Below are 57,671 nucleotides of genomic sequence, written 5' to 3'. Positions count from 1 at the left end.
CGCGCCCACGGCTTCATGGTGCAGCTCTACTCCCTGCTCTCCGGCCGCTCCTGGGGTATGGGGGACCTGGGCGACCTCGCCGACCTGGCCGCCTGGTCCGGACGCACGCTCGGCACCGGCTTCGTACAGATCAACCCGCTGCACGCCGCCGTACCGGGAGCGCCCACCGACCCCTCGCCGTACCGCCCCTCCTCCCGCCGCTTCCCCGACCCCGTCCACCTGCGCATCGAGGACATCCCCGAGTTCGGCTGCCTCGAAGGCGACGCCCGCCGCCGGGTCGACGCGCTGCTCGTACGGGCCCGGGCGCTGCGCGACGCGGTGCTCCGCGAGGGCGCGCTGATCGACCGGGACGCCGTGTGGGAGCTGAAGAAGGAAGCGCTGGAGCTGCTCTGGAAGGTGCCGCTGAGCCCCGGCCGGCGCGCCGCCTACTGCGACTTCCTCGCCGAGCAGGGCACGAGCCTGGAGGACCACGCCACCTGGTGCGCACTGGCCGAGCGGTACGGGTCCGACTGGCGCGGCTGGCCCGCCGGCCTGGACGACCCGCGCTCGGCCCGGACGGCCCGGATGCGCGGCAGCCTGCTGGACCGCATCGACTTCCACAGCCGCCTCGCGTGGTTCACCGACCAGCAGCTCGCCGCCGCCCAGCGCGCCGCCGAGGAGGCCGGGATGGGCATCGGGCTGGTGCACGACCTGGCTGTCGGAGTCCATCCCTCCGGTTCCGACACCTGGGCCCAGCAGGACGCCTTCGCCGCCGGTATGTCCGTGGGCGCGCCGCCGGACGCCTTCAACTCGCGCGGCCAGGACTGGGGCCTGCCGCCCTGGCGGCCGGACGCGCTGGCCGCCCAGGGCTACGCCCCGTACCGCGGTCTGCTGCGCGGCATGCTGCGGCACGCGGGCGCCCTGCGCATCGACCACGTCATGGGCCTGTTCCGGCTGTGGTGGGTGCCGGAGGGCCGGCCGCCGACGGAGGGCGCGTACGTGCGGTACGACGCCGAGGCGATGCTCTCCGTCCTCGCCCTGGAGGCGCACCGCGCGGGCGCCGCCGTCATCGGGGAGGACCTGGGGACGGTCGAGCCGGTGGTCCGTACGGAGCTGGCCGGACGGGGTGTGCTCGGCACGTCCGTCCTGTGGTTCGAACGCGACTACACCAAGGAACCGGCCCGGCCCCTGCCGCCCGAGGGCTGGCGCGCCGACTGCCTGGCGACGGTCACCACGCACGACCTGCCCAGCACGGCGGCCCGGCTGACCGGCGGGCACGCCGCCCTCCGGCACGGCCTGGGGCTGCTGGACCGCCCGCTCCACGAGGAGCAGGCGGCGGAGGCGGTGGAGGTCGGTGAGTGGCTGGAGACGCTGCACCGGCTGGGCCTGCTGCCGGAAGGGCGGGGGAACGAGGAGGCGGCGGTCAAGGCCCTGCACCGCTACCTGCTGCGGACGCCCGCCCGCATGGTCGGGGTGTGGCTGCCGGACGCGGTGGGGGACCGGCGGCCACAGAACCTCCCGGGTACATGGGACGAATACCCCAACTGGCGGCTGCCGATCACCGATTCCGCGGGGCGCCCGCTGTCCTTGGAGGAGATCGCCGCGTCACCCCGGCTCCATGCGCTGATGAGCGAACTGCGCACGGTGCGGCGGTAATCGGGCCGGACCGCCCGGGAAGGCCGGTGGCCCGCGCCGGTCTTCCGGTTGCCCCGGCCCTACGTCACCATGCCGTGGACGCCATCCAAGAGATCCGACCATTACCGGTCGGGGAGTTGGAGGGAACCATGGCAAGAAGCTGGTCACGCGCCCGTTTCCGCTCCGTCTTCGCCCTCACCGCCGCCGCTGCCCTCGCGCTGCCGTTCCCGCTCCAGGCCACCGCCGCCGACGGGCATCCGGAACCCGTCCGTCCGTCGGCCCTCGCCCGGCAACCCGCCGCGCAGCCCTGCCAGGGCCCCGTACGCCCCGCCTCCCAGATGACCGTCCTGCCCTGCGACACCCCGGCGCGGATCGTCGGGAAGGCCGCCCACGTCGTGCCGACCGCCGCGCAGCGCGCCTGGCAGGAGCGGGAGGTCACCGCGTTCACGCACTTCGGGATGAACACCTTCACCGGCCGCGAGTGGGGCTCCGGTACGGAGGACCCGAGGTGGTTCGCGCCGCCGTGCATCGATGTGGACCAGTGGATGCGCGCGTACAAGGCTGCGGGTGCCGAGCAGGTCATGCTGACCGTGAAGCACCACGACGGCTTCGTGCTCTATCCCAGCCGCTACACCCCGCACACCGTCCGGGCCAGCCCCGGACAGCCGGACGTCGTCGGCGCGTACGTGCGGGCCGCCCGTAAGGCCGGGCTCAAGGTCGGCCTCTACCTCTCCCCGTCCGACGGCGCCGAGCTGCCGCACGCCTGGCACGCGCGCTGGGTCGAGGAGATCCGGCGCAAGCAGGCCGAGGGCAAGCCGCTCAGCCTGCCGGAACGGGTCGCCCTGGCGGACCGCGGCCGGGCGCCCGCCGGCCTGGGCCGTTTCGGCAACGGCAGCCCCGTCACCGAGCGCACCCTCCCCACCCTCGTCCCCGGTGACGACCGCGCCGACGCCGTACGCGACGGCCGGCTGCCCTCCTTCACCGTCCGCGCCGACGACTACGACGCGTACTACCTCAACCAGGTCTACGAACTGCTCACCCAGTACGGGCCGGTCGAGGAACTGTGGCTGGACGGCGCGAACCCGTGGGCGGACGCCGGGATCACGCAGAAGTACGACGTGCGCCAGTGGTTCGAGACGATCCGCCGCCTCTCGCCGCGCACCGTCGTCTTCCAGGGGCCGCAGGGCGTGCGCTGGGTCGGCAACGAGCGGGGCGTGGCGCGCGAGACGGAATGGAGCGTCACCCCGTCCGCCGTCGACCCCTGGTCGGTGCTCTCCGGCGGCCTGCCCAACGACTCCACCGACGCCGACATCGGCTCCCGCGCCAAGCTGCTCGCGCCGACCACCAAGTACCTCCAGTGGTATCCGGCGGAGGCGGACGTCTCGATCCGGCCCGGCTGGTTCCACCACCCCTGGGAGCGGCCCAAGACGCCCGCCCAGCTGCTGGAGCTGTACGAGAAGAGCGTGGGCCGCAACGCGTCGCTGCTGCTCAACGTGCCGCCGGGCCGCGGCGGGCGGATCGGCGCGGCGGATGTCGCCGCCCTCACCGGCTTCGGGCAGGCCGTACGGGAGACGTACGGGAAGGACCTCCTGGCGGGCGGCCGGGGTGCGGCCACGCGCCCGGGAGGCGTCACGTTCGACCGGGTCGGGTTGGGGGAGGACCTGCGGTACGGCCAGCGGGTGGAACGTTTCGCCGTCGAGGCGCGGACCGGCGGGACGTGGCGGCGGATCGCCGAGGGGACGACCGTCGGCCATCGGCGCATTCTGGCGCTGCCCGCTCCGGTGACCGCCGACGCCGTACGCGTACGGGTCCTCGCGGCCCGGGCCGCGCCGCATCTGACGCCGGTGACGGCTCACCTGTCCGGCACCCGGCGCCGGTGACGGCCCGTCTGTCCCGCACCTGAACGCTCCCGAACCGGCCCCGGGCGGCCCCGGAACGAGTCCGGAGCCGCCCCGAACCGGCCCCGGAACGAACCCGGAGCCGTCCCGAACCGGCCCCGAACCGTCCCCCGACCGACCGGGTCAACCGTTAGGCCACCCCGGACGCGCGAGGGTGAACGGCGTCCGATACGTTGACCTCGTGAGCAATCTGGTCAAGAAGAACGCCCTGCGCGCCGGAACCATCACGGCCGGCACCGCGCTGATGCTGCTGATGTCGTCCCCCGCGTTCGCGCTCACCCGCGACGATGGTGACGACCCGGGTCCGGGCCTGAGTGTCGTGCAGACGCTCGGCCTCTATGTCGCCGCTCCCATCGTCCTCTTCCTGGTCATCGCCGGCCTGGTCATGGCGGGCGACAAGTCCCGCAAGCAGTCCAAGGCCTGACCAGGACTCCTTCCCACGCCTCTTCGAGGGCGCCCGCAGGTTCGTGAGAACCGGCGGGCGCCCTCTTTGCGTGCCCGCGTATACCGCACCGGACCGCGGCCCCCCTCGGCGGAGGGCGGGATTCCGTCGGGGGCTTGTTTTGATGTGGACCTAACCTACGATGGCGTAACCTACGGAGCCGTAGGTAACCCCGTCCCCAGGAGTACCCGTGACCATCGCCCCCAACCGCCACGCCGAAGAGCACGGCCAGGCCGCATGGAGCGACGCCCGGCTGCTGTACGCCCTCGAAGAGGTCGTCGAGAAGGAACTCAACCGGCATCTGAAGGCCGCCAAGGACTGGATGCCGCACGAGTACGTGCCCTGGAGCGACGGCCGTGACTTCGACGGCGTCATGGGCGGCGTACCGTGGGCCCCCGAGCAGTCCAAGGTCAGCGACATAGGGCGGATCGCCCTGGTGGTCAACCTGCTGACAGAGGACAACCTGCCCAGCTACCACCACGAGATCGCCACCCTCTTCGGGCGGGACGGCGCCTGGGGGACCTGGGTGCACCGCTGGACGGCGGAGGAAGGCCGGCACGGCATCGTCATGCGGGACTACCTGCTCACCAGCCGCGCCGTGGACCCGGTCGAGCTGGAGAACTTCCGGATGGCGCACATGTCGGCCGGCTTCGAGTCCGACAACGCGCACAGCGCGCTGCACTCGATCGCGTACGTCGCCTTCCAGGAACTGGCGACCCGCATCTCGCACCGCAACACCGGCCACCACTCCGGCGACCCGGTCTGCGACCGGATGCTGTCCCGCATCGCCACCGACGAGAACCTGCACATGGTCTTCTACCGGAACCTGCTCGCCGCCGCCTTCGAGCTCGCGCCCGACCAGACCATGTGCTCCGTACGGGACGTGGTCACCGGCTTCCGTATGCCGGGCCACGGCATGCCCGGCTTCGAGCGCGCCGCGGCCAGGATGGCGATCGGCGGGATCTACAACCTGCGCATCCACCACGACGACGTGCTCCAGCCGGTGCTGCGCTACCTGAAGGTCCTGGAGATCGGCGGCCTCGGCCCGGCCGGACTGCGGGCCCAGGAGGAGCTGGGGCTGTTCATGGGCGGGCTGGACGACCAGGCGCGCAAGTTCGACGAGCGGCTGGCGGCCCGGGACGCCCGCCGGGCGGCCCGCGGCCGGTAGGGGCGCGGAGCGCCCGGTGCGTACGCTGCCCGCATGGCCGACTGGGACGTCAAGAAGCTGCGCATCCTGCGCACCCTCCACGAGCTGGGCACGGTCACCGCGGCCGCCGAGGCGCTGCACCTGACGCCCTCGGCGGTCTCGCAGCAGCTGACCGGGCTGGCCCGGCAGCTCGGGGTGACGCTCCTGGAGGCCCACGGCCGGCGCGTGCGCCTGACGGACGCCGCGCACCTGGTGCTGCGGCACGCCGAAGCAGTCTTCGCCCAGCTGGAACGCGCGGACGCCGAGCTGCTCGGCTACCTCCAGGGCGAGGCGGGGGAGGTACGGGTCGGCGCGTTCTCCACCTCGATCCCCGCGCTGGTGGTCCCCGCCGTACGGGAGCTGCGCGGCTCGCACCCCGGCCTCGCGGTGTCCGTACGGGAGGCGGAGGCGGCGGAAGCGTACGAGCTGCTGGCGGAGGGCAGCGTCGACCTCGCGCTCTCGCTGGCCGCGCACGCGCCGACGCCGCGCGACCCGAAGTTCACGCGGGTCGCGCTGCTCGCCGACCCGCTGGACGTGGCGCTGCCCGCGGGGCACCCGCTGGCGGACGAGCCGGGGCTGCGGCTGGCCGACCTGGCGGGCGAGCAGTGGATCTTCGGGAGCAGCGGGCCCTGGTCGCAGATCACGACGACCGCGTGCGAGCACGCCGGTTTCGTCCCGGAACGGGCGCACGCCGCGGCCGACTGGGACGTGATCCTGGCCATGGTCGGCGCGGGAATGGGGGTGGCGCTGGTGCCCCGGATGGCGATGTCGGGGGCGCGGGGCCGGTCCGAGCCCGTACGGGGTGAGGGCGGTGCCGCCACGGTGGCGGTGCGGGTGCTCCGTGCCGACCAGCCGCGGCGGCATGTCGTGGCGGCGGTACGGCGCGGAGCGGAGGGGGCGCCGGGGCTGGCACGGGTGCTGGCCGCGCTCCGGCGGGCCGCCGAGGAGGCGGCCGTGCCACCGGGCGAGGCGGCTCACTGATTCCCACCATTCAGTCTGCCTGAACGTATCCTCCAGAAACTTTCGATAGACCTGGATTAAACGTTCCTGCCATCGTCGGGGAGTCCGCGTCACATCACCCCTCACCGAAGGGCAGAGATGACCAGTACTCCGGCCGTCGCCTCCTCCACCGACCCGCACGCCAACGACGCAGCCCCGTACGGCGGCGGCGACCCGTACGCGGACTACCGCGGCGGGGACTTCCCTTCACCTCGCTCGTCGACCTCGCCGACCGCCGCTTCGGCGCCGGCGTGATCGCCGCGAACGACGAGTTCTTCGCCGAGCGCGAGAACCTGCTGAAGCCCGGCCCCGCGGTCTTCGACCCGGAGCGTTTCGGCCACAAGGGCAAGATCATGGACGGCTGGGAGACCCGGCGGCGGCGCGGAGCCGACGGCGCGCACCCCTTCCCCGCCGACGACGAGCACGACTGGGCGCTGATCCGCCTGGCCGCCCCCGGCGTCGTCCGGGGCGTCATCGTCGACACCGCCCACTTCCGCGGCAACTACCCGCAGCGGATCACCGTCGAGGCCACCGCGCTCCCCGGCAGCCCGAGCCCCGCCGACCTGCTCGCCGACGCCGTGAAGTGGGAGGAGATCGTCCCCCGTACCCCGGTGCGCGGCCACGCCGCCAACGGCTTCGAGGTGACGGCCGAGCGCCGCTTCACCCACCTGCGCCTCAAGCAGCACCCCGACGGCGGCGTCGCCCGGCTGCGGGTGTACGGCGAGGTCGTGCCCGACCCGGCGTGGCTGGACGTGCTCGGCACCGTCGACCTGGCGTCCGTCATGCACGGCGGCGTCGTCGAGGACGCCTCCGACCGCTTCTACTCCTCGCCCGCCCAGATCATCCAGCCCGACCTGCCCCGCAAGATGGACGACGGCTGGGAGAACCGCCGCCGCCGCGTGCGCGACACCAACGACTGGGTACGGTTCCGCCTCGCCGCGCAGGGCGAGATACGCGCCGTCGAGATCGACACCGCGTACCTGAAGGGCAACGCGGCGGGCTGGGCGGCGCTCCACGGCTGCGACGCGGAGACCGCCGACCCGGCGGACGACGCCTCCTGGTTCGAGATCCTGCCGCAGACCAGGCTCCAGCCCGACACCCCGCACCGCTTCGCGCTCCCGCGCCCGGTGACCGCGACGCACGTACGGCTGGACGTCTTCCCCGACGGCGGCCTCGCCCGCATGCGCCTGCACGGCGACCTCACCGACACCGGCCGCGCCGCCCTCGTCCGCCGCTTCGACGAACTGAACGGCTGACCCGCCTCCCCAACCGGGCCCGCACCGGGCTCCGTACCGCTCGCGCATCGGGCCCACACCGGGCCCGTACCGCGTCCGCATCGGGTCCGCATCGGGCCCGTACCGCGTCCGCATCGGGCCCCGCCGGAGGGGGCGGGGCCCGGCGGCGACCGGCTCGCCCGGCAGACGGCAGCGCCCGACGCGCCGCCTGCCGGGCGTCACCGTGTCCGCGGCGGCCCGCGGAGGCGCCACCGATGCCCGGCACGGACGACGAAGCGCCCCGGACCACCCGGTCCGGGGCGCTTCCCGTGGGTCCGGCGCGCCGTTACGCGGCCGCCTCGTCCGCCCGCTGGGCCTTCAGCGCGCGCTCGATGCCGGAGCGGGACTCCGTCACCAGGCGGCGCAGGGCCGCGCCCGGCTCGGCCGAGGCGAGCCAGGTGTCGGTCGCGTCCAGGGTCTCCTGGGAGACCTGGAGGGACGGGTACAGGCCGACGGCGATCTGCTGGGCCATCTCGTGGCTGCGGCTGTTCCAGACGCTCTTGACCACGGCGAAGTACTTCTCCGCGTACGGCGCCAGCAGCTCCCGCTGGTCGGTCTGGACGAAGCCGCCGATCACGGCCTCCTGCACCGCGTTGGGCAGCTTGTCGCTCTCCACGACCGACGCCCAGGCCTCCGCCTTGGCCTCGGCGGTCGGCCGGGACGCCCGGGCCGCCGCGGCGTGCCGCTCGCCCGCCGAGGTCCGGTCGCGCTCCAGCTCCGCGTCGATGACCTTCTCGTCGGCGCGGCCGGTCGTGGCGAGCCGCTGGACGAGCGCCCAGCGCAGCTCGGTGTCCACGGCCAGGCCGGGCAGCTCCTGCGTACCGTCCAGCAGGCCCTGGACCAGGTCCAGCTGCGCGTCGGTACGGGCCGTGGAGATGAACGCGCGGGCCCAGGCCAGCTGGTGGTCGCTGCCGGGGGCCGCGGCCCGCAGCTGCTCCAGCGCCGCCTCGGTCCACTTCGCGAGGCCGGTCTCCCGCCAGGCCGGGGCCGCGTACAGCTCCAGCGCCAGCTTCACCTGGCGGTGCAGCGACTGCACGACGCCGATGTCGGACTCCTTGGCGATGCCCGACAGCACCAGCTCCAGGTACTCACGGGTGGGCAGCTCGCCGTCCCGCGTCATGTCCCACGCCGACGCCCAGCACAGCGCGCGCGGCAGCGACTCGGTGAAGTCGCCCAGGTGCTCGGTGACGACGCGCAGCGAGTCCTCGTCCAGGCGGACCTTCGCGTACGTCAGGTCGTCGTCGTTGAGGAGGATGACGGCCGGGCGGGGCGTGCCGGCGGGGAAGGGCACCTCGGTGCGCTCGCCGTCCACGTCCAGCTCGATCCGGTTCGTACGGACGAGCTTGCCGTCCTTGAGGTCGTAGCAGCCGATCGCGATGCGGTGCGGGCGCAGCACCGGCTCGCCCTTGGCGCCGGCCGGCAGCGCAGGTGCCTCCTGGCGCACGGCGAAGGAGGTGACCGTACCGTCCTCGGCGACCGTCAGCTCCGGACGCAGCACGTTGATGCCGGCCGTCTCCAGCCACGCCTTCGACCAGGTCTTCAGATCCCGGCCGCTGGTCTCCTCCAGCGCGCCGAGCAGGTCGGACAGGCGGGTGTTCTTGAAGGCGTGTGCCTTGAAGTACGCCTGGACGCCCTGGAAGAACTCGTCCATGCCGACGTAGGCGACGAGCTGCTTGAGGACGGAAGCGCCCTTGGCGTACGTGATGCCGTCGAAGTTGACGAGCACGTCGTCCAGGTCGCGGATCTCCGCCATGATCGGGTGGGTGGAGGGCAGCTGGTCCTGGCGGTAGGCCCAGGTCTTCATCGAGTTCGCGAAGGTGGTCCAGGCGTGCGGCCAGCGGCTGCCCGGGGCGTGCGCCTGGCAGGCGATGGAGGTGTAGGTGGCGAACGACTCGTTCAGCCACAGGTCGTTCCACCACTCCATGGTGACCAGATCGCCGAACCACATGTGCGCCAGCTCGTGCAGAATGGTCTCGGCACGGCCCTCGTACGCGGCGTCCGTCACCTTCGAGCGGAAGACGTACTGGTCGCGGATGGTCACCGCGCCCGCGTTCTCCATCGCGCCGGCGTTGAACTCCGGCACGAAGAGCTGGTCGTACTTGGCGAACGGGTACGCGAAGTCGAACTTCTCCTCGAACCAGTCGAAGCCCTGCCGGGTGACCTCGAAGATTGCGTCCGCGTCGAGGTGCTCGGCCAGCGAAGGACGGCAGTAGATGCCCAGCGGCACCGAGCGGCCGTCGCCCTCCCAGGTGCTGTGCACGCTGTGGTAAGGGCCGGCGATCAGGGCGGTGATGTAGGTGGAGATCCGCTGCGTCGGCGCGAAGCGCCACACGTTGTCCCGCGGCTCGGGCGCCGGCGAGTTGGAGATCACCGTCCAGCCCTCCGGGGCCTTGACGGTGAAGGTGAAGGTCGCCTTCAGGTCCGGCTGCTCGAAGCTGGCGAACACCCGGCGGGCGTCCGGCACCTCGAACTGCGTGTAGAGGTACGCCTGCTGGTCGACCGGGTCGACGAAGCGGTGCAGGCCCTCACCGGAGTTGGTGTACGCGCAGTCCGCGACGACCCGCAGCTCGTTGCGGCCCTCCCGCAGCCCCGCGAGCGCGATCCGGGAGTCCGCGAAGACCGTGCCCGGGTCCAGGCTCTCACCGTTGAGCACCACCTCGCGCACGGTCGGCGCCACCAGGTCGATGAACGATTCCGCACCCGCCTCGGCGGCGTCGAAACGCACCACGGTCACCGAGCGGAACGTACCGCCCTCACCCGCCTCCTGCGCACCGGAGAGGTCCAGATCGATCTCGTACGCGTCCACACTCAGCAGCCGCGCCCGCTGCTGCGCCTCGTCGCGGGTCAGATTCGTGCCAGGCACCCGTTCATCTCCTTCGCTTCGGACTTTGGGCCATCCTTCCACGCGGCGCGGGATCACCCGATAGAGGGCAACGACGGATATCGTGCGCTCCAGAGCGGCCGCCGACCCTACGCTCCGGCTGAAAGGAGGCGCCGCGATGACCCTGATGCATCACGACACTGTTGAGGACATCATGCGGGGCGAGAAGGGCCACGAGCTGCTGCGCTTTCTGGAGAAGATCCCTGAGCTGGACCAGCTCAAGATCGAGCTCATCGACGGAAAGATCGTCATGCAGGCGTCGGCAGCACCGTTCCACAACCGCATCGTTGCTCTGCTCACCGCGCAGGTGCTCGCCGAGGGGTGGGAAGCCCTGCCGGCACAGGCTCTTGTCTCGGACATTTCCAGCTTCGAGCCCAAGGCAGATCTCACCGTCACCGTCGAGGAAGCGATCCGGAGCAATCCGAATCCGCTCCCCGCCGACCGCGTCGACCTCGTCGTCGAAGTCGTCTCCTCCGACCGGGACAGCGATTACATCAAGAAGCGCATGTGGTACGCGATGAGCCGCATCCCCCTCTACCTCCTCGTAGACCCCAATGAATGCATGATCGAGCTGTACTCGGAGCCGGACCACCTGACCTACCGCCGGGTGGACCCCTACCGGTTCGGCGACCCGGTACCGCTCCCCGAGCCGTTCTCCTTCGCCATCGACACCTCGCGGTTCAAGCCGTACCCGCCCAAGTTGCCGTAGCGATGGACGACAGGGCGTCACCTGCACCCGCGGCAGTCGGGCCGCCGCGCCCCTCCGGGCTGGAGAGCGACTACACCGCGGCGTGGCAGGAGTGGGACGAGAGCGACGACGCGCGGCTGTGGGACCGGGTCGCGGGAGACGGGGACCTCGGCCGACTCCACGTCCGATTCCCGCCGGAAACAAGCCACATGCCCGTCCACCCTGTACGTATGACGACGTACACACCCCTCCCCATCCCTGAAGCCGCCCTCAAGGAACTGCGCGTCTCGGACGACTCCGGGCGGGCCATGGAGCCTTACGCCGCCGGGTCCGTGAGTGACCGCGTGGACAGTGTGGGCAGCCCGCTGCGCTGCTGTCTGCGGGGGATCGAGGAAGGGGAGCGGGTCGCCCTTGTCTCGTACGCGCCGCTGCGGCGGTGGGCCGAGGAGCGGGGGTGCGGCCGGGGGCGTACGACGAGTGCGGGCCGGTGTTCATTCACGCCGGGGCGTGCGGCGGGCCGGGCGACAGTCGCGCCGGGTATCCGTTCGCGCGGCCGGGGGCCCTGCGGACGCTGCGGCGGTACGACGCGGACGGGCACATCGTGGGCGGGCGGTTCTTCGAGATTCCGGAGGACGCGGAGGCCGGGTTCGACGCGGCCTTCGCGGCGGCGTTCGCGCAGCCGGAGGTTGCGCTGGTGCACGTCCGGGCGCTGGAGTACGGGTGCTTCCAGTTCGAGGTGCGGCGGCCGTAGCCGTACGCACGGATACGCCTCGGGGCCCGTACGGAAGATCCGTACGGGCCCCGAGGCACCCGCGGAACCGTCTCAGCCGCGCAGTTCCGCCGCGACCAGCTCCGCGATCTGGACCGCGTTCAGGGCCGCGCCCTTGCGCAGGTTGTCGTTGGAGAGGAACAGCGACAGGCCGTGGTCGACCGTCTCGTCCCTGCGGATGCGGCCCACGTACGAGGCGTCCTGGCCGGCGGCCTGGAGCGGGGTGGGGATGTGCGAGAGGGCGACGCCGGGGGCGCCGGCCAGCAGCTCGGTGGCGCGCTCCGGGGTGATCTCGCGCTCGAAGCGGGCGTTGACCTGGAGCGAGTGGCCGCTGAAGACCGGGACGCGGACGCAGGTGCCGGAGACCTTCAGGCCCGGGATCTCCAGGATCTTGCGGCTCTCGTTGCGGAGCTTCTGCTCCTCGTCGGTCTCGTTCAGACCGTCGTCGACGATGGAGCCGGCCATCGGCAGCACGTTGAAGGCGATCGGGCGGACGTACTTGTCCGGCTCGGGGAAGTCGATGGCCGCGCCGTCGTGGGCGAGCTTGGTGGCGTCCTGCTCGACGGCCTTGCGCACCTGCTCGTCCAGCTCGGCCACGCCGGCCAGACCGCTGCCGGACACCGCCTGGTAGGTGGCGACGACCAGCGAGGCCAGCCCGGCCTCGGCGTGCAGCGGGCGCAGCACCGGCATGGCGGCCATGGTCGTGCAGTTCGGGTTGGCGATGATGCCCTTGCGGCGCTCGGAGATCGCCTGCGGGTTGACCTCGGAGACGATCAGCGGGACGTCGGGGTCCATCCGCCAGGCGGAGGAGTTGTCGATCACGACCGGGCCCGCGTCGGCGACCTTGGGGGCCAGCGCCTTGGAGGTCGAGCCGCCGGCCGAGAAGAGCACGATGTCCAGACCGGAGTAGTCCGCGGTGGCCGCGTCCTCGATCGTGATCTCGGTGTCCTGCCACGGGAGCGTGCGCCCGGCGGAGCGGGCCGAGGCGAACAGTCGCAGCTGCTCCACCGGGAAGTTCCGCTCGGCGAGGATGCCCCGCATCACGCCGCCGACCTGACCGGTGGCTCCGACGATTCCGATCCTCATGGCACTCCTTGTTCGGTACGTACAGCAGCGGAACGGGTGCTGTGGAGGGCACCCGCCCCGTTACTGTCCACTATCTCAGGCCGTTACGGCACGACCTTTTCGATGCGCACGCCGCCGCTGCCCGTGACCGTCCCGGACGCGTTCAGCAGCTGGACCTCGCCGAAGAACTCACGTCCGGCGGGGGCCGGGCCCGCGACCGATACCTCGGCCGTGACCTGCGTCGATGCTCCGCTACCCAGCTTCACCGGTTTCGATTCGTCCGTCTTGAGCGAGCCGAGTCCGGCGGAGTAGTACACATCACGGTAGTCGTAGGCGGTGCTGCCCGCGGGGATCGCGTAGCCGTCCACGACGACGGTGTAGGTGCCCGGCGCGGGCTTGGCGATGCTGACCGCCTCGTCCGAGGTGCCGGTCGCCGAGGAGGCGACGACCTTGCCGCCGAGCAGGACGCTCAGGTCCAGGTCGGCCTTGGCGTCGGCGGGCGCGCCGATCGCGGCGTCCAGCCGGGACACCCCGCTGCCCACGACGATCTCGTACCGCTGCGACGCGCCTTCCTTGATCGTCGGGCGCTGCGTACGGGACGAGCCCAGCTCGCCGCCCTTGAGGGCGCCCTCGACGGCGGCGAAGGCGTTGGTGACCTTCCAGGCCACCGGGGCCGGGCTGCCGACCTTGGCCTCCGGCAGGACGCGCACGGCCGGGTCGAAGGTGGTGCCGAGCGCGGCCGCGGTGACCGTGTACGGGTTGTCCAGCAGCGGCGAGGTGCGCCGCGCCTCGACCTCGATCTCCCAGACGCCGGGCGCCGGGTTCTTGTAGGTGCGCCGCGTCGGGTCGCAGGTGTTGGCGGGGTTCGGGTAGTTCGGGTAGCAGTTCGGGGTGCCGGTCGGGTCGACCGGGACGCCCTGCGGGCTGAGGGCGATCCAGCGCGTCTGGCTGCCGGCCGCGAGCCCGCTCATCGAGACCTGGAGGGCCTTGGCGCCCTTCGGGACGGTGATGAAGTGGGAGGTGGTGGCGTTGCGCTGGACGGTGCCGGACTTGGTTACGGCGTGGCTGGGCGCGGCCAGCGGCTCGGCGGCCACCACGGTGGCGAGGAGCTTGCGGTCGACGCCCTCGGTGCGCGGGTCGTCCAGGTCGATGGTGACGCTGTGGATGCCGGCGGTCCGCGGCTTGGCGGTGATCTCGAACGTGACGGGGCGGTTCAGCGGCAGCCAGACCGCGCCGTCCTCGTCCGGCAGGTCGAAGGTGCCGTCGTTGTTGATCAGGTCCAGCTCGTGCCGGACGGGGCGGTCGGGGCCGGTGGTACGGGTGATGGTCACCTCGTACGTCCGGGACTGCCGCACCTTCAGGCCGCCCTCGCGGTCGTACAGGCCGGTGCCGTAGCCGGGCGTCTTCAGGAAGTCGGACAGGGCCGTCTTCACGGGGGCGCGGACGGTGTACTCATGGGCGTCGGCGCCGTGCCGGATCGCGGACCAGGCGGCCCGGATGTCCATCAGGCCGGAGCCCTGCTCGTACGACTGGAAGCCCTTGATCTGCTTGGCGGTCGAGGTCAGCGCGGTGCGCAGCTTCGCCGGGGGCAGCGCGACACGCTGCTGCTCGGCGGCCGACAGCAGCAGCGCCGAGGCGCCGGTGGCCTGCGGCGCGGCCATCGAGGTGCCCTGGAGCATGGCGTAGCCGGGCGGCAGGTCGTAGCCCGCCTCGGCGGTGGGGCCGCCGGGCTCCCAGGTGGGGATGGTGTTGATGGAGGCGCCGGGCGCGGTGATGACCGGCGTGAAGCCGCCGTCCTCGCGCGGGCCGCGGGAGGAGAACGGGAGCATGGCGTACTTCCGCGTCACCGCCGAGCCGTAGTTCGCCGCCCAGGTCTCCTTGGAGATGGACGCGCCGACGCTGACGACCTTGTCGGCCAGGCCCGGGTCGCCGATGGTGTTGGCGCCGGGGCCGCTGTTGCCCGCCGAGATGACCAGCTGGACGCCGTAGGTGTCGATCAGCCGGGTGTACAGCTCGGCGCGGGCGTTGTTGCCGTCGTTCAGCGCGGGCAGGCCGCCGATCGACATGTTGACGATGTCGACACCGCGCTTGGTGACGAGGTCGATCATGCCCTCGGTGAGCGCGATGTTGGTGCAGCCGCCGCTCCAGGTGCAGGCCCGCGAGGAGACCAGCTTGGCCCCGGGGGCGGCGCCGTTCATCTTCCCGCCGAACAGGCCGTTGGCCGCGGTGATGCCCGCGACGTGCGTCCCGTGCTCGGACTCGACGACGCCGATGTTGACGAAGTCGGCCTTCTTGCCCGCCCAGTCCCCGCCGAGCGGGTCCATCGGGACGTCCTTGCGGATCTCCACCGTGAAGGGGATGCGCTCGGCGATCGGGGTGCTCGGGTCGTCCTTGCCGAAGTAGCCGACGTCGAAGCCGTCCTTGTACGGCTTCATGGGCGCGTCGTCGGTGAAGTCGCCGTTGTCGTTCAGGTCCACCCGGACCGTGCCGGCGGCCGGGTCGTAGAGCACGCCCCAGCGGTCGGTGGTGTCCCCGTCGCGGTTCAGGTCGCCCTTCATGTCGCCGCCGGTGGTGGCGGCCTCGGCGAAGGTGCTGATCCGGTACGAGCCCTCGGGGGCCTTCCAGGTCCGGCCGCCGTAGGTGAAGGACGGGCCGGAGACGGCGGTGGTCATCGGGCGCCAGGTCTGGTCGCCGTCGCTGATCGGGTCGGTCGCGGTGACCCAGTCGACGATCTTGCGCTCGCCGGTGGTGGTCTTCTGCAGCGCGGGGTGCGCCAGGTCCACACCGGAGTCGAGGATGCCGATGGTCACGCCGCGGCCGTCGGCCTTCGGGTGGTCGCGGACGAAGTCCACCGCGCCGGTCTCGAAGGACGGCTGGTACGGGTTCTTCGCCGGGGTGTTCTTCCCGGGCGCCGGGTAACTGCCGGCCTGCGGCTTGCCCTTGTGCCTGCTGTCCGCGCCGGGCCGCGGGTCCGGCAGCTTGATCTCCTGCCGGAGGTCGATGGCGTGCACGGAGGAGAGCTTCCGCATCTTCGCGATGGCCGCGTCGGCCTGCGCGGTGGGCACGGTGGCCCGGACGTAACCGAGCTTGTCGTCCGTACGCCCGACGGAGGCGCCCTTCAGGGAGTCCAGCCCCGCGGCCGCCTGCTCGGTGGAGCCCGGCGCGGTGGCCAGCATCATCGAGACGAACGGGGCGCCGCCGGACTTGGCGCGGGCGAGCAGTTCGGCGTCCTGCGAACCGAGCTTGTCCTGCGGGGACTTCGGCGCGGGGGTGGTACCGGCGGATATTCGGGCGTCCGGGTCGGCGCCGGCCGCGAAGGCGGCGCCGGCCGCGGTGAGCGCGGGCCCGGCCGCGGTGGCCACGGCGATGGCCGCGACGGCCGCGAGCCGGGCCGTGCGTCTGGCCCGGCCGGCGGCCGGAAGCGCTGTGTCGGGGGTGGTCATGGCGCACCTCATCAGGGTGAAGGGTCCGGAAATCGAACCCGTATAACCGCTCAATATGACGTAACGGGGAGGGGTTTGGGGAGGGGAGCGATCACAAGTTTGTGAACATTCGGGTGGCATGTGCCGGGCGTACGGCCGGTGTCGTCACCCGGCGCCCCGCCGGTACGGGCCGCCGCCCGCCTACCCCGTCAGATGAACCTCCGGTGTCCGCCGCCCGCCCCCGGCCCGAGGGCCCGGTGACCATCGGCGCGCGCCGTGATCCCTGTCCGGCGATCGGCGGCCGGCGTTGCGGCGCGGTTCACCCGTGGGCCACACCCGCTGCCAACGCTCCCTGGTGAGAGGGCGGTTACGGGCGTTCCGCGCCGCCCTCGCCGCCGCCCCGTCCGTACCAGGGAGCTCGTGCATGTCCCGTACACGGTCCGCCGCCCCGACTGTCCCCGCCACCCCCACTTCCCCCGCCGTCGACCGCCGTGCCTTCCTCGCCGCCGCCGGTGCCGTCGGTGCCACGACCGCGCTCGCGCTGGCGTACGGGCCTGGCGCCGCCCCGGCCGGCGCCGGGCCGGACAGACCGGCCCCGCCCCTCGTCGCCCCCGAGCCGATCACCGCGCCGCCCGTCCCCCGCGTCCCCTACACCGAAGGCACCACCCTCGCCTCGGTCGCCACCCCGGTCGCCACCCCGGGCGGCGCCGCGGCGGGCTACCGCAGGCTCGCCGAAGGCCCCGGCTGGGACCGCGTCGTACGCCGGGACCTCGCCGCCGCGCGCCCCGGCCGGGACGACCGGCGCACCGTACTCGCCGCCTTCGTGCAGCTCACCGACCTGCATGTGGTCGACGTGCAGCACCCGCTGCGCCACGAGTACCTGCGCGTGCGGTCCCCGGGCGCCTGGCGCCCCCAGGAGGCGCTGTCCGTCGCGGGCGCGGTCTCCCTCGTCGAGCGGGTCAACAGCCTGCCCGGCGGGCCCGCCACCGGGGCACCGCTGTCCTTCGCGATGACCACGGGCGACAACACGGACAACAACTCCAGCATCGAACTCGACTGGTTCCTCACCGCGCTGAGCGGCGGCCGGATCACCCCCAACTCGGGCGACCCGCGGCACTACGAAGGCGTGCAGAACAGCGGCCACCCGCTGTACTGGCAGCCGGACAGCGCCCTGCGCGACGCGGACAAGCTGCGCGGCTTTCCCGGCATACCCGGCTTCCTGGAGGCGGCGACCCGCACGGTCACCAGCCCCGGACTGCACCTGCCCTGGTACTCGACCGTCGGCAACCACGACTCGCTGCCCGCGGGCTGCTGCGCCCCCGACGACCCGTTCCTGGCGGAGGTCGCGACCGGCGGGCGCAAGCTGGAACTGCTGCCGCCCGACGAGGCCATCCGCGCCTACCTGGCGGTGCGCCACGGACCGGGCCCCGGCAGAAAGGAGTTCGCGGACCTGCTGAGGGCGCACGGGAAGCGGGCGCGCTCCGTGACACCGGACGAGCGCCGCGTCCCCTTCACCCGCCCCGCCTACCTGCGCGCCCACCTGGACCCCCGGCACACCGGCCCGGGACCGCACGGGCACGGCTACACGGCGGACGACCTCGAAGCGGACCGGCTCCACTACACCTTCCGGATCGCGGAGGACGTGGTGGGCGTCAGCCTCGACACCACCGACCCCGGCGGCCACCACACCGGCTCCGTCGGATCGGGTCAGCTGCGCTGGCTCGACCGCACGCTGCGGGCGCACGCGTACGAGCACGTCCTCGTCTTCAGCCACCACACCAGTACGTCCATGGACAACACCCTGCCCGACCCGTCCCGCCCGGCCGAGCGGCGGCACAGCGGGCCCGAGCTGGTCGCCCTGCTCGCCCGGCACCGCAACGTACGGGCGTGGATCAACGGGCACAGCCACCGCAACCGCATCACCCCGCACGGCACCTTCTGGGAGGTCACCACCGCCTCGCACATCGACTTCCCGCAGCTGGCGCGGATCGTGGAGTTGACGGACAACCGGGACGGCACACTGTCGCTGTTCACCACGCTGGTCGAGTCGCACGCGCCGCACCGCACGGACTTCGGCGACCTGTCGCAGCGGGGACTGGCGGCGCTCTACCGCGAACTGTCCTGCAACGCCCCCGGAGCCCGGAGCGATCTCGCCGGTGACCCGGGCGACCGCAACACCGAGCTGCTGCTGAGGTGGCGCTGAGCGAGGGGCCCGTACGCGGTCGTGCCGGTCCTCAGCGCGGCAGCACCACCACGTACGACCCCGGCTCGTGGTCGTCCGCCGCCATCAGGGCCGTCCGGACCACCGCCGCCTGCTGCTCCGGAGCGTCGCGCAGCTTGCGCGGGCTGAGGCGGACGACCGTGATGCCCAGCCGCTCCAGGTGCTCGCGCTTGCGGGCGTACTCCGCCCGCAGCGCCTCGTCCTCCTGGCGGGGCACCCGCGCGTCGATCTCCACGGCGACCGCCTGCTCGGGCCAGTACGCGTCCACCCCGCCCAGGTGCGGGCCGCCGGGCAGCCGCAGGTCCACGTTCCACAGCGGGTCCGGCAGGCCGTAGTGCCGCACCAGCCCGTAGAGCCGGCCCTCGGCCAGCGCGCGGCCCTCGGCCAGCAGCGCGTGCACGGCGTCCACCACGTGCGGCAGGTTCAGCAGCCGCGCCTGGTTGAACTCCCTCACCACCGCCGTCGCTTCGCAGTGGCCGCCGCGTACCGCCTCGGTCAGCAGCCGGCCCACCGTGCAGGCGTCCGAGAGCCCGCTGACGGCGTCCGCGAGGGCCCGGGGTACGGGGGCCACCGGCACCCCGGTGACCTGCTGCGGCTGCGGCATCACCTGGGCCCGCACGACCTGCGCGAATCCGGCGGTGCGCAGCCGCCGGGTGCGCGGCACCAGCACCTCGATGCGGTCCAGGGAGAGCAGCGGGGGAGCGGAGGAGAAGCGGTGCAGGGCCAGCGCCGCGAGCCCGGTGATCATCGGCTCCGCGGCGGGCGCAGTGCCGGCCTGCGCGGGGACGGCGGACGGGCGGCTCGCCGCGTACAGCAGGACCGCGTGCAGGCGTTCCTCGCTGGTGGGCGGGCCGGGGTGGAGCAGGTGCACGCCCGGCAGCACCTGCTGCCAGGGGCCGCCGGGGCGGCACCGCTCGGCGGTCTCCGCCGCGCCGATGCCGTGTTCGCGCAGCTGGCGGCTGGTCAGTACGCGGGGCCCGCGGCCGGGACGGTCGTGCAGCGGACGGGGCGAGAGCGGGGTGGAGGACTCCCCGCCGGACGTTGGGGAAGTGTGGTTCATGTCCCGGCCATTCCCGCCGCCGCCCGGTCTCCTAACGCCTGTTACACGCCCGTCGACAAACCCGGACAACGCCGTCCTAAAGTACGGACGTTCGAGCACCGAAAATGGTGGGTCCGGCCGGAGTTGACGCCGGTGTGCGGGTCCGGCCGCACGGCCGGGACCCGCACACGGGAGCCAACGGCTACCGCGCCGCCTGCGCGTCGCAGGCCTGCGCCCGCAGGGCCCGCGCCAGGTCGTCGCGCGACTCCGACACCAGGCGCCGCAGCGCGGACGGCGCGTCCGGGTGCCCGGACAGCCACGCGTCCGCCGCGTCCACCGTCTCCTGACGGTCCTGGTGGGCGGGGAACAGCCCCCGGACGACGGCCATGCCGATCTCGATCGACCGCTCCCGCCAGACCCGCTCGACGGCCGCGAAGTACTTCGGCGCGTACGGGGCCGCCAGGTCCCGCTGCGACGCCTGCACGAAGCCGGAGATCGTCGCCTCGACCAGCGCGTTGGACAGCTCGTCGGACTCCACCACGTCCGCCCACGCCCGCGCCTTGACCTCGGCCGAGGGCCGGGCGGCCAGGCACCGTACGTGGTGGCGGCGGCCCGAGGCGGTGTCGTCGCGCCGCAGTTCGGCGTCGACGGCGGCCTGGTCGGCGGCGCCGTGCGCGGCCAGCGGCTCCAGGAACGTCCAGCGCAGTTCCTGGTCGACGTCCAGCCCGTCGATCTTCGCGGTGCCGTCCAGCAGGCCCTGGAGGAGCTGGAAGTCGGCGGCCGTGGTGGCCACCGAGGCGAAGAACCGCGCCCAGGACAGCTGGTGACCGCTGCCCGGCTCGGCCAGCCGCAGTTCGTGCAGGGCGCCCTGGGCCAGCTCCCGTGCGGCCAGGTCGCGGTGGTCGGGCGCCGTGTAGTGGGAGAGCGCGTAGCCGGCCTGGGCGTGCAGCGACTGGAGCACGCCGATGTCCGACTCGCGGCCCGCGAAGCGCAGTACGAGGTCGAGGTAGTCGCGGGCGGGCATCAGCCCGTCGCGGGTCAGGCCCCACACCGCCGACCAGCACAGCGCGCGCGACAGCGGGTCGGTGATCTCGCCGAGGTGGCCGCGCAGGGTGGCCAGCGACCGCTCGTCGAAGCGGACCTTGCCGTACGTCAGGTCGTCGTCGTTGACCAGGATCAGCTCCGGGCGGTCGGCGCCGGTCAGTTCGGTGACGACCGTGCGCGGGCCGGAGACGTCCAGCTCGGCGCGGGCGTAGCGGACCAGGGCGCCGTCGGCGTTCTCCCGCCGGTACAGGCCCACGGCCACGCGGTGCGGCCGCAGTTCGGGGCGCTCGGGGAGGCCTCCTGGAGGACGCTCAGCTCGGTGACGCGGCCTTCGGCGTCGTACGTGGCCTGCGGCGTGAGCGCGTTGACGCCCGCCGTCTCCAGCCAGGCGCGCGACCAGGTGGTCAGGTCGCGTCCCGAGGTCTCCTCCAGGACGGACAGCAGGTCGCTCAGGCGGGTGTTGCCGTACGCGTGCCGCTTGAAGTAGCGTCGCGCGCCCTCCAGGAACGCGTCCCGGCCGACGTACGCGACGAGCTGCTTGAGGACGGCCGCGCCCTTGGCGTACGTGATGCCGTCGAAGTTGAGCTTGGCCTCCTCCAGGTCGCCGATGTCGGCGGTGACCGGGTGGGTGGACGGCAGCTGGTCGGCGCGGTACGCCCAGGCCTTGCGGCCGTTGGCGAAGGTGATCCAGCCGTTGGTGAAGCGGGTCGCCTCGACCAGGGACAGCGCGCCCATGAAGTCGGCGAACGACTCCTTGAGCCACAGGTCGTCCCACCACCGCATGGTCACCAGGTCGCCGAACCACATGTGCGCCATCTCGTGCAGGATCACGTTGGCGCGGCGCTCGTAGGACGCCTCGGTCACCTTGCCGCGGAAGACGAACTCCTCGCGGAAGGTGACACAGCCCGGGTTCTCCATCGCGCCGATGTTGTACTCGGGCACGAACGCCTGGTCGTACTTGCCGAAGGGGTACGGGTAGTCGAAGTGCTCGTGGAAGAAGTCCAGGCCCTGCTTGGTGACGGTGAAGATGTCCGCGGGGTCGAAGTGCCGCGACAGCCCCTTGCGGCACAGCGCGCCGAGCGGGATCTCCAGCTCCGTGCCGTCGGCGAGGGTGCGCCGGTAGGTGTCGGAGACGTAGTGGTACGGGCCGGCGACGACGGCCGTGATGTACGTCGAGATCGGCCGCGTCTCGGCGAACCGGTACGTGCCCGCCTCGGGTTCGCCCTCCTGGGCGCCGTTGCTGAGCACCACCCAGCCGTCGGGTGCGGTCACCTCGAAGCGGAACGGCGCCTTCAGGTCGGGCTGTTCGAAGGTGGTGAAGACCCGGCGGGCGTCGGCCGGCTCGTACTGCGTGTAGAGGTAGACCTCACCGTCCTCCGGGTCGACGAAGCGGTGCAGGCCCTCGCCGGTCCGGCTGTACGCGCACTGCGCGTCGACCACCAGGGTGTTCTCCGCGGCCAGGTCCGCCAGGGCGACCCGGGTGCCGTCGAAGACCTCCGCCGGGTCCAGCTCCCGGCCGTTGAGGGTGACGGCGGTGACGGACGGCGCCACCAGGTCCGCGAAGGTGGCGGCCCCCGGCTCGGCACACCGGAAGCGGACGGTGGTGCGCGAGCGGAAGGTGCGCGCGGCCTCGCCCTCCAGGACCGCCGACCGCAGGTCCAGCGCCACGTCGTACCCGTCGACGCTCAGCAGTCCGGCCCGCTCCCGGGCCTCGTCTCGGGTCAGATTCTCACCGGGCACGACGTGACTCCTCGTCCTCGTCTCGTATGTCGAACACTGGGAATCATGGCACGCCGCACCCCGGTTGAATCCGGTGGCCGGTCCGCAGGCCGGCCGCCGACCCGAACGTTCGAGGAGCAACCGTGTCCGAGACCGCTGCCGCAACCGACCGGACCCCGGCCGATTTCTGGTTCGACCCGTCCTGCCCGTGGGCCTGGCTGACCTCCCGCTGGATGCTGGAGGTGGAGCGGGTGCGCCCGGTGGACGTGCGCTGGCACGTGATGAGCCTCGGCGTGCTGAACGAGGACAAGCTCGACGAGCTGCCCGAGGAGTACCGGGAGAAGAACCGTCCCGGCGGCGTGGTGTGGGCGCCGGTGCGGGTGTGCGTCGCCGCCGAGCGGGAGCACGGGCAAGAGGCGCTGGCCCGCCTCTACACGGCGCTCGGCACCCGTTTCCACAAGCAGGGCCTGCCGCGGACGAAGGAGACGATCGTGGCCGCCCTGAAGGAGGCCGGGCTGCCCGCCGGGCTGGCCGACGCGGCGGACACCGACGCGTACGACACGGAGCTGCGCGCCTCGCACAAGGCGGGCATCGACCTGGTGGGCCAGGAGGTCGGCACCCCGGTCATCGCCGTACCCGGCGCCGACGGCGAGCGGATCGCCTTCTTCGGCCCGGTCGTCACCCCGGCCCCGAAGGGCGAGCAGGCCGCGCAGCTGTGGGACGGCACGCTGATGGTCGCGTCCATCCCGGGTTTCTACGAGATCAAGCGGACGCGGACGCAGGGGCCGGTCTTCGACTGAGCCGCGGGGGCGGCGGCATCGCGTACCGGCGCGGGGAATCCGTCGGCGGGCGCAGAAGAACCCCCGTGAGTCATGTCCTCACGGGGGTTCTTCCGCTATCCGCCCGCCGGGTGAAGGTTGAGAAGACGATCACGAGGCAGGACGCTCACCGGTGCGCCGCGGGGCGCGGGGATCAGGGAGCGATCAGCAGAACGTTGGAGCGCTCCTTGGCGGCCGCGTAGCGCTTGGCGACGTCCTGCCAGTTGACGACGCGCCACATCGCCTCGATGAAGTCCACCTTCTGGTTCTTGTACTGCAGGTAGAAGGCGTGCTCCCAGGCGTCGAAGACCAGGATCGGCACCGAGCCCTGGCCGACGTTGCCCTGGTGGTCGTAGATCTGCTCGACGATCAGGCGGCCGGTGATCGGCTCGTAGGCCAGGACGCCCCAGCCGGAGCCCTGGGTGGTGGCCGCGGCCTTGGTCAGCTGGGCCTTGAACTTGGCGTACGAGCCGAAGTTCTCCGCGATGGCGTCCGCCAGCTCGCCCACGCCGTCCTTCTCCAGCGGCTCGCCGCCGCCGTCACCGGTCATGTTGTGCCAGTAGATGCTGTGCAGGATGTGGCCGGAGAGGTGGAACGCGAGGTTCTTCTCCAGGCCGTTGATGGAGCCCCACTGGTCCTTGTCGCGCGCCTCGGCGAGCTGCTCCAGGGTGTCGTTGGCGCCCTTGACGTACGCGGCGTGGTGCTTGTCGTGGTGCAGCTCGATGATCTCAGGGCTGATGACGGGTTCGAGCGCCGCGTAGTCGTACGGAAGTTCCGGAAGATTGTAGGTGGCCATGCCGAGCCCTCCAGCTGCTTACGACCTTTAATTGCAATCGACTTGCAACTGCACGCTACCAGCATGAGTGATCACGAACCCGCCGAGGGGCGGAGTCTGGGCCAAAGAAGGAGGCGGTGCCCGACCTCGGTCCGAGGTCCGGCACCGCCTCCGGAAAAGCGCGGCGCATTCTGGTGAGGTAAGCCTTACCGCACTTTCTGCTTTGGTGAGGTAAGCCTTACTTCTCCACTTGCCCGACGTCCTTTTGACGCGCCATTCGCTGCTTGACGAGACCGACGGCGACGAGCACCACCGCGAACCCGCCGGTGAAGTAGAGCTGGACGCGCTGGTTCTCGTCCCGCAGCATCAGCAGCAGCACCGCCACCACCCCGGCCAGCGCGACCCACGTCAGCACCGGGAAGAGCCACATCCGCACGACCAGCTTCCCGGGCTCCTCGCGCTCCAGCCGGCGGCGCATCCGCAGCTGGGCGACGGCGATGAAGCCCCACACGACCAGGATCGCCGCGCCCACCATGTTCAGCAGCCACTGGAAGACGGTCTCCGGCCACCAGTAGCTGAACAGCACCGCGAGGAACCCGAAGGCGGAGCAGAGGATCACCGCGCGGCGCGGCACGCCGCCGCTGACGGTGCGCAGGAAGCGCGGGCCCTGGCCGCGGGCGGAGAGGGAGTGCGCCATCCGGGAGGAGCCGTAGATGTTGGCGTTCATCGCGGACAGCAGCGCGATCAGGATGACGACGTTCATGATCTGCCCGGCCGCCGGGATGTCCAGGTAGTCCAGGACGGCGACGTACGGGCCGCTCTCGGCGATGTCCGCGTTGTTCCAGGGGATGACGGTGACGATGACCGCCATCGAGCCGACGTAGAACAGGGCGATCCGCCACATCGCGGTGCGTACGGCGCGGGCCACACCGCGCACCGGGTCCTTGGACTCGGCGGCGGCGATCGTCACCGTCTCCAGGCCGCCGTAGGCGAAGACGGACGCCAGCAGGCCGATGACCAGGCCGTCCGAGCCGTTGGGCAGGAAGCCGCCGTCGCCGGTCAGATGGGCGACGCCGGGGGCGGAGGTGCCGGGCAGCACGCCGAAGATGGCCAGCAGGCCCAGGACGAGGAAGATGCCGATCGCGGTGATCTTCAGGGCCGCGAACCAGAACTCGAACTCGCCGAAGTTGCTGACCGCCGCGAGGTTGGCGCCGCAGAAGACCACCATGAACAGCAGCACCCACATCCAGGGCTGCGTGTCCGGGAACCAGCCGGTCATGATCCCGGCGGCGCCGATCGCCTCGACGGCCACCGCCACGCACAGCTGGGCGGTGAACATCCAGCCGGTGGTCAGGCCCGCCCACGGGCCGATCGAGCGCCCGGCGTGCACGGAGAAGGAGCCGGAGGCGGGGCTGGCCGCCGCCATCTCGCCGAGCATCCGCATCACCAGCATGACCAGGCAGCCGGAGACGGCGTAGGCGAGCACGATCGAGGGCCGGCCGCCGCGATGCCTTCCTTGGAGCCGACGAACAGCCCGGCGCCGATCACACCGCCGAGGGCGATCATCGACAGATGGCGCTGCTTGAGTCCGTTGGACAGCGTGGCGCCGGTACCCGGGTCCGCCGCGCTGCCGGTGCCGTCCGCGCCCGGGACCTGGCCGGTCCGCTCGCGCTCGGGCGTGGTGGACGAAGGTGTCCGATTCATGGTCGTACCTGTCCCATTAAGTGAGAGCGAGCGAGACGATCGACGGTGAAAACGCGCTCAGTTTGAGTGTCTGTGTCCGCTGAGGGCAACAGTCGTGCAGCAGTTGTTCGGTATTCAGACGTGATCGTGACCGGTCGTATTCACACCGTTGTGAGACGTGACCCCGGGTGTTCGCGGAGCGGAAGTGGGGCGGCCGATTCCGGCCGATTGCCCGGCTCCCGCGAGGGCGGTCGTCCCGGTTCCCGCGGAGGCCGGTCGCCCGGCTCCCGCGAGGGACGCGGACACCCGTCAGCGGCCGGACCGCCGCATCCGCAGCTCCCGCAGCCCCGCGACCGCCAGCACCGCACCGGTCGCCGCGGCCGACCACAGCAGCTGCGGCCGGGCCCCGTCGTCGGTGAGCATCAGCACCAGCACCGCCACCATGGCCGCCAGCGCCGTCCACGTCAGATACGGGAACGCCCACATGCGCAGGGTCAGCTTCTCCGGCGCCGTCCGCTCGATCTGCCGCCGCAGCCGCAGCTGCGACAGCGCGATCAGTGCCCAGACGAACAGCAGCACCGCGCCGACCGCGTTCAGCATGTAGAGGAAGACCGTGTCCGGCCACAGCAGATTGAGCAGCACCGAGACGAAGCCGAAGGCCACCGACGACAGCACGGCCCGGCGCGGCACCCCGCCCGCCGTCACCTTCAGCAGCGAGCGCGGCGCCTCGCCCCGCTCGGCCAGCGAGAAGACCATCCGCGAGGACCCGTAGAGGTTGGCGTTGAGCGCCGAGAGCAGCGCCACGAAGACCACCACGTTCATGATCTGGCCCGCGCCCGGCACACCGATGCTGTCCAGCACCGCGACGTACGGACTCTTGCCCGGCTGCATCGACGACCAGGGCAGCAGCGTCACGACGACCAGCATCGAGCCCACGTAGAAGAAGAGGATGCGCCACACCGCGCTGCGCACCGCGCGCGCCACGTTGCGCGCCGGGTCGTCGGACTCGGCCGCGGCGATGGTCACGACCTCCAGGCCGCCGAAGGCGAACGCGACGGCCAGCACCCCGGAGATCACGCCCTGCCAGCCGTTGGGCAGGAAGCCGCCCTGCCCGGTGAGGTTGGCCAGCCCGACCGCCTCGGTGTCCGGCAGCACGCCGAAGATCGCGAGCAGGCTGAGTACCAGGAACAGCACGATCGCGGCGACCTTCAGCGTCGCGAACCAGAACTCGAACTCGCCGAAGCTCTTGACCGCGGTGAGGTTGGCGGCCGTGAAGACCAGCATGAAGATCAGCACCCAGCCCCACTGCGGGACCGCGGGCACCCACCCGTTGGCGATCTGCGCCGCGCCGGTGGCCTCCACCGCCAGCACCACCACCAGCAGGAACCAGTACAGCCAGCCCACGCTGAAGCCCGCCCAGCGGCCCAGCGCGCGCTCCGCGTGCACCGAGAAGGCGCCGGACGCGGGCATCGCCGAGGACATCTCGCCGAGCATCCGCATGATCAGCATGGCCAGCGCGCCCGCGATCAGATACGAGATGACGATGCCGGGGCCGGCCACCGCGATGCCCGCGCCGGAGCCCACGAACAGGCCCGCGCCGATCACCCCGCCCAGTCCGAGCATGGTCAGATGGCGCTGCTTGAGACCGGCGGACAGCGGCTCTCGCCCGCCGGCGCCATCGCCCGGCGGAGGCGTACCGGTGGCGGTGGGTGCGTCGTGCATGGGCTCGTACTCTCGCAAAGGTCTTTGGGGGAACCCCACAGGGTTCCGCGTTGTCCCCCCAGTTTCCCCGCCCGCCGCGCGCTACCACAAAATGCGCACCCGTCCGGGGTGCGGGCCGTGACGAGCATCACGTGACCTGCGAAGACCGCTGACGAGGCGGTTCGGCCCCGGGGACGGGGCGTTGTACGGAAGTCTCCAAGGACACCATTGCGCCTTTGTCGCCGCCACACGATGATCGGCTCCGGGGCGCTGGACTAACGTCATCGCGTCCCACCCTGTCCCCGCTCCACCTCACACCCCGCGGAGTTCCGATGAGCACTGCCGACGCAACCACCAGGCCCGGTGCGGTCCTCGCCGATCTGCTGCCCGCAGCAGGCGCCACCCGCGCCCGCGTCCGCGACGCCGCACTGGTCGTCGGCGGCGCCGCGCTCACCGGCATCGCCGCGCAGATCGCCCTCCCGGTCCCCGGCTCCCCGGTCCCGGTCACCGGCCAGACCTTCGCCGCCCTGCTCGTCGGCGCCTCGCTCGGCGCGCGCCGCGGCTTCGTGTCGCTCGCGCTGTACGCGCTGCTCGGCATGGCGGGCATGCCCTGGTTCGCGGGCGGCGCGGCCGGCGCGGGCGGCGCGACCTTCGGCTACGTCCTCGGCATGCTCCTCGCCTCCACCGCGGTGGGCGCGCTGGCCCGCCGCGGCGGCGACCGCGGCCCGCTGCGCACGGTCGGCACGATGGCGGTCGGCACGGCCCTGATCTACGCGGTCGGCGTGCCCTTCCTCGCGCTGAGCACCGGCATGACGTTCGGCCAGGCCGTCGCGACCGGTCTCGTCCCCTTCCTGATCGGCGACGCCCTCAAGGCCGCGCTGGCGATGGGCGCGCTGCCCACCGCGTGGAAGCTGCTCGGCCGCCGCGGCTGATCCCGCGCGCGCCGTCCTTCCGTACGGAACCGGACCGGGCCCCATACCACCACCTCGCGTGGCGGTACGGGGCCCGGCGGCGTTCCGGGCACGTACGGCCCGTACGCGTACGGGCCGCGCGTTCGGTGCGGCCCGTGCCTGCACGACCCGAACCCGTACGCTCCGAACCCGAACGACTCGTGCCCGTACGACTCGTGCCCGTACGACTCATGCCCGTACGGCCCGAGGTCACCTGTGGGACGACCTGCGGGTGGTGATCCACACCCCGGCACCGCCGAGGAGCAGCAGGCCGGCGGCGGCGCACGCCAGCGGCAGGACCGACGGCGGTCCGGTCTCGGGCAGCCGCTCCTCAGGGGCCGCCGACCCCGACGGGGCCGGGGTGACGGTCGACGAGCCGGCCGGCACGTTGACGGTGTTGAGCATCAGCGGGGTGTCCGGCGCGTCCGACACCGGGTTCCGGGTGCCGAAATGGACCGGTCCCTGCTGCCACAGCAAGGTCTCCGTGTTTCCCAGTGTCACCGGCAGACAGATCCGCCCCTGCCGGTTCAGATCGAAATGCGCGGTGACATCGAACGTACGGCTCTTTCCGCTCGCCAACGAGTCGACGGCACACGAGTACGCGCTGTTCGAGCCCTTCGGGAGCCGCGCCTCGGGCACCTTCGAGCACCCGGCCACGTTGTCGACCGTCAGCCCCTGGAAACCGGCGACCGTCAGCCGTACGGCACCGGTGGTGGTGGTTCCCTTGTTGGTGACCTTGGCGGTCAGCCCGGTCTTTCCGCTGTGATTGTCGACGGAAATCCGTTCCGGCAGTTCCGTGGTGATCCGATAGCCCGCCGGCGCGCTCGGCCCGGCCTTGCCGCCCGCGCTGCTGCCCGGTACGGGTTCGGCCGCCAGAGCCGCGGAACCGACCGGCAGAGCCAGTACGGCAGCCGCCGCGGCCACCATGAACGCGCGTTTTCCCTGTCGGGTTGTGTACATTCTTGAATCCCCCTTTTCCCCGTCCGCTACCGAGGTATTTGATGGGTACCACAAGATTCCGCGGGTGCTGTGGGGGCTGGGCATGGTGGGGAATGCGAGCGAGGTGGGGCCCGGGCGTCTGGCGGCCGGCCGTTACCGCCTGCTGGAATTGATCGGACGCGGCGGAATGGGGCGGGTCTGGCGCGCCCAGGACGAAATGCTCGACCGGTGCGTCGCGGTCAAGGAAATACGTATCGGCGAACACGCCGGCGAGGAAAGCGTGGTGCAGCGCGAACGCAGTCTGCGCGAGGCCCGTGCCACCGCCCGGATCGACCATCCGAACGTGGTGCGCGTCCACGACGTGGCCGAGGAGGGCGACCGGCTGTGGATCGTCATGCAGCTGGTCCAGGCCCGTTCCCTGGAGCAGATCCTCGCCCAGGACGGCCCGCTGGCCCCGGACGCGGCGGCCCGGGTCGGCGCCGGACTGGCCCGCGCCCTGCGCGAGGTGCACGCGGTGGGCGTGCTCCACCGGGACATCAAGCCCGGCAACGTCCTGATCGACGACCGCGGCACCGTGGTGCTGACCGACTTCGGCATCGCCGCCATGCAGGACGCCACCGCGCTGACCATGGCCGGGATGCTCATCGGCTCGCCCGACTACATGGCGCCGGAACGGGTGGCGGGACAGGAGCAGGGGCCGCCCTCCGACCTGTGGTCCCTGGGCGCCACCCTGTGCGCCGCCGTCGCGGGGCAGTCACCGTTCACCCGCGCCACGACCCTCGCCACGCTGCACGCGGTCCTGCACGAGGAGCCCGCCATCCCGCCCGCCGCGGGCCCGCTGCGCGAGGTGCTCACCGCCCTGCTGAACAAGATCCCGGAGGCGCGTCCCTCCCTCGACGAGGTCGAGGCGCGGCTCGGCCCGCCGGCGCGCCAGGCCGCCGCGGCGAATCCGACGGAGCCGGTGAACGCCGCGCGGGTGGTGGACGTCCGTACGCCCACGGTGGCCGATCCGGCGCCGGACCGCGTCCAGACGGAGGCGCCTGCTGTCCGTACGGACACCGGCCCGCAGGCCACGGTCGCTCCCGCAATCCCCTCAGACCCACCCTCCCCGACAGACTCACTCGGTCACCCTCGCCGCAAGCGGCACACCCTGCTCGCCGCCGTCGGCGTCCTCGCGTCCGCCGCCGCGGTGGTGGTGGTCCTCGTAGCGACAGAGGGCGCGGACCCCGGCGGTACGGCCGGTGCCGGCGTCGGCACCGGCCGCCCTCCCGCCACCGGCCCCAGCGCCGGTACGGGCAGCGCCACGGGCAGCGGGAGCGGCGACCAGGTGGCCACGCCCGGCGCCCGCCGTACCGAGAACGGCTTCAACTGGGTGCCGCCGGCCGGCTGGAACCGCACCGAGGAGTCCCCCAGCGACATCACGTACAGCACGAAGGACGGCTCCACGCTCGTCTCGGCGCGGCAGGATCCGTCCTCCGGCGGCGACCTGCTGACGATCTGGCAGCAGTACGAGGCGCAGCAGCACGACGTGCCGGGCTACCGCAGGATCCGGCTGGAGCGCACCACGTTCCAGGGCCACCCCGCCGTCGAGTGGGAGTTCGCCTACACCCGCGACGGGAAACCGGCGCACGGGCGGCAGCTCGGCTTCCGGGCCGGGAACCGGACCTATCAGCTCAGCCTCTGGTACCTGGACGCCGCCGAGGCCGCCGCGCTGCGCGCCTACGACCGGGTCAAGGAGTCCTTCCGCACGTCCCCCTGACCTTCCGGGCCGCGGCCGTCCGCCGCGCCGGCGCCGCCCGCCGCGCCGCCCTTGGCGCGCCGCCGGCGGTCCAGCACCAGGCCGACGACCAGGACGACCGCGGCCGCGACCACCGACAGCACCATCTGCTTGCGCCCGTCGGGGTTGTAGAACATGTACCCGACGACGAAGAGGATCAGCGCGATCGTCGCGTACGTCAGATACGGGTACAGCCACATCCGTACCGTCAGCCGCTCCGGCATGTCCCGCTCGATGACCTTGCGCATCCGCAGCTGGGAGAAGCAGATGACCAGCCAGACGAAGAGCGCCACCGCGCCGGAGGAGTTCAGCAGGAACTCGAAGACGGTGTCCTTGGAGGTGTAGCTGAAGATCGTCGCGACGAAGCCGAAGGCCACCGACGCCCAGATGGCGGTCGCCGGGACGCCGCCCTTGTTCACCCGGGCGAAGGACTTCGGCGCGTCGCCGCGCTCGCCGAGCGAGAAGGCCATCCGGGAGGCGGTGTAGAGGCCGGAGTTCAGGCAGGACAGCACGGCGGTGAGCACCACGACGTCCATCACGGTGCCGGCCGCCGGGATGTCCAGCGACTTCAGCACGGCCACGTAGGGGCTCTTGTCGAGCGCCGGGTCGTCCCACGGCAGCAGCGTCACGATCACCGCGATGGAGCCGAGGTAGAACAGCGCGATCCGCCAGATGACGCTGTTGACGGCCTTGCGGACGGCCTGCACCGGGTTCGGCGACTCGCTGGCGGCCAGGGTGACGATCTCGCTGCCCATGAAGGAGAAGACCACCAGCAGCATGCCGGAGAGGATCGCGCCGGGCCCGTTCGGCAGGAAGCCGCCGTGGCCGGTCAGGTTCGACAGGCCCACCGCGTGGTCGCCGGGCGGCAGCCCGAAGATCGCCAGCGCGCCGACCAGGATGAACACCACGATCGCCACGACCTTGATGCCCGCGAACCAGAACTCGAACTCGCCGAACGAGCCGACGGAGATCAGGTTGGTGCCGGTCAGCACCATCATCACCAGCAGCGCCCACGCCCACTGCGGGACGGCGGGGACCCAGCCGGTGAGGATTCCGGCGGCGGCGGTCGCCTCGACGGCCAGCACGACCGACCAGAAGAACCAGTACAGCCAGCCGATGGTGAAGCCCGCCCAGCGGCCCAGCGCCCGGTCCGCGTAGGCGGAGAACGAGCCGGAGGTGGGGGAGGCGGCGGCCATCTCGCCCAGCATCCGCATCACCAGGACGACCAGCAGGCCGGTCAGCGCGTACGAGATCAGGATGCCGGGCCCGGCCTTGGCGATACCGGCGCCGGAGCCCACGAACAGCCCGGCGCCGATCACCCCGCCGATGGCGATCATCGACAGATGGCGGTTCTTGAGACCTGCCTGAAGACCGTCGGGTGACTGGCCTCCGCCGGGGCCGCCGGGGTCACCGGCCGCCTTGCCCGCGTTCATGGTCGGCGGATGCGCGCCCATGTGCACCGTCCTTCTGTGGTTCTCGGTGTCGAGTCCCCGCATTAGAACTGCGTTAACGGTCGTTTTGGAAGATCTGAATCCGGATCGTTGCCTGGATCTCATTTCCGCACGTCGCCGCGTGAACACCGCATGTATGGCGGTATGAGGACCCGGCGACACCTACCCCCGGCCCGGCGGACCACACGTCCGTGCAACACTCGGCACATGCGCGTGTATCTCGGCTCCGACCATGCCGGTTTCGAACTGAAGAACCACCTCGTCGAGTGGCTCAAGGCCCACGGCCACGAGCCCGTGGACTGCGGCCCGCACATCTACGACGCCGTGGACGACTACCCGCCGTTCTGCCTGCGGGCCGCCGAGCGGACCGCGGCCGACCCGGAGAGCCTGGGCGTCGTCATCGGCGGCTCCGGCAACGGCGAGCAGATCGCCGCCAACAAGGTCAAGGGCGTACGGGCGGTGCTCGCCTGGAGCGAGGAGACCGCGAAGCTGGGGCGTGAGCACAACAACGCCAACGTGATCTCGGTCGGCGGCCGGATGCACACCCAGGACGAGGCGACGCGCTTCGTCGAGGCGTTCCTCGCCACGCCGTACTCGAACGAGGAGCGGCACACCCGCCGCATCGAGATGCTCTCCCGCTACGAGACCACCGGCGAGCTGCCGGAGATCCCGGCGCACCACCCGCAGCAGGGCTGAGCCCACCCGCCGTCCCGCCCGCGCCGCCGCCGGCGCGGGCGCTCGCCGTACGGTCTCCCTTCCCACTCCGCCGAGGAGGCGCCGAACCATGCCCGAGGGGCACACGATCCACCGCCTCGCGCTGGACCACCGTGCGCTCTTCGAGGGCGCGCCGGTCCGGGCGAGCAGCCCGCAGGGCAAGTTCTCCGACAGCGCGGCGCTGATCGACGGCCAGGTCATGACCACCGCCGAGGCGCACGGCAAGCACCTCTTCCTCGGCTTCGGGCCCGCCGGCTGGGTCCACATCCACCTCGGCCTCTTCGGCAAGCTGAACTTCGGCGACGCCCCCGCACCGCCGCCCACCGACACCGTACGGCTACGGCTGGCCAACGGCACGGCCTACGCGGACCTGCGCGGGCCCACCGCCTGCGCGCTGCTCACCGACGCGGAGAAGCAGGCGATACACGACCGGCTCGGCCCCGACCCGCTGCGCCCCGAGGACGACGGGGAGCGCGCCTGGGCGCGGATCTCCCGCAGCCGTACGTCGGTCGCGGCGCTGCTGATGGACCAGAAGGTGATCGCGGGCGTCGGCAACGTCTACCGCGCCGAGGTCCTCTTCCGGCACGGCATCGATCCGTACCGCGCCGGGCGTGATCTCCTGCGGTCCGAATGGGACGCCATCTGGGCGGATCTGGTCGCCCTCATGCGTGAAGGCGTCCGGCACAACCGCATCGACACGGTGCGCGCCGAACACCTCCCCGAGGCCATGGGCCGCCCGCCGCGCGTCGACGACCACGGCGGCGAGGTCTACGTCTACCGCCGGGCCCGCCAGGAGTGCCACGTCTGCCGCGCCGAGATCCGCACCGCGGCCCTGGCCAACCGCAACCTCTTCTGGTGCCCCGGCTGCCAGCCGAAGTGACCCCCGAGCCGCCCGGCCGCCCTAGCGGGAACGGACAGCCCCCTCGACGAAGTAGTCCACCTCCGGCTCGAACTTCAGCCGGGGAACGGCGGCCAGCACATGGGGTCGCAGGTCATGGGTCACTTCGTAGGACGCGCAGGCAAGCCACTCGTCCAACCCGTCCGGGGGCAGGCGGCGGTCGAAGAGGTCACGGATGCGCAGGATGTCCTCCCGGCTGAGTTCGGTGACGTCAGCCAGGCGTTCGTCGGCGTCCCATCCGAACAGTCTCCAGACGAGTCGTTCGCGGGGTGTGTCGGTGTCGTTCACCCCCAAAACGATAGACCCGCAGGTGAGGGGCGTGTCAGCGGTCCGCCCCGGACGGCCGCCGGGCTCGGGATCATCGCCGGGCCAGGGTGGCCAGGGTGGCCAGGGAGGCCAGGGTGCGGGCACCGGACCTCAGAACCCGTGCGGCAGCCACGGCCTGCGGTACGTGCCGAACGCCACCGACGCCTCCCGCAGGGCGCCCGGGCGCAGTTCGCGCACCCGCCCCGCCCCGGCCAGCGCCTCCAGCGTGAACCCGCCCAGGTAGGCGGCCCCCAGCTCCCGTACGGACAGCGCCAGGTCGGCCGGGTCCGTGGTCCGCTCGCAGGAAGCGCCCTTCTCGTCGCCGGTGAGCCGCCACCGGCCCTCGTTCCAGGGGCAGAACGGGTCCGCCACGTCCAGGACGACGTCCAGCGGCGCCGTGTACGTCCGCGCCGCGAGCGCCTCACCGGCCTCCACCAGCCGTACGAACAGCGACTCGCGCACCATGACCCGGCAGCGCCGGACGTCGTCCACGAGGTGCAGCAGCGGATCGTCGGCCGGGCGGTTGCGCACCGTCAGCCGCGACGTCAGGTCGATGCCGAACAGATAGCGCCACAGCGCCGCGTAGCTCACCGGGTCCAGCGCCTCGACGTCCCGCAGGACCACGGTCCCGTTCGGCCCGCCCTCGTCCCAGCCCGCCTTGACCGCGTAACGCGCGTACCCGCGCACCTCACCGGCCACCTCGGCCAGCACGCACAGCAGCGGCCCGGCGCCGTCCCGGTCGGCCTCCGGGTCGAGCAACGGCAGCCGCTCCCAGCCCGGCTGCCGGGCGAGCATCCCGGGCGGCCGGTGACCAGCTGTTCGTATACCTTCTCGCAGGCCGCCAGCCCGGTCTCCGGGTCGACCAGCCGCAGCCGTACGTCGTCGGCGCCTTCCGGCACGTCGACCGACTGGCGCAGCGTGTCGAGCGTCATGCTCACCGCCTCGGACCCGGCGCCGTACCCGAAGCGCCCGTAGATGGCCGGTTCGGAGGCGGTCAGCACGGCCAGCGGCTCGCGCCGGTCCCGGATGTCCGCGAGCTGGTGGCGCATCATCGTGCGCAGGATGCCGCGCCGCCGATGCGTGGGCTGCACGCTGACCAGCGTCACACCGGCCACCGGCAGCACGGCGCCGCCGGGCACCGTCAGCCGGAACGAGTACGCGCCCGCCGTGCCCACGGTCTCACCGCCGTCCCGCACGTCCAGGCAGCGCTCGGGCTCGCCGAGCCCCCGCCACAGGGCGCGCTCCTCGGGGGCTTCGGGCGTGCCGCCGAACGCCCGTTCCAGCTTCCCGTACCAGTCGGCCCAGTCATCCGGACGCAGCTGCCGTAATTCGGTCGTCATAGGCCATGCGTAGCAGGACCTCTTCCGCCCGCGCGACCGTTTTTCGAACGCGGTTTCCCGGTGATTGCGCCAGGCGGCGTGCCGTGAATCGACGCGCCGCCGAACGGGTGGATAAGGTCCCAGAACAATGGCGAGCAGCACGGGAGCGAAGTCCCCGACGGCCCGGTGGCGCAAGGCGGTGCACCGGGTCCGCATCAGCGTGCGCAAGGCCGGGGTCGACTACTTCCGCGGCGACGGCTCCGACTGGATCGCCCTGGCCGCCCTCCTGATCGCCATCCCGGCCATCGCCTGCGGCACCGTCTGGCGCCCCGACTGGATCGCGCCCACCGCGCTGGTCCTGCCGGTCATCGCGGGCGGACTGCTGCTGCGCCCGGCCAACCTGCTCGCCCTGTACGGCACCTCCGCCGCCGCCCTGATCGTCGAGGCGTCGCTGCTCGGCCCGTACGACCAGGGCCGCGACCGGATCACCCCGGGCACGGTCCTGGTGGTCGCGGCGGCCGGCCTGTCCGGACTGATGATCGCGCAGTTCCGCAGCCGGGTCGGGGTGCCCTGGCGGCGCGGCGGCACGATGCTCTTCGACCTGCGTGAACGCATCCGGGTGCAGAGCAAGCTGCCCAAACTGCCGGCCGGCTGGCACCGCGAGATGGCGCTGCGCCCGGCCGGCGGACAGTCCTTCTCCGGCGACTTCGTGGTGGCCTCCCGTACGCACGGCGGCAACATCTTCGAAGTCGTGCTGACCGACGTGTCCGGCAAGGGCATGGACGCCGCCTCCCGCGCGCTGCTGCTGTCCGGCGCCTTCGGCGGCCTGCTCGGCTCGCTGCCGCCGCACGGCTTCCTGCCCGCCGCCAACGGCTACCTGCTGCGCCAGGACTGGGACGAAGGCTTCGCCACCTCCATCCACCTCGTCCTGGACCTGGAGTCCGGCGACTACGAACTGCTGTCCGCCGGGCACCTGCCCGCCCTCCAGCTCAGCGCGGGGACCGGCCGCTGGGAGGAGAAGGACGCCGAGGGGCCGCTGCTCGGGGTGTACGACGGGGCGCAGTTCGACCCGGTCAAAGGGACGCTGCGCCCCGGCGACGTGCTGATGCTCTTCACGGACGGCCTGGTGGAGGCCGCCGACCGGGACATCGCCGAGGGCATCGACCGGCTGACCGGCGAGGCCGACCGCTATGTGGCCGGCGGCTTCGCCGGTGCCGCCTGGCATCTGATCGAAGCCGTGGCCAAGGATGTCAACGACGACCGCGCGCTGCTGCTGATCTGCCGCGACTGAACCGTACGGGCCGCTCTGCCCGCCCTACCTGCCGGCGGCCGCGGGCTCGGGCTGTCCGCCGCTCGTCGGCGCGTCCGGATCGGGGCCTCCGCCGCCCGGCAGGACGCGCGCCAGCCAGGCCGACCGGCCGGCCGCCAGCGGTCCCAGGACGGCCAGGATCAGCACGTACCCGGCGATGAACGGCGCCAGCCGCTCGTCCAGCCCGGCGCCCGCCGCCATCGTCGCCAGGATCAGCGCGAACTCGCCGCGGGCGAGCAGCGCGGTGGCGATGTTCGCGGCCGGGCGCGGCCCGAAGCCGTAGATCCGGGCGGCGACCAGGCCCGCGACGACGTTCATCAGCAGGGTCAGCACCACCGCGATCAGCACCGGCCACACCACCGACGGCAGGTCGCCGGGGTCGATGGAGAGCCCGAACGCGAAGAAGAAGATCGCGCCGAAGGCGTCCCGCAGCGGGTGCACCAGTTCCATGATCTTCTTGCCGGAGCTGGTGCTGCCGAGCATCAGACCGACCATGAACGCACCGATCGCGTCCGCGACGCCGAACCACTCCGAGACGCCCGCCACGAAGACGGCGGCGCCCAGGAAGGAGATGACCAGCAGCTCGTTGTCCTTGGTGGCGATCAGTTTGCCGATCACCGCCGTGCCCCAGCGGGCGACCACCGCGAGCAGCAGCAGGAAGCCGAACGCCTTGCCCGCGTCGAGGGCCGCCGAGGCCATCGAGTCGGCGCCGGAGATCACCGGCTGGAGGGCGGCCAGGTAGAGCGCGAGGAAGATGTCCTCGACCACGATGATGCCGAGGATCGGCTTGGTCTCGGGATTGCCGAGCCGGCCGGTGTCCATGAGGACTTTGGTGACGATCGCCGACGAGGAGATGCCGAGCACCCCGGCCAGGACCAGCGCCTCGGAGGTGCCCCAGCCGACCACGAAGCCGAAGATCAGACCGGCGCCGACGTTCAGCGCCAGATAGGCGGCCCCGGCGACGGCCATCTTGCGGCCGCCCTCCTTGAGGTCGTCCATGTGGAATTCGAGGCCGAGGTAGAAGAGCAGCAGCACCAGACCCAGCAGGGAGAGCATCTCCAACTCGTGCGGGTCGTCGACCAGGGCGACGCCGGGGGTGTGCGGGCCGAGCAGTATCCCGGCCAGGATGAACAGGGGGATCGTGGGGAGCCCGATGCGGCTGCCCAGGCGGGCGAGGACGGCTGCGGCCAGGAAGGCCCCGCCCATAGCGAGGAGGGTTTCTGCGTGTCCGATGGCTCCTCCAGAGGTTCGGCCGGACGGTGTTCGGTCAAGGGGGAGTCAAGAAAGCGTTAATGGTTAGTTTACCAAACGACTTTTCGGGGACGGCACCCCTGTGCGCACCGCCTGCCGTGCCCGCTCCTTCACCGACCCGCCTCCGGGATCTTCCCGGGCCTCCCGTCGAGAGCCCTGCCAGGGGTTTTCCCGCGTTCGGGGCGGCGGCAGCCGTCCTGGCGCAGGTTCACTCCCGCTCCGTACGGCCGGGAGGGCGACCGGGCGTACGGAGCGAGGGATGGCGCGCGGCGGGCCGCGTGCGCCGGGCGGTCGTGACCTGAGGGTGTGGGGCGGGCGTGGCGCGGTCGTCAGCCCCGGGGCGTCGGCCCCGGCGGACCGGCGGGGTGCACAGCGTCGTCACCGCGGCCGCCGCCGTCAGGCTCACCGCGACCTCGCCGAGCGGCGAGTGCGGCCACCCGTGGCCGTCGAACCAGCCGTGGGCACGGGCGTCCTTGGTGAGGAAGCCGTGCAGCAGGTAGCCGTACAGGGTTCCGGCGCCCAGCACCGTGAACCACGTACGGCGGGCCGGTACCCACGCGAGGAAACAGCCGGTCAGGACCAGTGAGCATCCGAACATGGCGAGCGTCATCACCGCCCCCGCCCACCAGGGCGCCCCCAACTCCTGCGCGCTCTCCCGGTGGTAGAACCACGCCGAGGTCATCCGCGGCACCGCCCAGTAGGCCAGCGCCAGGGCGACCGCGAAGACCGGCACCGCCGCGATCCGTGCCGCGCGCCGCCGCACCAGCGCGAAGTGCTCGGGCCGCAGGTTCAGCCCCAGGACGAAGAACGGCAGGAATTGGAGCAGCCGTTGCATGTCGAGGTCGTCGCCGACCTCCGGGGACACGGACGCCAGTACCGCCACGGCCAGGGCCAGGGGCACCGGCCGGCGGACGATCCGCCACAGGGGAGTCGTGAGCCGCCACACGAACAGCGCGGCCAGGAACCAGGTCAGATACCAGGGGTCCAGAAGGCTGACGGGCATGTCCGGATCGTGGTTCGCCCAGCGCGCGAAGAGCGTGTAGGCGGTCTCGAAGACGACGTACGGCACCACGACCCCGGTGATCAAACGTTTCAGCCGGTCCGCGCGCAGGTCGAAACCCCGGGAGAAATAGCCGGAGATGATGATGAACGCTGGCATGTGGAAGGCGTACACCGTCATGTAGAGCGCGCCGGCGGTGCGGCTCTGGCCGGTCAGCGGCTCCCAGGAATGCCCCATGGCGACCAGCACGATCGCCAGATACTTCGCATTGTCGAAGAAGACGTCCCGGCCACTGCCGGCGGCGTCCCGACTGCTCCCGGCGCTGTTCCGGCCGATCCTGGCAGCGGGCCGCGCGGCCTCCACCGTCGGCCGCCCGGCGCCCCGTGGCGCCTCTTCCGGGGCGTGCGCGGCGGGGGCCGCCGTGTCCCGGCCAGGGGGCTCGGAGGCCGGGGGAAGCACACGTCGTGAGGTCGGCGCAGCGGGAAACATCTGACGCACCCTAGTGGCGGCCGTGAAATGCGTAAAACCTTCTCCGCCGAATGCGCAATGCGGGCGTGGCGCGGCGGGAATTCCTTACCGGAGGGCGGTTCCCGAGCATTCCGGGTGTGCTTTCGCGCATTCCCGGAGGGCCGGTGAATATCCGGTCCGGGGATGCGTCATCCGCTTATGCGAGGGCATATGCCGCGCCGGGGGAGCGGGGGTGATGTCCGCTTCGCTACCGGTATGTCGGTGCGGTGGACGTCCGCCGGCCGCGCACCTGCCTCAGGAATTCACGTGTGCACAAAAGGGGACCGGCCCGTACGGTGTCATCCGGCCAGCCGCCGTGTGCGGTTCCGGCCGCGCGGCCGAATACGTGCCGGGGCGTCAATTCCCGTACCGCTGACCGGTGTCCGCCCGTGCCCGGCGGCGCGGTCGTCCGGTTCGCAGGCAAAGCCTTGGCCGATGATTCGCCACCCGCCTCCACTGGGCAGTGACTTGGTGGCACGATGGTGCCGAGCGGGGGTGTGCGCGGCTGCATGCTTCCGGGGCCGGCCAGGCGTTCCGACCGAGGGTGTGATCAGTTGTGGCTCTTTCGCTGTCCGTCGTGCTGTTGTTGGGCATCATCATGATCGTGTTGATACGCGGCAAGTCGCTCAAGGCGGGACCGGCGTTGGTGGCCATCCTCTTCGGCTTCTTCCTCGCCTCCACCGGCATCGCGCCGTCCATCAACCGGTTCCTGAACTCGGTGGCCGAGACGATCAACAACATCAGCTTCTAGCGCGTCGCGGGCCCGCACCCCTGCCGTGCGCGGGCCCGGCCGGGACGGTCAGCGGTCGTCGCGTCCGCTCCGCGCGACCGCCTCCCGCACGGCCTCCTCGCTGCGCCCGACCAGCGCCGTGCCGTCGTCCGCCGTGATGATCGGCCGCTGGATCAGCCGCGGCCGCCCGGCCAGCGCCTCGATCCACCGTTCCCGCGTGGCGTCCGTACGCTCCCAGCCGCCGATGCCGAGCTCCGCCGCCTCGGCCTCCTGCGTGCGCGTGATGTCCCACGGCTCCAGCCCCAGCCGGTCCAGCACCTCCCGCAACTCCGCGGCGGTCGGGGGCTGTTCGAGATACCTGCGTACGGTGTAGTCCGCCCCCTCCTCGTCCAGCAGATCGACGGCGGAACGGCACTTGGAACACGCGGGATTGAGCCAGATCTCCATGCCGACACCTTAGTGAGCGCCCTCGGGGCGCGGTCGCGCTCGGTCGGGAGGTGGCAAGGGGCGGCGGCCGGGCGGCGATGGCGGCCGACTTCCACGGTAGCCGGGGAGCGGCCGGGGGCTACCGCTTCAAGGCCCGGTACCGCTTCATGAGTGCCGTGAGCTTCGCGGGGTCGGCTCCACCGTTCAGCTCTTGGACGAGCTCGTCGGGGCACAGCTCGTAGAGGTCGCCCCACCAGCGCCGTCCCCGGTTGTCCCGGATCCGGTAGCCGCCGGGCACGCCTCGGGCGACGTACCGCCTCCTGGCCATGGCTCCCATCCCCGAAAACACATCAGGGCCAAGCCGAGGAAAACCTCTGACCTGGCCCTGAACCGCACAGAGCGGGCGACGGGAATCGAACCCGCGTAGCCAGTTTGGAAGACTGGGGCTCTACCATTGAGCTACGCCCGCATGTGCCGCCGGTCGGGTGACCGCGGCACGCAGTGCATCCTAGCGGGTCACCCGGGCCCGCCGCACACTCCGCCCCGTTACCGCCGGTCGCGGCGGCCGTTCAAGCCCCACGCGCCCCGTTCGTGCACCGTGCGCCCCCTGGTCCGCGGCCCGTGCCCGTCGATATCCGGCAGCCGTACCGTCCACGGCCATGTACCCTTCGTGTCGCACCGACGGGGTGTGGCGCAGCTTGGTAGCGCGTCCGCTTTGGGAGCGGAAGGTCGTCGGTTCGAATCCGGCCACCCCGACCAGCAGGTTTGTTTCAGCAGTACGACATGCAGTCGTACGGCGTGCGGCAGTACGGCGTTCGGCCGTACGGTGTCCCGGCCCGGTTTCCGGCCGGGTCTCCGGTGCGCCCGCCGCGCACCAGGCCGCTCTCCGTGGCTGGTGCGGGCCCGCACGGAGAGGGTCCGTAAGCGGCCCGTCAAGATCACATTGCGGGTGCCAACCCGCTTGCGGTTACTATGCAAGCTGCGTGCCCGTGTGTCTTTCTCCCGGGCGCGGTCCGCAGGGCGCCTGGGCTCCAGGCGCCGGCAGATCTCAAGCAGAACCCCAGAAGTCAGCCCCAAGGAGACCGAACCGTGAAGAGCGCCGTGGAGACCCTGAACCCGACCCGGGTTCGGCTCACTGTCGAGGTGCCCTTCGAGGAGCTCAAGCCCAGCCTCGACGCGGCGTACAAGAAGATCAACCAGCAGGTCACGGTGAAGGGCTTCCGCCAGGGCAAGATCCCGGCCCGAGTCATCGACCAGCGGTTCGGTCGCGGCGCCGTGCTCGAGGAGGCCGTCAACGACGCGCTCCCGAAGTTCTACACCGAGGCGGTCAACGAGGGTGAGCTGAACGTCCTCGGCCAGCCCGAGGTCGACATCACCGAGCTGAAGGACGGCGAGCTGCTGACCTTCACCGCCGAGGTCGACATCCGCCCGGCCCTGGAGATCCCGGACTACTCCGGCATCGAGGTCGAGGTCGACGCCGTCGAGGTGTCGGACGAGGACATCGACAAGTCGGTCGAGCAGCTGCGCGAGCGCTTCGCCTCGACCTCCCCGGTCGAGCGCGCCGCCGAGGACGGCGACGTGCTCACCGTCGACCTGGAGGCCAAGGTCGACGGCGAGGTGCTGGAGGACGGCGTCGCCCAGGGCGTCAGCTACACCGTCGGCTCCGGCGAGCTGCTGGACGGCATCGACGACGCCGTCAAGGGCCTGAAGGCCGGCGAGTCCGGCACCTTCACCTCCGAGCTGAAGGGCGGCTCCGCCGCCGGCAAGGAGGCCGAGGTCAAGGTCGACGTCACCGCCGTGGCCGCCCGTGAGCTGCCCGCGCTGGACGACGACTTCGCCCAGCTGGCGAGCGAGTTCGACACGCTGGAGGAGCTGCGCGCCGACAGCGCCAAGCGCCTCGCCCAGATGAAGAAGTACGACCAGGCCACCCAGGCCCAGGAGAAGGTCCTCGACGAGCTGCTGAAGCTGGTCGAGGTCCCGATGCCGGAGAAGCTGCTCGCGGACGAGATCGAGACCCGCAAGCACAACCTGGTCAACCACCAGCTCGGCCAGATGGGCCTCGACCTCGCGAAGTACCTGGAGATCCAGGGCAAGACCGAGGAAGAGTTCGACGCCGAGACCAAGGAGCAGGCCGAGAAGGGCATCAAGACCCAGTTCATCCTGGACGAGCTGGTCAACAAGGAGAAGCTGAACGTCAGCCAGGAGGAGCTCACCGAGCACCTCATGCGCCGCGCGCAGTCCTCCGGCATGTCCCCCGACCAGTTCGCCCAGGCCGTCGTCGAGGGCGGCCAGGTGCCGATGCTCGTCGGTGAGGTCGCCCGCGGCAAGGCCCTCGCGGTCGTCGTCGAGGCCGCCACGGTCAAGGACACCAACGGCGAGGTCGTCGACCTGGACGACGAGGACGAGACGGCCGAGACCACGGAGGCCGTCGAGACCTCCGAGGCCGAGGGCACCGACGCCGAGAAGGCCGAGAAGTCCGAGGGCTGAGCCCCGGCCTCCCCGGTCGCACGGGGCGGCCCCGGCCGCCCCGTGACGCCATGGACGTACGGGCCCGAACACGCCACGCCCGCGTGTTCGGGCCCGTATGTCGTCAGGGCCCGTGAACGCCGGTGAGCCTGCGCTCACAGCGAACAGTTGACAATGCGGGATGGCGCCCGCCGACCAGCGCGTTAGGGTCCGTAGATACGAGGGCAGGGGACTAGCCGTAACGGCGCCGGCGGAGCACGCCGCGCCCTCCCCGCGCCCCAGAAGACGACGCTGAGACGGCCCTGGGCCGTCCGACAACGAGCAGGTGGACACGTGACGATCCCGATGCCTTCCGCCGCCGCTGAGCCGACCTTCGGTGGCCTCGGCGACCAGGTCTACAACCGGCTGCTCGGCGAGCGGATCATCTTCCTCGGCCAGCCGGTCGACGACGACATCGCCAACAAGATCACCGCGCAGCTGCTGCTCCTCGCCGCTGACCCGGACAAGGACATCTTCCTTTACATCAACAGCCCGGGCGGCTCGATCTCGGCCGGCATGGCGATCTACGACACCATGCAGTACATCAAGAACGACGTGGTCACCATCGCCATGGGCCTCGCCGCCTCGATGGGCCAGTTCCTGCTGAGCGCCGGCACCCCGGGCAAGCGCTTCGCGCTGCCCAACGCCGAGATCCTCATCCACCAGCCCTCCGCGGGCCTGGCGGGCTCCGCGTCGGACATCAAGATCCACGCCGAGCGGCTGCTGCACACCAAGAAGCGCATGGCCGAGCTGACCGCCCAGCACACCGGTCAGACCGTCGAGCAGATCACCCGCGACTCCGACCGGGACCGCTGGTTCGACCCGCAGGAGGCCAAGGCGTACGGCCTCATCGACGACGTCATGACCACGGCGGCCGGCGTTCCGGGCGGAGGCGGCACCGGGGCCTGAGCCCCGGACGACTCGCCACGCAGCCGACTCCAGCCCCTTTGACCGCCACCAGGACGGTGAACCTCCAGATGAACAACTTCTCCGGCCGTAGCCTCTACGAGCGCCACGACGCCCCGCAGGCAGAGTTCCAGGGCCAGCCTGCCGAGTCCCGCTACATCGTGCCGCGCTTCGTCGAGCGCACCTCGCAGGGCGTGCGCGAGTACGACCCGTACGCGAAGCTCTTCGAAGAGCGCGTGATCTTCCTCGGCGTGCAGATCGACGACGCGTCGGCCAACGACGTCATGGCGCAGCTGCTGTGCCTGGAGTCGATGGACCCCGACCGGGACATCTCGATCTACATCAACTCGCCCGGCGGCTCCTTCACGGCGCTGACCGCGATCTACGACACGATGCAGTTCGTCAAGCCCGACGTCCAGACGGTCTGCATGGGCCAGGCGGCCTCCGCCGCGGCCGTGCTGCTCGCCGCCGGCACCCCCGGCAAGCGGATGGCGCTGCCCAACGCCCGCGTGCTGATCCACCAGCCGTACAGCGAGACCGGCCGTGGCCAGGTGTCCGACCTGGAGATCGCCGCCAACGAGATCCTCCGGATGCGGACGCAGCTGGAGGACATGCTGGCCAAGCACTCGACCACGCCGATCGAGAAGATCCGTGACGACATCGAGCGCGACAAGATCCTGACCGCCGAGGAGTCCCTGGCGTACGGTCTGATCGACCAGATCGTCTCCACCCGCAAGACGGCCGCCTCGGTCTGATCGCGACCCGTCGCGAAGTGAAGAGCCTGTGTCATACCCCCGGCCGGGCGCCCGCCGTCTGGCACGCACGCTCGCGGCGTTGCCGAAATGCCCTGGTAGCTCCGCTACGAGGACATCCCGGCGCCTTGCGATCGGCTCGGCTTCCGAAGAACAGATCGAAGAGCCGAGGCGGAGCGCAGCGAAGTGCACAGACGACGTGCGCTGATCCGACCGGGAATATGACACAGGCTCTGAGCCGGACACTACGCCCCCTTGGACCAGGTTGACCGAGTCGGTCCAAGGGGGCCCGTACGGGGGCCCGGCAAGGTACCGTCGATAGGCAAGCACCCGGGTCCGTGGAGCAATGCGGATCCCAGGCGAAGGGGAAGCACCTCGTGGCACGCATCGGTGACGGCGGCGACCTGCTCAAGTGCTCGTTCTGCGGGAAGAGTCAGAAGCAGGTGAAGAAGCTCATCGCGGGACCTGGTGTGTACATCTGCGACGAGTGCATCGACCTCTGCAACGAGATCATCGAGGAGGAGCTCGCCGAGACCTCCGAGGTCCGCTGGGAAGAACTGCCCAAGCCCCGGGAGATCTACGAGTTCCTGGAGAGCTACGTCGTAGGCCAGGAGCCCGCCAAGAAGGCGCTCTCGGTCGCCGTCTACAACCACTACAAGCGGGTCCAGGCGGGTGAGAACGGTGGCGCGCGCGGCGGCGACGACGGCATCGAACTCGGCAAGTCCAACATCCTGCTGCTCGGCCCCACCGGCTCCGGCAAGACGCTGCTCGCGCAGACGCTCGCCCGGATGCTCAACGTCCCGTTCGCCTTCGCCGACGCGACGGCGCTGACGGAGGCCGGCTATGTCGGCGAGGACGTGGAGAACATCCTCCTCAAGCTGATCCAGGCCGCGGACTTCGACATCAAGAAGGCCGAGACCGGGATCATCTACATCGACGAGATCGACAAGGTCGCCCGCAAGAGCGAGAACCCGTCGATCACCCGTGACGTCTCCGGCGAGGGCGTCCAGCAGGCCCTGCTGAAGATCCTGGAAGGCACCACCGCCTCGGTGCCCCCGCAGGGCGGCCGCAAGCACCCGCACCAGGAATTCATTCAGATCGACACGACGAACGTGCTGTTCATCGTGGGCGGCGCGTTCGCCGGCCTGGAGAAGATCATCGAGGCCCGGTCCGGCGCCAAGGGCATCGGCTTCGGCGCCACCATCCGCTCCAAGCGCGAGATCGAGTCCAAGGACCAGCTCCAGGACGTCATGCCGGAGGACCTGGTGAAGTTCGGGATGATCCCGGAGTTCATCGGCCGGCTGCCCGTGCTGACCTCAGTGCACAACCTCGACCGCGAGGCGCTCCTCCAGATCCTGCTGGAGCCGCGCAACGCGCTCGTCAAGCAGTACCAGCGCCTGTTCGAACTGGACGGCGTGGAGCTGGACTTCGACCGCCCGGCCCTGGAGGCCATCGCCGACCAGGCGATCCTGCGCGGCACCGGCGCGCGCGGCCTGCGCGCCATCATGGAAGAGGTCCTGCAGTCGGTGATGTACGAGGTCCCGTCCCGCAAGGACGTGGCCCGCGTCGTGATCACCGAAGAGGTCGTGCACTCCAACGTGAATCCGACGCTGGTGCCGCGCAACCGCGGCGGCGAGTCGGGCGAGCATCACGAGAAGAGCGCGTAGCGCGTCCGTTCCCCCCGCACGGACGGCGCCTCGGGGCCGCCCCGCGACCACCGGTCGCGCGGCGGCCCTTGCGCTCGTCCGGCTACCGCGGGGTACGGGTCTTGCCGCGCACCACGGCGGTGGTGTCCGCGTACTGCGCCAGATTGACGTCCGAGGGGAGCGCAGCTCGCCGTTCATGTAGAGCAGCACCGCGGCGGTCGAGCCGTCGGCCCAGCCGCAGACCGGCGCGTAGCCGGCCGCCGGGATCTTCAGGACCTCGCAGTCGATCTTCACGTCGCCGCCGGCCGCGCCGGGCCGGAACGTTTCGCGCTGCCGTACGACCGTGGCGCCCCCGGTGGCCACGCCGCGGAACATGTTGTCCACCACGCTGTCCGGGTCGTCGATGGTGCCGTAGCCGCCGGAGATCATCAGGCCGGTCGGCCGGCTGCCGCGGGTGCCCTGGTAGCGGGCGATCTCCTGGGTGATGCCGGGCGGCGGCGCCCCCAGCTTCAGGCCGTCGCGCTGGAGGGCGGCCTTGTCCTTCTCCAGCGTGTACGCGCCGTCGTCGACCGTCCTGGGCGTCGTCAGCCGCATCCGCTGCCCGCCGTCCTCGGCGGACGGCTTCTCCTCGGACGTGCCGGAGGCGTCGGAACCGGTGCCCGGAGCGGCGGACTCGCCGCCACGGGCCCGCGGGGGCCCGTCGTCGCCGTTACCCGAGACGAGCATCACGGCTCCGCCGATGATGGCGCCCACGAGCACGACTCCGGCGGCCACCCCCGCGATGATCTTCCCGGTGCCGCCGCCACCGGACGGGCCGGACGGCCCCGGCGGCGGGTACTGCGGGAACTGCGGGGGCGGCATCGGCTGCTGCATCGGTTGCTGCGGGGCCTGCGGCTGCTGGGGCGCCCCGTACCCGTACGGGCCGGACGGCGGCCCTTGCGGCGATCCTTGAGGAGTGCCTTGCGGAGGCCCCTGAGGCGGCCCGAAGCCACCGCCCTGCGGCTGCTGCTGCCCGCTGTCGCCGTACGGCCCCTGCGGCGGCTGCCCGCTGCTCCCGTAAGGCCCCGGCGGCGGCTGGTTGAAGCTCATGACGTGTCCTCCCCTGAAGTGGTGCGGTACGGCCGCGGCCGTTACTTCTCGTGGCGCACCGCGTCGCGGATCTCGCGGGTCTTCTCGGCGAACTGCTCGGCCGAGAAGGCGGTGCCGGTGGACTTGGTGGGCGCCACCACCCCGTTGTTCATGACGATGCCCACCGCGCTGGAGTCGCCCCAGACGCACCACGTCACCGTGGACGTCGCGGTGAGGCCGGCCCTCGAAGCGGTGCCCTTGACGGCCTTGCACTTCATGACCGAGCCGTCGAAGCCGTCCGGCGAGAACTCCGTCACCGGCGTGACGGTCTCCAGCTTCGCGCCCTGGGTGTCGGTCCGCTCCGACTTCTTCTCGATCTGGGCGACCATCTTGTTCACCGTGCTCTTGGGGTCGGCGACCTTGCCGTAGACACCGGTGACGAGCAGCGGCTGCCCCTCGTCGTTCGCGTAGCTGCCCTGGACGCTGGTGCCCTCGGTGATGCCGAGGGCCTTGGTCTCCGCGTCGTTGGACTCGTCCTTCTTCTCGTCCTTGCCCGCCGCCTTCTTGTACGTACCGAGCAGGTCGTCCGGCATGGAGATGGTGTAGGGCTTCACGTCCCCGCCGGGACCGAACGCGTAGTAGGCGCCCACGCCGATGCCCGCCACGGCCGCCACCGCGACGACACCGAGGGTGATCTTCATCCCCTTGCCCTTGCCGCCGTTCTGCGGCGGCTGGCCGTAGCCGCCGGGCTGCTGTCCGTACGGGGCGGGCTGCGGCGGCTGGCCGTAGGGCGCCTGGGCCTGGGCTTGGGGCTGCTGCGGGTAGCCGGGCTGGGGAGCCTGCTGCGGGTAGCCGTAAGGCTGCTGCGGGGGGACCTGGCCGCCCTGCTGGGGGTAGCCGTACTGGGGCTGCCCGACCGGCTGCGGCGCGGGCCGACCGTACGGTCCCGGCTGCTGCGGCGGCTGGCCGTACGGGCCGGGAGGCGGCTGGTTGAAGCTCATGGAGCGGGTTCCCCTCGTGGCAACTGACGGCGCCCGATGACGCCCGTCACAGTTGATGTCTTCGCGTCGCCAACATCCTGTACGACGTCACCGCCGGCCGGTCCTCCGGGGGCCAAACCGATTCGAGACTGCGACATCCGCGCCCGTACACTGAGCGTCGTGACCGAGAACACTCAGCAGAGCCCCCGAGACGGCGGGCCGAACAGCAGCCCCACTGAACTGCCGACCCAGTACGCGCCGGCCGAGGTAGAGGGGCCGCTGTACGAGCGCTGGGTGGAGCGGGGGTACTTCGAGGCGGCCGCGGACAGCGAGAAGCCGCCGTTCACGATCGTCATCCCCCCGCCGAACGTCACCGGCAGCCTGCACCTCGGCCACGCCTTCCAGCACACGCTGATGGACGCCCTCACCCGCCGCAAGCGCATGCAGGGCTACGAGGCCCTGTGGCTGCCCGGCATGGACCACGCCGGCATCGCCACCCAGAACAAGGTCGAGCAGCAGCTCGCCGAGGAGGGCAAGTCCCGCCACGACCTCGGGCGCGAGGAGTTCGTCGAGCGCGTCTGGAAGTGGAAGCAGGAGTACGGCGGCAAGATCCTCGGCCAGATGCGCCGCCTCGGCGACGGCGTCGACTGGTCGCGTGAGCGCTTCACGATGGACGAGGGCCTGTCCCAGTCCGTCCAGACGATCTTCAAGCGGCTCTACGACGACGAGCTGATCTACCGCGCCGAGCGCATCATCAACTGGTGCCCGCGCTGTCTGACCGCGATCTCCGACATCGAGGTCGAGTACCAGGACGACGACGGCGAGCTGGTCTCGATCATGTACGGCGAGGGGAGGAGACCCTCGTGGTCGCCACCACCCGCGCCGAGACGATGCTCGGTGACACGGCGGTGGCCGTCCACCCGGACGACGAGCGGTACGCGCACCTGATCGGCAAGCGGATCAAGCTGCCGCTGACCGACCGCACCATCCCGGTGGTCGCCGACACCCACGTCGACCCGGAGTTCGGCACCGGTGCCGTCAAGGTGACCCCGGCCCACGACCCCAACGACTTCGCCATCGGCCAGCGGCACGACCTGGAGTCGATGACCGTCATGGACGAGCGCGGTGTGATCACCGTGCACGGCCCGTTCGAGGGCCTGGACCGCTTCGAGGCGCGGTCGGCGATCGTGGCGGCGCTGCGCGAGCAGGGCCGGATCGTCGCCGAGAAGCGCCCGTACACCCACTCCGTGGGCCACTGCTCGCGCTGCAAGACCACCGTCGAGCCGCGGCTGTCCATGCAGTGGTGGGTCAAGGTCGGCCCGCTGGCGCAGGCCGCCGGTGACGCGGTCCGCGACGGCCGGGTCAAGATCCACCCCGAGGACATGTCGAAGCGCTACTTCGACTGGGTCGACAACATGCACGACTGGTGCATCTCGCGCCAGCTGTGGTGGGGTCACCGCATCCCGGTCTGGTACGGCCCCGAGGGCGAGATCGTCTGCGTCGGTCCGGACGAGGAGCCGCCGGGCACCGAGGCCGAGGGCTGGACCCAGGAGTCCGACGTCCTGGACACCTGGTTCTCCTCCGGCCTGTGGCCCTTCTCCACGCTGGGCTGGCCGGAGAAGACCCCGGACCTGGCGAAGTTCTACCCGACCGACGTGCTGCTCACCGGCCACGACATCATCTTCTTCTGGGTCGCCCGGATGATGATGTTCGGTCTGTACGCGATGGACGGCCGGGCGCCGTTCCACACCATCGCGCTGACCGGCCTGGTCCGTGACGAGCACGGCAAGAAGATGTCCAAGTCCAACCCCAACTCGGTGGACCCGCTGGACTGGATGGACGCCTACGGCGCGGACGCCGTCCGCTTCACGCTGGCCCGCGGCGCCAACCCGGGCGCGGACGTGCCGATCGGCGAGGACTGGGTCCAGGCGTCCCGCAACTTCGCCAACAAGATCTGGAACGCCACCCGCTTCGCGTTGATGAACGGCGCGACGCTGGAGGGCGAGCTGCCGCCGGCCGAGCAGCTCTCGGCGACCGACCGCTGGATCCTGTCCCGCCTGAACACGGTCGTGGCGCAGGTCGACGCGTACTACGAGGACTACCAGTTCGCGAAGTTGTCGGACGCGCTCTACCACTTCGCCTGGGACGAGGTCTTCGACTGGTACGTCGAGCTGTCCAAGACCACCTTCATGGCGGGCGGCCCGGCCGCCGACGCCTCGCGCCGGGTGCTCGGCGAGGTCCTGGACGTCACGCTGCGGCTGCTGCACCCGGTCGTGCCGTTCGTCACGGAGACCCTGTGGACGACGCTGACCGGCCGTGAGTCCCTGGTGATCGCCGAGTGGCCGGCCGACAGCGGTTTCCGCGACGCGGCCGCCGAGCGGGAGATCGAGACCGTCCAGCAGGTCGTCACCGAGGTCCGCCGCTTCCGGTCCGACCAGGGCCTGCAGCCCGGCCAGAAGGTTCCGGCGAAGCTGGAGCTGGCCGGTACGCAGCTCGCCGCCCACGAGGCCGCGATGCGCTCGCTGCTGCGCCTCCAGCCCGCGGGCGAGGACTTCACCGCCACCGCTTCCCTGCCGGTCGCGGGCGCGACGGTGGCGCTGGACCTGTCGGGCGCCATCGACGTCGAGGCCGAGCGCAAGCGCCTGTCGAAGGACCTGGCCGCGGCCGAGAAGGAGAAGGCCCAGGCCAACGGGAAGCTCGGCAACGAGGCGTTCCTGGGCAAGGCCCCGGAACACGTCGTCGCCAAGATCCGTACGCGGCTGGAGACGGCCGAGGCCGACATCGTGCGCATCAGCGCGCAGCTGGCGGCCCTGCCCAAGGCGTAGCGCCCGGCGCCGGGACGGCTCCCGGCGCATACGGCTCCGCAGGCCCCTCGTCCTTCCGGGCGGGGGCCTGCGCCGTCCCGAGCCGCGCCGGTCGCCGCGTTCCCGTACCGGCCACAGCAGGACGTACGCCGTCGACACGGCCACGAACGCCAGCCGGATCAGGCCGCGCGCCGAGTCGTCGGGCACCACGAAGACGCTGCCGTACAGGATCAGCAGCGCCAGCCAGCTCCACCAGGGCACCAGCCGGCGCTGCCCGATGACGTCCCACAGCAGCGTGCCGAGCAGTACGGACGCGGTGTAGTACGTGTAGACGCTGGGGTCCAGGACGATACGGGCGTTGGCGCCCAGCAGGACGACGGCGGCCCAGCGCCCCCGCCACACCGCCAGACAGCCCAGCAGCAGGCCCAGCGCGAACTGCGCGGGCCGGTCCCAGCCGGGCGTCTCCGGGTCGGCCACGCCCAGCCAGCGCAGCGCGGACGCCGGGTGGTTGGGGATGGCGAACTTGGCCGCCGAGAACGAATTCATGTCACCGACGAAGAACGGCAGCCAGGCCACCGCGACCAGGGCCGCCATCCACAGCCCCGCGCGCAGCCACTTCTCCTTCGGGAGTGCGAGCAGCAGCGGGACGAAGGCCAGCGCCGTCGGTTTGGAGTCCATCGCGAGGGCCAGGAAGACGCCGGTCAGCGCGGCGTTGCCGCGGGTCACCGACCGTACGGCCAGGGCCGTGAAGAACAGCGCGAGCACGTCGTCCAGGTGCCCGAAGCGGACCGAGACCTCGATCCACATGGGGATGAACGCCAGGCCGGCTATCAGGACGCGCTGCCGCAGCCGCTGGTGGTTGGTGCCGGTGCCCAGGAAGTGCCAGGCGGCGCTGCGGCCGGCCAGCACCACGATCACCAGGCCGAGCAGCGACATCAGGGCGGCGGCCAGGAACTGCCCGGTGTGCTCGGGAAACGGGTTGAACAGACCGGCGATCAGGAAGCTGACCGGGCCCATCTGCAACTCGGGGTGGTGGGCGTAGAGGTTGAGGCCGCCGGTGCCGTCGCCGGACGAGCCCTGGTAGATCAGCTCGCCGCCGGTGCGCAGGTAGTGCCAGGAGAAACCTCCGTTCGGCTCGACCACCACGAACCACAGCACGGTCCACGCGGTGAGCAGCACCAAGTGCATCCGCTGACTGATTGCCGGCACGCGCACGCTCTTCAGCTCCTGTTTCGCCCGGGGAGCCCGGCGGCCGTACGTCCGCCGCCCTCCGGGGCCCGTTCTCTTCCGGTCTTCGCCGGATCTTCGTGTCGGTCAAGGCTCACAGAGCCCGCCGGGGAAGATGCGGGCAGGGGGTGGTGCGTTGCCCGGGGGCGGCGATCGGAGGCGTGCGTCACGGTGGGGCGCCGGCCGCCGCGTTCTCATCCGCCTCTCAGACAGACGGGGGACCATGGGGCCCGCAAACGGGACTTTCCGGCGAAACGTACGGCGTACGTAGTCGGCCGCACCACCGTCCAGCGACGAGGAGCCGCGCCACCCATGAACAAACCGCTGCGCCGCGTCTCGGTCTTCTGCGTCCTGCTGATCCTCGCGCTCCTGGCGTGGGTCACCTGGCTGCAGGGGGCCAAGGCGTCCACGTTCACGGACGATCCGCACAATCCCCGCGTCTCCATAGCCAAGTACGCCAATCCGCTGGGCAACATCCTCGTCGACGGACAGCCGGTGACCGGCTCCACCGCCACCGACGGCACCCTCAGGAACAAGCGGACGTACAAGAACGGCCCGCTCTACGCCCCCGTCACCGGCTTCACCTCGCAGATCTTCGGCAGCAACCAGCTGGAGAGCCTGTACGGCGACCTCCTGGACGGCTCCGACAGCCGGCTGCAGAACCCGGGCGACGCGCTGACCCGCCAGCGGCCCAAGGGCGGCGACGTGGCCACCACCATCGACTCCAAGGTGCAGAAGGCGGGTTACGAGGCGCTCGGGAACAAGACCGGCGCCGCGGTCGCCCTCGACCCGGCCACCGGCAAGATCCTCGGCATGGTCAGCACGCCCTCGTACGACCCGGGCAAGTTCGCCGGCTCCGGCAGCGGCGACCAGAAGGCGTGGAAGGACCTGTCGGCGGACGAGAAGCACCCCGAGATCAACCGCGCGCTGCGGCAGCCGCTGCCGCCCGGCTCCACCTTCAAGCTCGTCGTCGCGGCGGCCGCGCTGGAGAACGGCCTGTACTCCTCCGTGGACGAGGCCACCGACAGCCCCGACCCGTACGTCCTGCCCGGCACCCGCACCACCCTGAAGAACGAGAGCGCCTCGGCGCCCTGCGAGAACGCGACCATCCGCACCGCGCTCCAGTACTCCTGCAACACCGTCTTCGCGAAGATGGCCGCCGACCTGGGCCAGGACAAGGTGCGCGCGCAGGCCGAGAAGTTCGGCTTCGACGACGGCAAGCTGGACACCCCGGTACGGGCCGGCAAGAGCCTGTACCCGAAGGGCATGGACAAGGCGCAGACCGCGCTGTCCGGCATCGGCCAGTTCGACGACACCGCGACGCCGCTCCAGATGGCCATGGTCTCCGCGGCCATCGCCAACGGCGGCGAACTCCAGAAGCCGCAGATGGTCGACAAGCTCACCGACAGCGGCGGCAACACGCTCCAGCAGTACGAGCCGGAGAAGTACGGCAGGGCGATGTCGCAGCGCACTGCCGAGCAGCTCCAGTCGTCCATGCAGACCGTCGTGAACGAGGGCACCGGCTCCAAGGCCAAGATCGACGGCCTGACGGTCGGCGGCAAGACCGGCACCGCCCAGCACGGCGTGGACAACCAGGGCACCCCGTACGCGTGGTTCGTCTCCTACGCCAAGGACGACCAGGGCGGCAGGTGGCCGTCGCCGTCATGGTCGAGGACAGCGACGCGGCCCGCAGCGAGATCTCGGGCGGCGGCCTGGCGGGCCCGGTGGCCAAGGCGATGATGAAGGCGGCGCTGTCGTAGCAGCGGGACCGGCGGGGGCGCGGGCCGTCGCGCCCCGGCCGCGGGCCGCCAGCCACCGCTGTCGGTGGTGGCTCGTAGACTGGAGCCGTGAGCGACGAGCGCCCCCGAAACGACGACCCCGACCCGATTCCCGGCCCGGACGGCCAGGCCGACCCCTTCGAGGAGATGGTGGACGCGGAGACCACCCGCGACCCCGACCTCGCGGTGATCGAGGCCGGCAGCCGTACGCTGCGCGCGCAGGCCGGCCCGCCCCAGGGGGACGGCATTCCCGCCCGTCCCGAGGACCCCGAGGTGGACCGCGCGCTGCGCGAGGTGGAGGCCGAGCTGGCCGGCCGCTGGGGCGAGACCAAGCTGGACCCGTCGGTGCGGCGCATCGAGGCGCTGATGGACGTCCTGGGCTCGCCGCAGCGCGCGTACCCGTCCATCCACATCACCGGCACCAACGGCAAGACCAGCACCGCCCGCATGATCGAGGCCCTGCTGACCGCCTTCGACCTGCGTACCGGCCGGTACACCAGCCCGCACGTGCAGTCCGTCACCGAGCGGATCAGCCTGGACGGCGCCCCGATCCCGGCCGAGCGCTTCATCGAGACGTACCGCGACATCGCGCCGTACGTCGAGATGGTCGACGGACAGCAGGAGTACCGCCTCTCCTTCTTCGAGGTGCTCACCGCCATGGCGTACGCGGCCTTCGCGGACGCCCCGGTGGACGTCGCGGTCGTCGAGGTCGGCATGGGCGGCACCTGGGACGCGACCAACGTGATCGACGGTGACGTCGCCGTCGTCACGCCCATCTCGCTGGACCACACCGACCGCCTCGGCGACACACCCGAGCTGATCGCCGGCGAGAAGTCCGGGATCATCAAGAAGGACGCCACCGTCGTCCTGGCGCAGCAGCCGGTGGACGCGGCGTCCGTGATGCTCAAGCACGCGGTCGAGGTGGACGCCACGGTCGCCCGCGAGGGCATGGAGTTCGGTGTGATCGGCCGTGAGGTGGCGGTCGGCGGCCAGCTGCTGACGCTGCGCGGCCTGGGCGGCGAGTACGAGAACATCTTCCTGCCGCTGTACGGCGCCCACCAGGCGCACAACGCCGCGGTGGCGCTGGCCGCGGTGGAGGCGTTCTTCGGCATCGGCTCCGAGCACGCCCGCACCCTGGACATCGACACCATCCGCTCCGCGTTCGCCGCGGTGGCCTCGCCGGGCCGCCTGGAGGTCGTGCGCAGCAGCCCGACCGTGATCCTGGACGCGGCGCACAACCCGGCGGGCGCGCGGGCAGCGGCCGAGGCGGTCAGCGAGGCGTTCGGTTTCAGCCGACTCGTCGGCGTGCTCGCCGCCAGCGAGGGCAAGGACGTACGCGGTGTCCTGGAGGCCTTCGAGCCGATCTTCGCGGAGATCGTGGTGACCCGTAACTCCAGCCACCGCGCCATGGACGCGGACGAGCTGGCGGGCGTCGCGGTGGAGATCTTCGGCTCCGAGCGGGTGCAGGTCGAGCCACGGCTCGACGACGCGCTGGAGGCGGCGATCACCCTCGCCGAGGAGGAGGGCGAGTACTCCGGGGCCGGCGTGCTGGTCACCGGCTCCGTGATCACGGTCGGCGAGGCCCGCCTGCTCCTGGGAAGGAACTGACCATGCGCACGCTGTGTGCGAGCACGCTGATCGGCGAGTTCTTCGTGATCGGGTTCGCCGGTCTGGTCGCGATGCAGACCTCGGGCCACTCCACGGCCACGGTCTGGACGGTCAGCGGTGTCGCGATGCTGCTGTGCGTCCTGCTGTGCGGCGTGCTCAACCGCCCCGGCGGCGTACAGCTCGGCTGGGCCCTCCAGGCGGGCCTGGTCGCCAGCGGCTTCGTGGTGGGCACGATGTTCTTCCTCGGCGCGGTCTTCGCCGCGCTGTGGTGGGCGTCGGTGCACTTTGGCCGCAAGATCGACGAGGCGAAGGCCCGGTGGGCGGCCCAGGCGGAGGAGGGGCCGCAGCCGGGTACGGCGTAGCCACGGTTCCCGGACGGGTCCGATCGCTCGCCCGTGCGAAAACCGCCCCAGCGTCACCCGTTCGGCCCTCCGCCCGGCCCCGGTACCGCGTACAGCGCAACGCCGTCACCCATGTAGCCTCAGGGCACCTGCCGTCTGTCGCGTAACCCAAGGAGCCCCTCCCGTGAGCCAGCGCACGCTCGTCCTCCTCAAGCCCGACGCGGTCCGCCGCGGCCTGGTCGGTGAGATTCTCGGCCGTATCGAGCGCAAGGCGGGCTGGACGATCAGCGCGCTGGAGCTGCGCACCCTGGACCGCGAGATCCTGGAGCAGCACTACGCCGAGCACGTCGGCCGGGACTTCTACGAGCCGTTGGTGCAGTTCATGTCGTCGGGCCCGGTGGTCAGCCTGGTCGTCGAGGGCGAGCGGGTCATCGAGGGCGTACGGGCGCTGGCCGGGCCGACCGACCCGATCAAGGCGCCCGGCGGCTCGATCCGCGGCGACTTCGGGACCATCACGCGGGAGAACCTCGTCCACGCCTCGGACTCGCCGGAGTCGGCGGAGCGTGAAATCAAGATTTTCTTCCCGGGCCGCTCCTGACATCAGGTCACTCCGACCCCCGGTGACCTGGGGTGACCGGCGGCCCGTCGGTCACCCCGCGGGATCCGCGCTCCGAACGGGGGAACGCTTCGGCGCGACACGACGTCCCCATTGAGGGGGGCGGGTCCGTGTTCCGCCGACAATGGCGAAGGAACCCCGCACCGCGTTCGAGCGGTGGGGACTTCGTGACTACGATGGAGCTTCCGCGCCCCGGCGCACCACACCTGCCGACCTCAAGTAAGCATTCGCTCCAGTTGGGAAGGCCAGACGTATCCTCATGGGGAACAACATGTCGTTCATCGGCCGTGACATGGCTGTCGACCTCGGGACCGCCAACACGCTGGTGTACGTCAGGGGTCGCGGGATCGTCCTCAACGAGCCGTCGGTCGTGGCCATCAACACCAACACCGGCGGCATCCTGGCCGTCGGGGCCGAGGCGAAGAAGATGATCGGCCGCACCCCCGGCAACATCGTCGCGGTGCGTCCCCTGAAGGACGGCGTGATCGCCGACTTCGAGATCACCGAGCGGATGCTCCGCTACTTCATCCTCAAGATCCACAAGCGCCGCTACCTGGCCCGTCCGCGCGTCGTCGTCTGTGTCCCCTCCGGCATCACCGGAGTCGAGCGCCGCGCGGTCATCGAG

37 protein-coding genes, 2 tRNA genes and 7 pseudogenes (2 of these 46 cut by a window edge) are annotated in these 57,671 nt (G+C 71.5%); 28 read left to right on the top strand and 18 right to left on the bottom strand.

Going from position 1 to position 57,671, the window contains the following annotated elements:
* From malQ to alc, 6 genes and pseudogenes are all read left to right on the top strand, one after another.
* Positions 1–1,635, top strand: partial view of a 4-alpha-glucanotransferase gene (malQ, locus tag ACEXOX_RS18145; RefSeq protein ID WP_406521849.1) — the 3' portion only. The gene continues 534 nt to the left of window position 1, outside the view; only the last 1,635 of its 2,169 coding nucleotides appear in the window; its start codon lies off the left edge, out of view; the stop codon is at positions 1,633–1,635.
* Between the two features lie 128 nt (positions 1,636–1,763).
* The gene (locus ACEXOX_RS18140; protein ID WP_406521848.1) at positions 1,764–3,494 is read left to right on the top strand and encodes an alpha-L-fucosidase; all 1,731 of its coding nucleotides are present in this window, start codon (positions 1,764–1,766) and stop codon (positions 3,492–3,494) included.
* A 199-nt stretch (positions 3,495–3,693) separates the two neighbouring features.
* The gene (locus ACEXOX_RS18135) at positions 3,694–3,936 is read left to right on the top strand and encodes a hypothetical protein (protein WP_030020579.1); all 243 of its coding nucleotides are present in this window, start codon (positions 3,694–3,696) and stop codon (positions 3,934–3,936) included.
* A 208-nt stretch (positions 3,937–4,144) separates the two neighbouring features.
* A complete protein-coding gene (locus tag ACEXOX_RS18130; RefSeq protein WP_406521846.1) occupies positions 4,145–5,122 on the top strand; it encodes an acyl-ACP desaturase in 978 nt (325 codons plus the stop codon).
* 33 nt (positions 5,123–5,155) lie between these two features.
* Complete coding sequence (locus tag ACEXOX_RS18125) at positions 5,156–6,121, top strand: LysR family transcriptional regulator (RefSeq protein WP_406521844.1); 966 nt, start codon at positions 5,156–5,158, stop codon at positions 6,119–6,121.
* A gap of 117 nt (positions 6,122–6,238) precedes the next feature.
* A pseudogene (alc, locus tag ACEXOX_RS18120) lies at positions 6,239–7,395 on the top strand (allantoicase).
* Positions 7,396–7,699: 304 nt separating this feature from the next.
* Here alc and pepN (ACEXOX_RS18115) read toward each other — a convergent pair.
* Positions 7,700–10,276 carry an aminopeptidase N gene (pepN, locus tag ACEXOX_RS18115; RefSeq protein ID WP_406521842.1) on the bottom strand — a complete coding sequence of 859 codons (2,577 nt, stop codon included), beginning with the start codon at positions 10,274–10,276 and terminating at the stop codon, positions 7,700–7,702.
* A gap of 136 nt (positions 10,277–10,412) precedes the next feature.
* Here pepN (ACEXOX_RS18115) and ACEXOX_RS18110 point away from each other — a divergent pair, with 136 nt between their 5' ends.
* On the top strand, positions 10,413–11,003 hold the full coding sequence (locus ACEXOX_RS18110; protein ID WP_406521840.1) for a Uma2 family endonuclease: 591 nt from the start codon (positions 10,413–10,415) through the stop codon (positions 11,001–11,003).
* 209 nt (positions 11,004–11,212) lie between these two features.
* Positions 11,213–11,733 (top strand): annotated as a pseudogene (locus tag ACEXOX_RS18105) (DUF1203 domain-containing protein).
* A gap of 72 nt (positions 11,734–11,805) precedes the next feature.
* Here ACEXOX_RS18105 and ACEXOX_RS18100 read toward each other — a convergent pair.
* Positions 11,806–12,837, bottom strand: a complete 1,032-nt coding sequence (locus tag ACEXOX_RS18100) for an aspartate-semialdehyde dehydrogenase (protein ID WP_406521838.1) — start codon at positions 12,835–12,837, stop codon at positions 11,806–11,808.
* Positions 12,838–12,920: 83 nt separating this feature from the next.
* The gene (locus tag ACEXOX_RS18095; RefSeq protein WP_406521836.1) at positions 12,921–16,259 is read right to left on the bottom strand and encodes a S8 family serine peptidase; all 3,339 of its coding nucleotides are present in this window, start codon (positions 16,257–16,259) and stop codon (positions 12,921–12,923) included.
* A gap of 403 nt (positions 16,260–16,662) precedes the next feature.
* Between ACEXOX_RS18095 and ACEXOX_RS18090 the strand changes: the two genes are divergently transcribed.
* Positions 16,663–18,441, top strand: a complete 1,779-nt coding sequence (locus ACEXOX_RS18090) for a TIGR03767 family metallophosphoesterase (protein ID WP_406521834.1) — start codon at positions 16,663–16,665, stop codon at positions 18,439–18,441.
* A 31-nt stretch (positions 18,442–18,472) separates the two neighbouring features.
* On the opposite strand, the gene ACEXOX_RS18085 is transcribed toward ACEXOX_RS18090, so the two are convergent.
* Together ACEXOX_RS18085 and pepN (ACEXOX_RS18080) are read right to left on the bottom strand one after the other, a co-directional pair.
* Positions 18,473–19,519 carry a hypothetical protein gene (locus ACEXOX_RS18085; RefSeq protein WP_406521833.1) on the bottom strand — a complete coding sequence of 349 codons (1,047 nt, stop codon included), beginning with the start codon at positions 19,517–19,519 and terminating at the stop codon, positions 18,473–18,475.
* Positions 19,520–19,700: 181 nt separating this feature from the next.
* Positions 19,701–22,282 (bottom strand): annotated as a pseudogene (pepN, locus tag ACEXOX_RS18080) (aminopeptidase N).
* A gap of 122 nt (positions 22,283–22,404) precedes the next feature.
* Between pepN (ACEXOX_RS18080) and ACEXOX_RS18075 the strand changes: the two are divergent.
* Entirely contained in the window at positions 22,405–23,061 is a 657-nt protein-coding gene (locus tag ACEXOX_RS18075) for a DsbA family protein (RefSeq protein WP_406521831.1), read from the top strand.
* Positions 23,062–23,233: 172 nt separating this feature from the next.
* On the opposite strand, the gene ACEXOX_RS18070 is transcribed toward ACEXOX_RS18075, so the two are convergent.
* The 3 genes and pseudogenes from ACEXOX_RS18070 to ACEXOX_RS18060 all read right to left on the bottom strand — a co-directional run bounded on the left by ACEXOX_RS18070 (position 23,234) and on the right by ACEXOX_RS18060 (position 27,259).
* Positions 23,234–23,875 (bottom strand): superoxide dismutase, encoded by a 642-nt coding sequence (locus ACEXOX_RS18070; protein ID WP_030020565.1) that lies wholly within the window; start codon positions 23,873–23,875, stop codon positions 23,234–23,236.
* A gap of 217 nt (positions 23,876–24,092) precedes the next feature.
* Positions 24,093–25,558 (bottom strand): annotated as a pseudogene (locus ACEXOX_RS18065) (amino acid permease).
* 288 nt (positions 25,559–25,846) lie between these two features.
* Positions 25,847–27,259: an amino acid permease gene (locus ACEXOX_RS18060; protein WP_406521829.1), complete on the bottom strand. Its 1,413-nt coding sequence runs from the start codon at positions 27,257–27,259 to the stop codon at positions 25,847–25,849.
* Positions 27,260–27,570: 311 nt separating this feature from the next.
* On the opposite strand from ACEXOX_RS18060, the gene ACEXOX_RS18055 reads away from it, so the two are divergent.
* On the top strand, positions 27,571–28,170 hold the full coding sequence (locus ACEXOX_RS18055) for a biotin transporter BioY (protein ID WP_406521828.1): 600 nt from the start codon (positions 27,571–27,573) through the stop codon (positions 28,168–28,170).
* A 228-nt stretch (positions 28,171–28,398) separates the two neighbouring features.
* Here ACEXOX_RS18055 and ACEXOX_RS18050 read toward each other — a convergent pair whose 3' ends face one another.
* Complete coding sequence (locus ACEXOX_RS18050) at positions 28,399–29,148, bottom strand: hypothetical protein (protein ID WP_406521827.1); 750 nt, start codon at positions 29,146–29,148, stop codon at positions 28,399–28,401.
* 64 nt (positions 29,149–29,212) lie between these two features.
* On the opposite strand from ACEXOX_RS18050, the gene ACEXOX_RS18045 reads away from it, so the two are divergent.
* Positions 29,213–30,886 (top strand): protein kinase domain-containing protein, encoded by a 1,674-nt coding sequence (locus tag ACEXOX_RS18045; RefSeq protein ID WP_406521825.1) that lies wholly within the window; start codon positions 29,213–29,215, stop codon positions 30,884–30,886.
* Here ACEXOX_RS18045 and ACEXOX_RS18040 read toward each other — a convergent pair.
* The gene (locus tag ACEXOX_RS18040; protein WP_406521823.1) at positions 30,847–32,358 is read right to left on the bottom strand and encodes an amino acid permease; all 1,512 of its coding nucleotides are present in this window, start codon (positions 32,356–32,358) and stop codon (positions 30,847–30,849) included. The two genes, ACEXOX_RS18045 and ACEXOX_RS18040, sit on opposite strands and share 40 nt — an antisense overlap.
* A 204-nt stretch (positions 32,359–32,562) precedes the next feature.
* Between ACEXOX_RS18040 and ACEXOX_RS18035 the strand changes: the two genes are divergently transcribed.
* The gene (locus tag ACEXOX_RS18035; RefSeq protein WP_406521822.1) at positions 32,563–33,051 is read left to right on the top strand and encodes a ribose-5-phosphate isomerase; all 489 of its coding nucleotides are present in this window, start codon (positions 32,563–32,565) and stop codon (positions 33,049–33,051) included.
* An 88-nt stretch (positions 33,052–33,139) separates the two neighbouring features.
* On the top strand, positions 33,140–33,949 hold the full coding sequence (locus ACEXOX_RS18030) for an Fpg/Nei family DNA glycosylase (RefSeq protein ID WP_406521820.1): 810 nt from the start codon (positions 33,140–33,142) through the stop codon (positions 33,947–33,949).
* A gap of 21 nt (positions 33,950–33,970) precedes the next feature.
* Here the strand turns inward: ACEXOX_RS18030 and ACEXOX_RS18025 are convergent, their stop codons facing one another.
* Positions 33,971–34,255 carry a hypothetical protein gene (locus ACEXOX_RS18025; protein WP_406521818.1) on the bottom strand — a complete coding sequence of 95 codons (285 nt, stop codon included), beginning with the start codon at positions 34,253–34,255 and terminating at the stop codon, positions 33,971–33,973.
* 129 nt (positions 34,256–34,384) lie between these two features.
* A pseudogene (locus ACEXOX_RS18020) lies at positions 34,385–35,613 on the bottom strand (GNAT family N-acetyltransferase).
* A gap of 127 nt (positions 35,614–35,740) precedes the next feature.
* Between ACEXOX_RS18020 and ACEXOX_RS18015 the strand changes: the two are divergent.
* Positions 35,741–36,883, top strand: a complete 1,143-nt coding sequence (locus ACEXOX_RS18015) for a PP2C family protein-serine/threonine phosphatase (RefSeq protein WP_406521817.1) — start codon at positions 35,741–35,743, stop codon at positions 36,881–36,883.
* Positions 36,884–36,907: 24 nt separating this feature from the next.
* On the opposite strand, the gene ACEXOX_RS18010 is transcribed toward ACEXOX_RS18015, so the two are convergent.
* Positions 36,908–38,107 (bottom strand): cation:proton antiporter, encoded by a 1,200-nt coding sequence (locus ACEXOX_RS18010; RefSeq protein ID WP_406521815.1) that lies wholly within the window; start codon positions 38,105–38,107, stop codon positions 36,908–36,910.
* A 253-nt stretch (positions 38,108–38,360) separates the two neighbouring features.
* Entirely contained in the window at positions 38,361–39,611 is a 1,251-nt protein-coding gene (locus ACEXOX_RS18005; protein ID WP_406521814.1) for an acyltransferase family protein, read from the bottom strand.
* 604 nt (positions 39,612–40,215) lie between these two features.
* Here ACEXOX_RS18005 and ACEXOX_RS18000 point away from each other — a divergent pair.
* The gene (locus tag ACEXOX_RS18000; RefSeq protein WP_030020551.1) at positions 40,216–40,410 is read left to right on the top strand and encodes a hypothetical protein; all 195 of its coding nucleotides are present in this window, start codon (positions 40,216–40,218) and stop codon (positions 40,408–40,410) included.
* 48 nt (positions 40,411–40,458) lie between these two features.
* Here ACEXOX_RS18000 and ACEXOX_RS17995 read toward each other — a convergent pair whose 3' ends face one another.
* From ACEXOX_RS17995 to ACEXOX_RS17985, 3 genes are all read right to left on the bottom strand, one after another.
* Positions 40,459–40,836 carry an arsenate reductase family protein gene (locus ACEXOX_RS17995; protein WP_406521812.1) on the bottom strand — a complete coding sequence of 126 codons (378 nt, stop codon included), beginning with the start codon at positions 40,834–40,836 and terminating at the stop codon, positions 40,459–40,461.
* 118 nt (positions 40,837–40,954) lie between these two features.
* Positions 40,955–41,143 carry a hypothetical protein gene (locus tag ACEXOX_RS17990; protein ID WP_406521810.1) on the bottom strand — a complete coding sequence of 63 codons (189 nt, stop codon included), beginning with the start codon at positions 41,141–41,143 and terminating at the stop codon, positions 40,955–40,957.
* Between the two features lie 70 nt (positions 41,144–41,213).
* Positions 41,214–41,284: transfer RNA gene (locus ACEXOX_RS17985), tRNA-Gly, on the bottom strand.
* 213 nt (positions 41,285–41,497) lie between these two features.
* Here ACEXOX_RS17985 and ACEXOX_RS17980 point away from each other — a divergent pair.
* The 5 genes from ACEXOX_RS17980 to clpX all read left to right on the top strand — a co-directional run bounded on the left by ACEXOX_RS17980 (position 41,498) and on the right by clpX (position 46,645).
* A tRNA-Pro gene (locus ACEXOX_RS17980) sits at positions 41,498–41,574 on the top strand.
* Between the two features lie 330 nt (positions 41,575–41,904).
* Complete coding sequence (gene tig, locus ACEXOX_RS17975) at positions 41,905–43,302, top strand: trigger factor (protein ID WP_406521808.1); 1,398 nt, start codon at positions 41,905–41,907, stop codon at positions 43,300–43,302.
* Positions 43,303–43,626: 324 nt separating this feature from the next.
* Positions 43,627–44,229, top strand: a complete 603-nt coding sequence (locus ACEXOX_RS17970; RefSeq protein ID WP_030643979.1) for an ATP-dependent Clp protease proteolytic subunit — start codon at positions 43,627–43,629, stop codon at positions 44,227–44,229.
* A gap of 68 nt (positions 44,230–44,297) precedes the next feature.
* A complete protein-coding gene (locus ACEXOX_RS17965) occupies positions 44,298–44,981 on the top strand; it encodes an ATP-dependent Clp protease proteolytic subunit (RefSeq protein ID WP_406526384.1) in 684 nt (227 codons plus the stop codon).
* A 374-nt stretch (positions 44,982–45,355) separates the two neighbouring features.
* Positions 45,356–46,645, top strand: a complete 1,290-nt coding sequence (gene clpX / locus ACEXOX_RS17960) for an ATP-dependent Clp protease ATP-binding subunit ClpX (RefSeq protein ID WP_406521806.1) — start codon at positions 45,356–45,358, stop codon at positions 46,643–46,645.
* 1,109 nt (positions 46,646–47,754) lie between these two features.
* Here clpX and ACEXOX_RS17955 read toward each other — a convergent pair.
* Positions 47,755–48,693, bottom strand: a complete 939-nt coding sequence (locus ACEXOX_RS17955) for a hypothetical protein (RefSeq protein WP_406521805.1) — start codon at positions 48,691–48,693, stop codon at positions 47,755–47,757.
* Between the two features lie 159 nt (positions 48,694–48,852).
* Here ACEXOX_RS17955 and ACEXOX_RS17950 point away from each other — a divergent pair.
* From ACEXOX_RS17950 to ACEXOX_RS17920, 7 genes and pseudogenes are all read left to right on the top strand, one after another.
* Positions 48,853–51,497 (top strand): annotated as a pseudogene (locus tag ACEXOX_RS17950) (valine--tRNA ligase).
* A gap of 493 nt (positions 51,498–51,990) precedes the next feature.
* A complete protein-coding gene (locus ACEXOX_RS17945) occupies positions 51,991–52,518 on the top strand; it encodes a hypothetical protein (protein WP_406521803.1) in 528 nt (175 codons plus the stop codon).
* Positions 52,519–53,015: 497 nt separating this feature from the next.
* Positions 53,016–54,463, top strand: a pseudogene (locus ACEXOX_RS17940) (peptidoglycan D,D-transpeptidase FtsI family protein).
* Positions 54,464–54,550: 87 nt separating this feature from the next.
* Positions 54,551–56,089 carry a bifunctional folylpolyglutamate synthase/dihydrofolate synthase gene (locus ACEXOX_RS17935; RefSeq protein WP_406521802.1) on the top strand — a complete coding sequence of 513 codons (1,539 nt, stop codon included), beginning with the start codon at positions 54,551–54,553 and terminating at the stop codon, positions 56,087–56,089.
* A gap of 2 nt (positions 56,090–56,091) precedes the next feature.
* Positions 56,092–56,451 carry a DUF4233 domain-containing protein gene (locus tag ACEXOX_RS17930; protein ID WP_030020540.1) on the top strand — a complete coding sequence of 120 codons (360 nt, stop codon included), beginning with the start codon at positions 56,092–56,094 and terminating at the stop codon, positions 56,449–56,451.
* 163 nt (positions 56,452–56,614) lie between these two features.
* Positions 56,615–57,028 carry a nucleoside-diphosphate kinase gene (ndk, locus tag ACEXOX_RS17925; protein ID WP_031001873.1) on the top strand — a complete coding sequence of 138 codons (414 nt, stop codon included), beginning with the start codon at positions 56,615–56,617 and terminating at the stop codon, positions 57,026–57,028.
* Between the two features lie 289 nt (positions 57,029–57,317).
* Positions 57,318–57,671 carry the beginning of a rod shape-determining protein gene (locus tag ACEXOX_RS17920; protein WP_003985182.1) on the top strand. It continues 666 nt past the right edge of the window, so 354 of the gene's 1,020 nt are visible here — the first part of the coding sequence; the start codon lies at positions 57,318–57,320; its stop codon lies beyond the right edge, outside the window.

Origin of the sequence: Streptomyces sp. Ac-502 (assembly GCF_045222935.1) — a bacterium.
Lineage (GTDB): Bacteria > Actinomycetota > Actinomycetes > Streptomycetales > Streptomycetaceae > Streptomyces > Streptomyces monomycini.
This window is presented reverse-complemented; position numbering and strand designations above follow the sequence as displayed.

Excerpts from the sequence above, each read along its gene's own strand:
- ACEXOX_RS17955 (WP_406521805.1), bottom strand. The coding sequence starts at position 48,693 with ATGAGCTTCAACCAGCCGCCTCCCGGCCCGTACGGCCAGCCGCCGCAG.
- ACEXOX_RS17945 (WP_406521803.1), top strand. The coding sequence starts at position 51,991 with ATGGCGAACTTGGCCGCCGAGAACGAATTCATGTCACCGACGAAGAAC.
- ACEXOX_RS18085 (WP_406521833.1), bottom strand. The coding sequence starts at position 19,519 with ATGAACCACACTTCCCCAACGTCCGGCGGGGAGTCCTCCACCCCGCTC.
- ACEXOX_RS18095 (WP_406521836.1), bottom strand. The coding sequence starts at position 16,259 with ATGACCACCCCCGACACAGCGCTTCCGGCCGCCGGCCGGGCCAGACGC.
- ACEXOX_RS18070 (WP_030020565.1), bottom strand. The coding sequence starts at position 23,875 with ATGGCCACCTACAATCTTCCGGAACTTCCGTACGACTACGCGGCGCTC.
- ACEXOX_RS18140 (WP_406521848.1), top strand. The coding sequence starts at position 1,764 with ATGGCAAGAAGCTGGTCACGCGCCCGTTTCCGCTCCGTCTTCGCCCTC.
- ACEXOX_RS18010 (WP_406521815.1), bottom strand. The coding sequence starts at position 38,107 with ATGGGCGGGGCCTTCCTGGCCGCAGCCGTCCTCGCCCGCCTGGGCAGC.
- ACEXOX_RS17965 (WP_406526384.1), top strand. The coding sequence starts at position 44,298 with ATGAACAACTTCTCCGGCCGTAGCCTCTACGAGCGCCACGACGCCCCG.
- ACEXOX_RS18040 (WP_406521823.1), bottom strand. The coding sequence starts at position 32,358 with ATGGGCGCGCATCCGCCGACCATGAACGCGGGCAAGGCGGCCGGTGAC.
- ACEXOX_RS18035 (WP_406521822.1), top strand. The coding sequence starts at position 32,563 with ATGCGCGTGTATCTCGGCTCCGACCATGCCGGTTTCGAACTGAAGAAC.
- ACEXOX_RS18015 (WP_406521817.1), top strand. The coding sequence starts at position 35,741 with ATGGCGAGCAGCACGGGAGCGAAGTCCCCGACGGCCCGGTGGCGCAAG.
- ACEXOX_RS17995 (WP_406521812.1), bottom strand. The coding sequence starts at position 40,836 with ATGGAGATCTGGCTCAATCCCGCGTGTTCCAAGTGCCGTTCCGCCGTC.
- ACEXOX_RS18055 (WP_406521828.1), top strand. The coding sequence starts at position 27,571 with ATGAGCACTGCCGACGCAACCACCAGGCCCGGTGCGGTCCTCGCCGAT.
- ACEXOX_RS17990 (WP_406521810.1), bottom strand. The coding sequence starts at position 41,143 with ATGGCCAGGAGGCGGTACGTCGCCCGAGGCGTGCCCGGCGGCTACCGG.
- ACEXOX_RS18100 (WP_406521838.1), bottom strand. The coding sequence starts at position 12,837 with ATGAGGATCGGAATCGTCGGAGCCACCGGTCAGGTCGGCGGCGTGATG.
- ACEXOX_RS17930 (WP_030020540.1), top strand. The coding sequence starts at position 56,092 with ATGCGCACGCTGTGTGCGAGCACGCTGATCGGCGAGTTCTTCGTGATC.
- ACEXOX_RS18060 (WP_406521829.1), bottom strand. The coding sequence starts at position 27,259 with ATGCACGACGCACCCACCGCCACCGGTACGCCTCCGCCGGGCGATGGC.
- ACEXOX_RS18110 (WP_406521840.1), top strand. The coding sequence starts at position 10,413 with ATGACCCTGATGCATCACGACACTGTTGAGGACATCATGCGGGGCGAG.
- ACEXOX_RS18090 (WP_406521834.1), top strand. The coding sequence starts at position 16,663 with ATGTCCCGTACACGGTCCGCCGCCCCGACTGTCCCCGCCACCCCCACT.
- ACEXOX_RS18030 (WP_406521820.1), top strand. The coding sequence starts at position 33,140 with ATGCCCGAGGGGCACACGATCCACCGCCTCGCGCTGGACCACCGTGCG.
- ACEXOX_RS18050 (WP_406521827.1), bottom strand. The coding sequence starts at position 29,148 with ATGTACACAACCCGACAGGGAAAACGCGCGTTCATGGTGGCCGCGGCG.
- ACEXOX_RS17970 (WP_030643979.1), top strand. The coding sequence starts at position 43,627 with ATGCCTTCCGCCGCCGCTGAGCCGACCTTCGGTGGCCTCGGCGACCAG.
- ACEXOX_RS18125 (WP_406521844.1), top strand. The coding sequence starts at position 5,156 with ATGGCCGACTGGGACGTCAAGAAGCTGCGCATCCTGCGCACCCTCCAC.